This is a genomic window from Pseudorhodoferax sp. Leaf267 (assembly GCF_001422405.1).
GTDB lineage: Bacteria > Pseudomonadota > Gammaproteobacteria > Burkholderiales > Burkholderiaceae_C > Pseudorhodoferax.
This window is the reverse complement of record NZ_LMMV01000004.1, coordinates 111,565-165,424: the sequence shown is the minus strand read 5'-3', so window position 1 is coordinate 165,424 and position 53,860 is coordinate 111,565. Positions and strand designations below refer to the sequence as shown.

The following is a 53,860-nucleotide window of genomic DNA, read 5'->3' as shown; positions in this document are numbered from 1 at the left end:
GCCGCCTCGGCGCCCGGTGGCGCGGCTTCGGCCACGCCGGCGGCCGCAGGGGGCGTGCCGACGGCAGCGACCGCCACGCCGGGCGCCGTGCCATCGGGCCAGGTGCCGGGACAGGCCGCGCCGGCGCCAGCTGCGCAGCATGAGCGCTTCGAGGTCAGCACCGACCTGCTCAAGCTGACCTTCGACACTGCGGGCGGCTCGCTGGTCAAGGCCGAGCTGCTCAAGAACGCCGATACCAACGACCACACGCGCAACTTCGTGCTGCTGGACGACAGCGCCGAGCGCGTCTACATGGCGCAGACCGGCCTGATCGGCGCGCCGACGCTGCCCAACCACACGACGGTCATGACGGCCGTGCCCGGCCCGCGCGCGCTGGCCGAGGGCAGCGACACGCTGCAGGTGCGGTTCGAATCGCCCGCCGTCGACGGCGTGAAGCTGGTCAAGACCTACACGCTGCAACGCGGCTCCTACGCGCTGAGCGTGAAGCACGACATCGTGAACAACGGCAGCGCCGCCATCACGCCGCAGCTGTACATGCAGCTGGTGCGCGACGGCAACAAGCCGCCCGGCGAGTCCAGCTTCTATTCGACCTTCACCGGCCCGGCGGTCTACACCGAAGCCAAGAAGTACCAGAAGGTCGAGTTCTCCGACATCGAGAAGAACAAGGCCACCTTCGAGAAGCAGGCCACCAACGGCTACGTGGCCATGGTGCAGCACTACTTCGCATCGGCCTGGCTGCTGGGCGACGGCATCGCGCGTGACCTGTTCGCACGCAAGGTGTCGAACAACCTGTATGCCGTGGGCATGATCACGCCGGTCGCCACCGTGGCACCCGGTGCCACGCAGTCCGTCGAGGCGCGCCTGTTCGTCGGCCCGCAGCTCGAGAAGATGATGGAATCCCTGGCGCCCGGCCTGGAGCTCGTCAAGGACTACGGCTGGCTGACCATCCTGTCCAAGCCGCTGTACTGGCTGCTCGACAAGCTGCACTCGGTGATCCAGAACTGGGGCTGGTCCATCGTCGCCCTGGTGGTGCTGCTGAAGATCGCGTTCTACTGGCTCAACGCCAAGGCCTACGCCAGCATGGCCAAGATGAAGGCCGTGAACCCGCGCATCCAGGAAATGCGCGAGCGCCTGAAGGACAAGCCGCAGGAAATGCAGCAGGCCATGATGAAGATGTACAAGGAAGAGAAGATCAACCCGCTGGGTGGCTGCTTCCCCATCATGATCCAGATCCCCGTGTTCATCGCGCTGTATTGGGTGCTGCTGTCCAGCGTGGAAATGCGCGGCGCGCCGTGGATGCTGTGGATCAAGGACCTGTCGGCACCCGACCCCTACTTCCTGCTGCCCATCATCATGACCTTGACGACGATGCTGCAGACCGCGCTGAACCCGGCCCCACCGGACCCGATGCAGGCCAAGCTGATGTGGTTCATGCCGCTCGCGTTCTCGGTGATGTTCTTCTTCTTCCCGTCCGGCCTGGTGCTGTACTGGATCACGAACAACATCCTGTCCATCGTGCAGCAGTGGGTCATCAACACCCGCATGGGCGTGCCGCCGCAGTTCAACCTGCCGAAGTTCTCGTAGAGGCGCCTGCCTCCCCCCGCCAAGGGCCGCGCAAGCGGCCCTTGTCGTTGGTGGGGCTACGATGGCCCTCCCCAACTCCTGCAGGAAGACCGCATGCACACCACCCGTACACGGCATCGTTTCGCCCTTGGCTTCGTCGCGCTGGCCACGGCGGCCACGCTGGGCTCGGCCCAGGCCGCCACGTTCCGCTGGGCCGGCGCCAACGACCTGGTCACCTTCGACCCGCACGCGCAGAACCACCAGACCACGCTGGCCTTCCTACAGCAGGTCTACGAAGGGCTCACGCGCTACGACGCCAAGTTCCAGATCCAGCCCGGCTTGGCGACCAAGTGGACCGAAGTGACGCCCACGCAGGTGCGCTTCGAGCTGCGGCGCAACGTCAAATTCCATGACGGCGCGCCGTTCACGGCCGACGACGTGGTGTTCTCGCTCAAGCGCGCGATGTCGCCGCCGTCCAACATGACGGCCTATGTGCAAAGCCTGCAGGACGTGAAGAAGGTCGATGACTTCACCGTCGACCTGATCTTGAAGGGCCCCAGCCCCGTGCTGCTGCGCGAGCTGACCGACGCGCGCATCATGAACCTGGCCTGGGCCCAGAAGCACAACGCGCTCAAGGCGCAGGACTACGTGGCCAAGGAGGAGACCTACTCTGCGCGCAATGCCAACGGCACCGGCCCCTTCGTGCTCAAGTCCTGGCAGCCCGACGTGAAGACCGTGCTGGAGGCCAACCCGAACTGGTGGGACAAGCCCACCGGCAACGTGACCGAGGTGGTCTACACGCCCATCAAGTCCTCCGCCACGCGCACCGCGGCGCTGATGTCGGGCCAGGTCGATTTCGTGAACGACCCGCCCACGCAGGACCTGGCGCGCCTGGTGCAGAACCCCGACCTCAAGCAGCTGGACGGCAGCGAGAACCGCACCATCTTCCTGGGCATGGACCAAAAGCGCGACGAGCTGCTGTACTCCAGCGTCAAGGGCAAGAACCCGCTCAAGGACATCCGCGTGCGCCAGGCGCTCTACCAGGCGGTGGACCTCGCCACCATCCACCGCACGACCATGCGCCAGCTCTCGGTGCCCACCGGCACCATGATCGCGCCCATGGTCAACGGCTGGACCAAGGACCTGGAGGCGCGCGCCGCCAAGTACGATGTCGCGGCCGCCAAGAAGCTGCTGACGGACGCCGGCTACCCCGATGGCTTCGAGGTCACGCTGGACTGCCCGAACGACCGCTACGTGAACGACGAGGCGATCTGCCAGGCCGTCACCGGCATGTGGGCGCGCATCGGCGTGAAGGCCAAGCTGGCCACCCTGCCGACGGCCAATTACTTCCCCAAGATCCTGCGCCGCGACACCAGCATCTACATGCTGGGCTGGGGCGTGGCGACCATGGACGCGCTGTACTCGCTGGACTCGCTGATCAGCACCGAGGACCCCAAGCGCGGCGCCGCCGGCAACTACAACATCGGCGGCTACAGCAGCAAGGACGTGGACGGCCTGATCGCGCAGATCAAGATCGCGACCGATCCCGTCAAGCGCAACCAGCTCATCCACGAGGCGCTCAAGATCGTCAAGGACGACTTCGCCTACGTGCCGCTGCACCACCAGATCCGGCCCTGGGTCATGCGCAAGAACATCACCACCGTGTACCGCGCCGACGACCGGCCCGTGCCGTGGTGGACCACGGTCGGCGCCGCGAAGTAACGCGGCTCAGGCGAGCTGGCTGAACGCCACCGCACCGCCCTGCATCACCAGGGCGACGCGCTCGCCCTGGCCGCCCAGGCAGGCCAGGTCCTGCAGCGGGTCGCCGTCCACCACCAGCAGGTCGGCCAGCGCGCCGGGCACCAGTTCGCCGAGCCGGCCGGCCATGCCCAGCAGCTCGGCCCCCACGATGGTGGCGCTGGCCAGCACTTCGGCCACCGGCAGCACGCGGGCGCGCAGCGCGAGCTCGTCGCTCTGCCGGCTGTGCGATGCGCCCAACAGATCCGTGCCCAGCGCCATGCGCACGCCGGCGCGGCGGAAGATCTCCAGCGACTGCAGGCCGGCCTCGCGCACCTGCGCGATCTTGGCCACGCTCTCGGGCGGCAGGCCCAGGCGCGCGCCGTCCTCGGCCAGCGCCTCGTAGGTCACCAGCGTCGGCACGGCGAACACACCGCTGGCCGCCATCAATTGCGCCGTGGCCTCGTCCACCAGGTTGCCGTGCTCGATGCTGCGCACGCCGCACCGCACGGCGCGCGCGATGGCCTCGGCCGTGTAGGCATGGGCCAGCACATAGGTCTGGCGTGCGGCGGCCTCGTCGACGATGGCGCGGGTCTCCTCCAGCGAGTAGCCGAACGCCGCGATCGGATCGGTCGGCGAGGCCACGCCGCCGGACGACATGATCTTGATCTGGTCCGCGCCCATCTGCAGCGTCTCGCGCACGGCCAGGCGCACGGCGTCCACGCCGTCGACCACGCGCGTGCTGCCCGGGCGGTGGCAGCAGCCGCAGGCGTTCACAGGCTGTAGCCGGTCGCTGCGCGGCCGGAAGTCGCCATGGCCACCCGTCGGGCTCAGCGCCGCGCCGCTCACGAACAGCCGCGGGCCCACGGCCAGGCCCTCGGCAACCGCCTGCTTGAGCGCATGGTCGGCGCCGCCCGCGTCGCGCACGGTGGTGAAGCCGCGGCGCAGCATGCCGCGCAGGATGGGCAGGGCGCGCAGCACCACGGTCGTGGTCGGCGTGCCGGCCAACAGGCCCAGGTTGGTCTGCGAGAAAGTGACGTGCGCATGCGCGTCGATCAGGCCGGGCATCACGGTGCGGCCGCGCACGTCGATGGCCTGGGCCTGGGCGCTCGCGAGAGGGCGCTCCGACACCTCGCGCACCAGGCCGCCCTCGACCAGCACGTCGTGCCGTTCCAGCAGTCGGCCCTGGCGCGGGTCCAGCACATTGCCGCCGCGCAGAAGGTACGAAGTCATGCCCAGTTCTCCCCAAGTGCTGGCCGGTAGGATGGCGGCCATGGTAGCCCCCCCGCACACCCCCATCGTGGCCATTGCCACCGCCCCTGGCCGCGGCGCGGTCGGCATAGTGCGCGTGTCCGGCGGCGACGTGTCCAGCATCGTGCAGGCCGTCTGCGGCCGCGCGCTGAAAGCCCGCGAGGCGACCTACCTGCCGTTCCGCGACGCCGACGGCCAGGCCATCGACCAGGGCCTGGCGCTGCATTTCCCGGCCCCGCACAGCTACACCGGCGAGGACGTGCTGGAGCTGCAGGCCCACGGCGGCCCCATCGTGCTGCAGCTGTTGCTGGCGCGCTGCCTGGAGGCCGGCGCCGGCATCGGCCTGCGGCCGGCCGAGCCCGGCGAGTTTACGCAGCGCGCCTTCCTGAACGACAAGCTCGACCTGGCCCAGGCCGAAGCCGTGGCCGACCTGATCGACGCCAGCACCGAGGCCGCGGCGCGCAGCGCCAGCCGTTCGCTGGCCGGCGAGTTCTCGCAGCAGATCGACGGCCTGCTGCAGCGCCTGATCCACCTGCGCATGCTGGTCGAGGCCACGCTGGACTTTCCCGAGGAAGACATCGACTTCCTGCGCAAGGCCGACGCCCAGGGCCAGCTCGACGGGCTGCAGCGCCAGCTCGACGCGGTGATGCAGCGCACGCGCCAGGGCGCGCTGCTGCGCGAGGGCATCACGGTCGTGATCGCGGGCCAGCCGAACGCGGGCAAGTCCTCGCTGCTCAATGCGCTGGCCGGCGCCGAGCTGGCCATCGTGACACCGATCGCCGGCACCACGCGCGACAAGGTCGTGCAGGCGATCCAGATCGAGGGCGTGCCGGTGCACGTGGTCGACACGGCCGGCCTGCGCGACAGCGACGACCCGGTCGAGCGCATCGGCATCGCACGCGCATGGGCCGAGATCGAGGGTGCGGACGCCGTGCTGTTCCTGCACGACCTGGTGCGCGCGCAGGACGCGCAGGCGCTGCAGGCGGACGCCGAGATCGCCGCCACGCTGGCGCAGCGCCTGCCGGCCGGCGTGCCTGTGCTGCATGTCTGGAACAAGCTCGACGCCGCGCCGGCACAGGCCGAGGCGCAGGTCGACGGCCTGCGCCTGTCGGCCAAGACCGGCGAGGGCCTGGCGGCCTTGCGCGCCGCGCTGCTGAAGATCGCGGGCTGGCAGTCGCTGCCCGAGGGCGTCTACCTGGCGCGCGCGCGTCACGTGCAATCGCTGACGCGCGTGCAGCGGCATCTGGCCGAGGTGGCCGCCCATCTGGTGGAGGGGTTGACGCTGGATCTCATGGCCGAGGAACTGCGGCTCGCGCAAAATGCCCTGAACGAAATCACGGGCGCCTTCGGGTCGGACGATCTGCTGGGCGTCATCTTCTCCCGGTTCTGCATCGGAAAGTAGCCGCCTCCTGGCCAGACCTCCATGAACGCCATGCCGCCTCCTGCCAGCTTCGACATCCAGCACCTGGTCGACGCCATCGCCCAGGCCCGCGTCGACGACCCGCTGCTGCTGCAGCTGACGCCGGCGCAATGGCTGGCGCTGGCCCCTTACCTGCAGCCGCTGGCGCTGTCTCCCGGGCAGATCCTGTTCAAGCAGGGCGCGGCCGACCGCACCCTGTACCTGATCGAGAGCGGCAACCTGAGCGTGCACTACGAGGACGAGCAGGGCGAGGTGCGCCTGGCCATCGTAGGCGCGGGCTCGGCCGTGGGCGAGGGCAGCTTCTTCTCGCGCGCACCGCGCAGCGCGACGGTGCAGGCCGGCATGCCGGCGCGCCTGTGGAACCTGTCGCCGATGCGCTTTCACGAGCTCAGCAACCGCCAGCCGGAACTGGCGCTGGCCGTGGCCATGGCAGCCGGCTCCGTGGTCGCCAAGCGGCTGACCAACCGGCGCCGCCGCGACGCGGTGACCTGATCAGCCCTTGAGCAGCTTGTCCTCGGCGCGGGCCAGCGCATCGGCCTTGCCCGAGAGCACGAGGGTGTCGCCGTCCTGCAGCAGCGCGTCGTCGCTCAGCGCCTCCTGCACGCCGCTTTGGCGGCGCAGCATGACTGCGCGCACCCCGATGGCATGCAGGGCCAGTTGGCCGACGGTCCTGCCCAGCGAACGCGCGCCGATGGTCAGCGAGACCGTGGCCAGGCGCTCCTGGTCCAGCTCGTCCAGGCCGTCGTCGTCCGCCCCCCGGAAGTAGCCGCGCAGCAGGTTGTAGCGCGCATCGCGCTGGTCCTGCACGACGCGGATCACGCGCCGCATCGGCACGCCGACCAGGGCCAGCGCATGGCTGGCCAGCATCAGCGAGCCCTCGATGGCCTCGGGCACGACCTCGGTCGCGCCGGCCTGTTGCAGCCGCTCCAGGTCGTGGTCGTCCTGCGTGCGCACGATCACGGGCACCTGCGGCGCGTGGCCGCGGATGTGGGCCAGCACCTTCAGCGCGCCGGGCACGTCCTGGTAGGTGATGACGACCGCGCTGGCGCGCGACAGGCCCGCGGCCATCAGCGCCTGCAGCCGGGCCGCGTCGCCGAACACCACCGAATCGCCGGCCGCGGCGGCCTGGCGCACGCGGTCCGGGTCCAGGTCCAGCGCCATGTAGGGAATGGACTCGCGCTCCAGCATGCGCGCCAGGTTCTGCCCGCTACGGCCGTAGCCGCAGATGATGACGTGCTTGTTCGCGTTGATGGAGCGGCGCGCGATGCTGGTCATCTGCAGCGACTGCTGCAGCCAGTCGCTGCTGACGAAGCGCGTGACGATGGCGTTGCTGTACATGACCATGAACGGCGTGGCCAGCATCGACAGGACCATGCTGGCCAGGATCGGGTTCAGCAGCGCGGGCGGGACCAGGCCACGGCTTTGCGCCAGCGCCAGCAGCACGAAGCCGAACTCCCCGGCCTGCGCCAGGTAGAGCCCGGTGCGCAGCGACACGCCCATGGACGCGCCCAGACCGCGCGCCAGGGCCGTGATCATCACCAGCTTGAATGCCACCGGGAGCGTGACCAGCAGCAGCACCAGGGGCCAGCGCTCCAGCACCAGGCGCCAGTCCAGCATCATGCCGATGGTGATGAAGAACAGGCCCAGCAGCACGTCGTGGAACGGGCGGATGTCGGTTTCCACCTGGTGCTTGTATTCGGTCTCCGAGATCAGCATGCCTGCGATGAAGGCGCCCAGCGCCAGGCTCAGCCCGGCCAGCTCGGTCAGCCAGGCCAGGCCCAGCGTGATCAGCAGCAGGTTCAGCACGAACAGCTCTTCGCTCTTGCGCCGCGCCACCAGCGTGAGCCACCAGCGCATGATCTTCTGGCCGCCCACCAGCAGCAGCGTGATCAGCGCGGCGGCCTTCAGCGCCGCCAGGCCCAGCGCGTAGAGCAGCGTCTCGGCCGATGCGCCCAGCGCCGGGATGATGACCAGCAGCGGCACCACGGCCAGGTCCTGGAACAGCAGCACGCCCATCACGCGCTTGCCGTGCTCGGACTCCATCTCCAGCCGCTCGGCCATCAGCTTGATCACGATGGCCGTGCTGCTCATCGCCAGCGCACCGGACAGCGCCAGCGCGGTCTGCCACGGCAGGCCCCACCAGCTGGGCGCCACGGCCGCCAGCGCCAGCGAGAACGCGGTGGCGGCCAGGATGGTTAGCACCACCTGGAACAGGCCCAGGCCGAACACATGGCGGCGCATCGCACGCAGCTTGGGCAGGCTGAACTCCAGCCCGATCACGAACATCAGGAACACCACGCCGAACTCGCCCAGGTGCTTCACGCTCTCCGAGTTCTGCGCCAGCGCCAGCGCGTTCGGCCCGATCAGCACGCCGACCGCCAGGTAGCCCAGCATGGGCGGCAGCTTGAGCGAACGGAACACCACCACGCCGGTCACCGCTGCAAGCAGATAGATCAGCGTGAGTTCGAGCGAAGACATGCGCGGATGCTAGCGTGCGTGGCCCTTGCGGCGGCCGGAATTCGCAACCGTGCGCCACGAGGGGCATCGATAGAATCCGCCGCATGACGCAACCGCCCGGGCCACCGACGCCCCTCGATGCGGCGCAGGTGATCCACCAGGCGCGGCTCACTCTGGACATCGAAGCCGAAGCCATCCTGGGCATGAAGAGCCGCATCGGCGACGGCTTCGTGCGTGCCGTGCAACGCATCCTCGTGCTACCTGGCCGCGTGGTCGTGATGGGCATGGGAAAAAGCGGCCACGTGGGCCGCAAGATCGCGGCCACGCTGGCCTCCACCGGCACGCCGGCCCTGTTCGTGCACCCCGGCGAGGCCAGCCATGGCGATCTGGGCATGGTCACGGCGCAGGACCTCGTCATGGCCATCTCCAACAGCGGCGAGAGCGCCGAGCTCAACCTGATCCTGCCCGTGCTCAAGCGCCAGGGCGTGCCGCTGATCGCCATCACCGGTGGCCTCGAATCCACACTGGCGCGGCACGCGGACGAGGTGCTGGACAGCGGCGTGGAAAAGGAAGCCTGCCCGCTGAACCTGGCGCCCACGGCCAGCAGCACGGCGCAACTGGTCATGGGCGATGCGCTGGCCGTTGCGCTGCTGGAGCTGCGTGGCTTCAAGGCCGAAGACTTCGCGCGCTCGCACCCCGGTGGCGCGCTGGGCCGACGCCTGCTGACGCATGTGGCCGACGTGATGCGCAGCGGTGCCGACATCCCCGCCATCGGCCCGGCCACGCCGTTGGCCGAGATGATGCGCGAGATGAGCGCCAAGGGCGGCCTGGCCGCCATCGTCGACGAGGCGCAGCGCGTGCTGGGCGTGTTCACCGACGGCGACCTGCGCCGCCTGGTGGAGAAAGGCGCCGACCTGCGCGCCGTGCGCGCCGAAGACGTGATGCACCGCCAGCCGCGGCGCATACGGCCCGATGCGCTCGCGGTCGAGGCCGTCGAGCTGATGGAGCAGCACCGCATCACCGCGGTCCTGGTGGTCGATGCCGCCGGCACGCTGGTCGGCGTGGTCCACATCGGCGACCTGATGCGCGCCAAGGTCATCTGATGGCGTCCGCACCTGCCTTGCAACACCCGCCTGCGCTGCTGCTGCGCGCGCAGCCCGTGCGCGTGGCGTTCTTCGACGTGGACGGCGTGCTGACCGACGGCAGCCTGTACATCTCCGAGCTGCCGGCCGGCGACCCGCGCGGCACGGCCGAGGTCTTCAAGCGCTTCCACACGCTGGACGGCTTCGGCCTGAAGCTGCTGCGGGCCGCCGGCATCACGCCGGCCGTGGTCACGGGCCGCGACTCGGTGGCGTTGCGCGCGCGGCTGCAGGCGCTGGGCGTGGTGCATGCGCGCTTCGGCACCGAAGACAAGCGCCCCGCCGCGCAGGCCATCCTGGACGAACTGGGCCTCGGCTGGCACCAGGCCGCCGCGATCGGCGACGACTGGCCTGACCTGCCGGTGCTCACGCGCTGCGCACTGGCCTGCGCGCCGCCGCAGGCCCAGGCCGAGGTTCTGGCCGCCGCGCACTACGTGACGACCCTGGCCGGCGGCCACGGCGCCGCGCGGGAGTTCTGCGACCTGCTGCTGGTGGCCAGCGGGCGCTACGCCGATCTGCTGGCGGAGTACCACCGTTGAAACTGCTCGCCACATTGCGTGACGGCTGGGATCGTTTCTCGATCTACCTGCCGGTGCTGCTCATGGCGCTGCTGGCGCTGGGCACCTACTGGCTGGTGCGCAACGCGCCGACCATGGTCACCCCCCACAGCGAGCGGCCGGTCGACCACGACCCCGACTACTTCATGCGCGACTTCTCGGTCAAGACATTCGATGCGAGCGGCCGGCTCAAAACCGAGATCCAGGGCGAGCAGGCCTGGCACTTCCCCGACACCGACACGCTGGAGATCGACAAGGCCCGCATCCGCTCGCTGAACGAGCAGGGGCATGTCACGCTGTCCACCGCCAACCGTGCGCTGTCCAACGCCGACGGTTCCGAAGTCCAGCTCTTCGGCAACGCCATCGTGGTGCGCGAGTCCGTGACCGACAAGTCGGGCCGCGTGCTGCCGCGCATGGAGCTGCGCAGCGAGTTCCTGCATGCGTTCTCCAACGTGGAGCGCGTGCGCACGCACCTCCCCGTGGTCATGACACGCGGCAGCGACCGTTTCACGGGCGACCGCATGGATTACGACAACCTCGACCGGCTGATGCAGCTCGACGGCCGGGTCCGCGGCATGGTGACCGCGCGGCCGGCCGCAACCCGATGAGCACCAGGCTCGCGTTCATCACCGGTGCGTCCAGCGGCATCGGCCAGGCGCTGGCGCTGCGCTACTACCAGGCGGGTTACGCGCTCGCGCTCGTCGCGCGCCGCACCGCGCAGATCGAGGACTGGCGCGCCGCCAATGGCCTGGACGCGCAGCGCGTCGGCATCTACGAGGCCGACGTCGCCGTGCCCGACAGCATCGTCGCCGCAGCGCAGGCCAGCATCGCGCGCCAGGGCCTGGCCGACGTGGTGATCGCCAACGCCGGCATCAGCATCGGCATGGACACGGCCATGCGCGAAGACATCGCCGTCATGGCCCGCATCTTCGCGGTCAACAACGTGGGCATGGCCGCCACCTTCCACCCCTTCGTGCAGGCCATGCGCGAACGGCGCAGCGGCACGCTGGTGGGCATCGCCAGCGTGGCCGGCATCCGCGGCCTGCCGGGCCATGGCGGCTATTGCGCGAGCAAGGCCGGCGTGATCGGCTACTGCGAAAGCCTGCGCGGCGAGCTGCGTCCGGATGGCGTGCAGGTCGTGACGCTGTGCCCGGGCTATATCGACACGCCGCTTACGCGCAAGAACCGCTACGCCATGCCGTTCCTGATGCCGGCCACCGCGTTTGCCGACAAGGCCTTCGACGCGATCGAGGCCGGCGTGCGCTACCGCACGATCCCGTGGCAGATGGGCGTCGTGGCCAAGCTCATGCGCGCGCTGCCCAATGCCTGGTTCGACCGCCTGCTGGTCGGGCGCTCGCGCAAGCCGCGGCAGACCGAGTCCTGAGAACAGGCGGGCAACAAAAAAGGCTCCCTAGGAGCCTTTTTCATTGTCGCGCGAGGCGCGGAGCACAGGGCTCAGTAGCCGCCGCGGCCACCGCCGCCGCCATTGCCACCACCACCGCCGCGCGGGCCGGAGCCGTACGGGCTGCGGAAACCGCCGTCGCTGCCGCCACCGCCGCTGCGGCCACCGCCACCACCGTAGCCGCCACCACCGCCGCTGCGACCACCGCCGCCGCCGTAGCCGCCGCCACCACCGCCGCCGTAGCCGCCACCACCGCCGCCGCCATAACCGCCGCCACCACCACCGTAGCCGCCGCCACCACCGCTACGGGGGGGACGTGCTTCCATGGGGCGCGCTTCGTTCACCACGCAGCTGCGGCCGCCCAGCGACTGACCGTTCATGCCGTTGATGGCCGCCTGCGCTTCCGCGTCGCTGCCCATTTCCACGAAGCCGAAGCCCTTGGACCGGCCCGTGTCGCGCTCCATCATGACCTTGGCGCTGGTCACGGTGCCGAACTGGCTGAAGGATTGCTCCAGATCGCTATCGCGAACCGAGTAAGGCAGGTTGCCGACGTACAGTTTGTTGCCCATTCAAGGGACTCCTCAAAAACACATTGAAAAAGCGATGGAGTCCCGAAAACGCAATCTGCAGAACTCAAGGACGCGAAACTGACCGACACCGCAAGGTGCGCAGGCCATAGGCCCACGCCCGCACATCATATGCCGTCAGGTCGAAAAGAAACACAAATAGTCAAACAATTTTCCATGACCTGCGACCGAATGTGTTGTAAGCACGCACGGCTTGTGTTCCTGCTCCGCGCTCAGTAGCTGCTGCGGCCGCCACCACCGCCATAGCCACCACCGCCATAGCCGCTGCCACCGCCGCCGCCATAACCGCCACCGCCACCGTAGTTGCCGCCACCACCGCCGCCGCCGTAGCCGCCCGAACGAGGCGCGCGTGGCTCCATCGGACGTGCTTCGTTGACCACCAGCGCGCGGCCGCCCACGCTCTGGCCGTTCATGCCGGCGATGGCAGCCTGGGCTTCGGCGTCACTGCCCATTTCCACGAAACCGAAACCCTTGGAGCGCCCGGTGTCGCGCTCCATCATGACCTTGGCGCTGTTGATGCTGCCGTAGGCGCTGAAGGCCTGGTGCATGTCATCGTCACGGAAGGAATAGGGCAGGTTGCCCACATACAGTTTGTTGCCCACGAGGCACTCCTAGAGAAAACGCACAACGCGATGGAGCCTTTGTGCCGCAATCCGCTTATCCCTGGAGACCCTGCAGACCCGAACCCGACCAATCACCGCACACGATTGCGCCGCGCCAGGCGCGACGGGCGCCAATTATCAGACTACCTGCGCGAATTTTGAGCTATTTGTACTAAGGAAAAACGCGGAGACTGCGCGAAACGCCAGCGCCGGTGCGAATGGCCCAGTGGGTACACTCCCGGGCTGTCTTTGGGGAGTAGCCACCCTTCGATCCGCGAAAGGGACCTGCGTCAACAGACTTGTCCGCGCCACGCCATGTGGCCGACATGGCGTAGGTGACTCACCCGGTGTCTGCATGGCACCGGTGATTCAAGCGAGACCAATGACTGCGCAAGCCTTTCGTGCCGGGAGGGTTGGCGCGGTCAATGGTGTCCGTATCCCGGCTGGAGCTCGTTCCTTGGAAGCCTTTCTCATCTCCACCGGTATCGTCGCGCTCGCCGAAATGGGCGACAAGACGCAATTGCTCGCCCTGGTGCTGGCCGCCCGGTTCCGCAAGCCCTGGCCCATCGTGGCCGGCATCCTGGTCGCCACGCTGGCCAACCACGCCGCGGCCGGTGCCGTCGGCGCCTGGATCCAGACGCAAATGGGGCCCTCGCTGCTGCGCATCGTTCTCGGCATCTCCTTCCTCGCGATGGCCGGCTGGATGCTGATCCCCGACAAGCTGGACGACGACGAGGCCGACAAGGCGCCGCGCTTCGGCGTCTTCGGCACCACGCTCGTGCTGTTCTTCCTGGCCGAGATCGGCGATAAGACGCAGATCGCCACCGTCATGCTGGCCGCGCGCTACGAGGCCGGGCTGGCCTGGGTCGTGGGCGGCACCACGCTGGGCATGATGCTGGCCAACGCGCCCGTGGTCTGGCTGGGCGAGAAGGTCACCAAGCTCGTGCCGATCCGCGCCGTGCACATCGTCTCGGCCGTCGTCTTCGCGGGCCTGGGCATCGCCGCGCTGATCAGTGCGTAGCTATACTGCCCGCCTGCGCCGATTTGTTCCATATTGCGGGCGCCGGAACCCTGGAGTTCCGAAGTACAGCTAAACGAGGACGCCCCACCCGGCTTCGCGTTGAGCGAGCCGGGTTTTTTGTTGTCTGAAGCGTCCATGCCCTTGATTGCCCCTTTGATCGCGGTGCCCCAATCGATGCCCTTCGCGGCCCCGCTGCCGCTGCAAAGCGGCGCGTCCATCCGCGACTACGCGCTGAGCTACGAGACCCACGGCCAGCTCAACGCCGACAAGAGCAACGCCGTGCTGATCTGCCACGCGCTGAACGCCTCGCACCACGTGGCCGGCGTGTACGAGGGCGACCCCAAGTCCGAGGGCTGGTGGGACAACATGATCGGCCCCGGCAAGCCCGTGGACACCGACCGCTTCTTCGTGATCGGCGTGAACAACCTGGGCTCGTGCTTTGGCTCCACCGGCCCCATGCACACCAACCCGGACACCGGCCGCGTCTACGGCGCCGACTTCCCGGTCGTCACGGTGGAGGACTGGGTCGACGCGCAGGCCCGCCTGCTCGACGCCATGGGCATCCGCCAACTGGCCGCCGTGATGGGCGGCAGCCTGGGCGGCATGCAGGCCCTGTGCTGGAGCCTGCGCTTTCCCGAGCGCGTGCGCCACGCCGTGGTGGTGGCCAGCGCGCCCAACCTCACGGCCGAGAACATCGCGTTCAACGAAGTGGCGCGCCGCGCCATCGTGACCGACCCCGACTTCCACGGCGGCCACTTCTACGCGCAGGGCGTGATCCCCAAGCGCGGCCTGCGCATCGCCCGCATGATCGGCCACATCACCTACCTCAGCGACGACGTGATGAACGAGAAGTTCGGGCGCCAGCTGCGCGAAGGCATCGACCTGCGTGTTCCGCCGCAGGGCCGCCCCAAGGCGGAACGCGCCCCCTCGGGGGGCAGCGGGGACACGCCAGTGCCGAGCGTGGGGGCCTACAAATATTCCACGCAGGACATCGAGTTCCAGATCGAAAGCTACCTGCGCTACCAGGGCGACAAGTTCAGCGAGTACTTCGACGCCAACACCTATCTGCTGATCACGCGCGCGCTCGACTACTTCGACCCCGCCCGCGCGCACGGCGGCAGCCTGGCCCGCGCGCTGGCCCAGGTGCAGGCCAAGTTTTTGCTCGTGAGCTTCACCACCGACTGGCGCTTCGCCCCCGCGCGCAGCCGCGAGATCGTGCAGGCCCTGCTCGACAACAAGCGCCAGCTCAGCTACGCGGAGATCGACGCGCCGCACGGCCACGACGCCTTTTTGCTCGACGACGCGCGCTACATGAACGTGGTGCGCGCCTACTTCGAGCGCATCGCCGCGGAAGGATTGGCCGCATGACCGACCAAGCCACCATGGAAACCATCGCCCGCCTGGTGCCGCAGGGCGCGCGCGTGCTCGACCTGGGCTGCGGCGACGGCGCGCTGCTGGCGCACCTGCAGGCCACGCGCGGCTGCACCGGCTACGGCATCGAGATCGCCGACGCCAACGTGCTGGCCTGCGTGCGGCGCGGCGTGGACGTGATCCAGCTCAATCTGGAAGCGGGCTTGGCCATGTTCGACGACGCCAGCTTCGACGTGGTGCTGCAGATCGACACTTTGCAGCACCTGCGCAATGCCGAAACCATGCTGCGCGAGACCGCGCGCGTGGGCCGCACCGGCATCGTGGCCTTCCCCAACTTTGCGCATTGGCCGAACCGGCTCTCGGTGCTGCGTGGCCGCATGCCCGTCACGCGGCGCCTGCCCTACCAGTGGTACGACACGCCCAACATCCGCGTCGGCACCTTCAAGGACTTCGAGGCGCTGGCACGCAAGAACGGTCTGCAGATCCTGGACGCCTTCGGCCTGCAGGCAGGGCTGGAAATCCGTGCACTGCCCAACGTGCGGGCCTCCACCGCCTTGTTCCGCTTCCAGCGCGGCAACGGCGCGGCAGCATAGAAAAAGGGGCCGCGAGGCCCCTTGGTCATCGGCGCAACGGCGCTCAGGCCGTCGCCGTCAGCGCGTCGTTCACGGCATTGACCATGCGGTCGATCTCCGCCTTCTCGCTGATGAAGGGCGGCGCCATCTGGATCGTGTCGCCGCCGTAGCGCACATAGAAGCCGGCCTTCCAGCAGTGCATTGCGATCTCGTAGGGCCGGCGCGCAGGCTCGCCCGGCACGGCCGCGATCGTGAGGCCTGCGGCCAGGCCGATGTTGCGGATGTCGGTCACGTGCCTGGCGCCCTTGAGGCTGTGCACCGCGTTCTCGAAATGCGGCGCCAGCGTCTTCACGCGGCCGATGCCGTCCTCGGCCTGCAGCAGCTCCAGCGCGGCCAGCCCGGCCGCGCAGGCCACGGGGTGGGCCGAGTAGGTGTAGCCATGCGGGAACTCCACCATGTACTCGGGGCCGCCGGCCGCCATGAAGGTCTCGTAGATCTCACGCGTGGCGATCACCGCGCCCAGCGGCTGCGTGCCGTTGGTCACCTGCTTGGCGACGTTCATGATGTCCGGCGTCACGCCGAACGCCTCGGCGCCCGTCATCGCCCCGCAGCGGCCGAAGCCCGTGATGACCTCATCGAAGATCAGCAGGATGTTGTTTGCAGTGCAGATGTCGCGCAGCCGCTTGAGGTAGCCGCGGGGCGGTACCACCACGCCGGCCGAGCCCGAGAACGGCTCCACGATCACCGCCGCGATCGTCGAGGCATCGTGCAGCGCGATCATGTCCAGCAGCCGGTCGGCCAGCTCGGCGCCATGCTCGGGCATGCCGCGGCTGAACGCGTTGCCGGCCAGTTGCGTGTGCGGCAGATGGTCGGCCTCGATCGTCTGGCCGAAGGCCTTGCGGTTGCCCACCATGCCGCCCACCGAGATGCCGCCGAAGTTGACGCCGTGGTAGCCCTTTTCGCGGCCGATCAGCCGCGTCTTGCCGGCCTGGCCCTTGGTGCGCCAGTAGGCGCGCGCCATCTTCAGAGAGGTGTCGGCTGCCTCCGAGCCCGAGCCCGTGAAGAACACGTAGTCCAGCCCGGCCGGCGTCAGTTCCTTGAGCTTGTTGGCCAGCGCGAACGAGCCCGGGTGGCCGAACTGGAAGGCCGGCGCGTAGTCCAGCCTGGCGATCTGCTTGCTCACCGCCTCGGTGATCTCGGCCCGGCCGTGGCCCAGGCCCGTGCACCACAGGCCCGACAGCCCGTCGAAGATCTTGCGGCCTTCCACATCGGTGAAGTAGGCGCCCTTGGCCTCCACCACCATGCGCGGGTCGGCCTTGAAGTTGCGGTTGCCGGAGAACGGCATCCAGTGCGCCTCCAGCCAGGCGGCGTCGGTGCGGGTGGTCGCGGCGGGCGTGGCGGTCAGCACGGTCATGGTGGTTTCCTTCGGCGAAATGGACACAAGCTCGCCATTGTTCGAGCGCCTGCACAGTTGGACAATGCCGGCATATCAATCTTCACTTGACGATCCATGCAAGTAACGCTGTCCCGTGAACGGGCCCTGCTGGGCCAGCTCGACGACATGGACCTGCGCCTGTTGCGCGTGTTCCGCAGCGTCGTGCAGTGTGGCGGCATGACGGCGGCCGAGCTGGAGCTGAACATCGGCACCTCCACCATCAGCCGGCACGTGAAGGACCTGGAGACCCGGCTCGGCCTGGTGCTGTGCCGGCGCGGCCGGGCCGGCTTCGCGCTGACCGAGGAAGGCCAGCGTGTCTACGCCGAGACGCAGCAGTTGCTGGCCTCGGTCGATGCGTTTCGCAGCGGCATCGACGACATCCACGGCCGCATGGGCGGCACGCTGGAGCTGGCGCTGTTCGACAAGACCGCCACCAACCCGGCCGCCCACATCGACGAGGCCATCGCGCTGTTCTGCGAGCGCGCACCCGAGGTCACGCCCAGCCTGCATGTGGCGTCCATCAACGAGATCGAGCGCGGCGTGATCGACGGCCGCTTCGCGCTGGGCATCATCCCCGCGCACCGTGCCTCGCGCAGCCTGCGCTACACCGAGCTGTTCGGCGAGACCATGCTGCTGTACTGCGGCCGGCGCCATGCCCTCTTCGGCGCCGACCACGCCGGCCTCACCTGGGCGCGCCTTCGCCAGCACCCGTTCGCCGGCCTGGGCTACCACTCGCCCAACATGGAGCTGAGCCACCGCGAGCAGCTGGTGCGCCGCGCCTCGGGCTTCGACCAGGAAGCGATCGCCACGCTGGTGCTGTCGGGCCGTTTCCTGGGCTTTCTGCCCGACCACTACGCGGCCGGCTTCGCGGCCCAGGGCCTGCTCCAGGCCGTGGCGCCGGAGCGCTTCTCATACGCCTGCCAGTTCGTCAGCCTGCTGCGCCGCGCGCCCCAACCCTCACGCGCTGCGATGCTGCTGCAGCAGTGCCTGGTGGCAGCGCACCAGGCTCAGTAGTGCGGCGGCAGTTCGTCGAGCAGGTTGCGCCCGGGCGCGGCGCCGGGCTCGGGCAGGCGCTCGCGCAGCAGGGCCAGTTGCTGCAGCAGGTTGTCGATCTGCTGCTGCTGGCGGTAGACGGTCATGTTCAACTGGTCCAGCAGGTCTTCGGCATCGAAGGCCTTCAGTTCCAGCGTGTCCAGTCGTCGCAGCACGGGGTCTTCTTCGTCCATGGCCGGCATTGGACACCATGGCGCTGGCGCTGCCTGGGGAGCAGTCCTAGAATTTCGCTCGCGTGTGGGGGGGTAGCTCAGCTGGGAGAGCGCCGCGTTCGCAATGCGGAGGTCGGGAGTTCGATCCTCCTCCTCTCCACCATCGAAGCCGGCCGGATCGAGGGCCAGCGCGGCACTGCTTCCCGTCCTACGCGATGGCACGTTTCCTGATCACCCGCAGGCCTGTACGCGGGCGTAGCTTTGCGCATTGCCAGAACCTGGAGGCCATCATGCAGACAAGATCCTTCGCCACCGCCCTGATCGCAGCCGTCGGTTGCATCGCGGCCACCGGCTTCGCCGGCGACAACAAGACGGGTGAGGTCGGCTATGTCCCAGAACCCCCGGCCGCATCGTCCAGCACCTTGAGCCGCGCCGATGTGCAACAAAACGCGCGCCAGGCGGTGCGTAACTTCAACCTCCCGTCCACCGCGGAGGGGCGGGACGTGGGCGCCCCGAGCCCGACAAGAAGCAATCTGACCCGCGCGCAGGTGCGCGAGGGGGCAAGGTCGGCCGTCAAGGAAAGCCGCTTCTTCGGCGGCAGCGTCTGAACGCACGGCTGCCTGCTGCCCAGGGCCATCGTGCAGCCAGGATGTCGCGGGCTGCTACGGGACTGTAGACATGCAGCGGCGGCCTATCGGTGCAATGCGCGGCGTCCTACTGTGTGCGGTGCGCCCCCGGCGCACAGTGGCGCTGCCGGTGCAGCCCGCCAGCCTGTGCGGTACGCCGACATCTTCGCAACTGTCAACGCTTCAAGGAGACACCATGAAAAAGCAGCTTCTCTGGATCGCACTGGCTGGCAGCCTCTTCGCCACGACCGGCGCCAGCGCGATGACCAAGGACGAGTACAGCGCCGCCAAGGACAAGATTTCGGCTGACTACAAGGCCGCCAAGGCCCGGTGCGACGCACTGGCCAGCAATGCCAAGGATGTGTGTGAGAAGGAAGCCAAGGGGACGGAGAACGTTGCCAAGGCCGAACTGGAGCAACAGTACAAGCCGTCGGCTGGCCACGCCAAGAAGGTGGCCGAGGCCAAGGCCGAGATGACCTACGAGGTCGCCAAGGAAAAATGCGACGACATGTCGGGCGACGCCAAGAGCGCGTGTGTCAAGCAGGCCAAGGCGCAGCATGACGGCGCCAAGGCCGAAATCAAGCGCATGAAGGGCTGAGCCCGCGCCACCCACATGAGCCGCCCGCGGGCGGCTTTCTCGTGCCCGGGGGTGCTGGCGACCAAGCGCCCGGCATCGAGAGGGCGCACTGTCCTACCCCAGCCCGCGTCGATGGCGGCGGAGCTGCGGCCTGGATCGGGGCCAGCATCCTGGCATGGAGCCGTCGTCCAACCCCCATGCCGCCTTCCTCGTCGAAGACAGCGCCCTGATCCGCGAGAACCTCATCCTGGCCATGGCCGAGGTGGCGGACACGCAGGTCGTGGCCTGCGCCGAATCCGAGGCCGAGGCCTCGACATGGCTGCGCCAGCATCCACACGATTGGCAGCTGGCCGTCATCGACATGTTTCTCAAGGAGGGCACGGGCCTGGGTGTGCTGCGCAGCTGCCATGACCGGGGCCCACGCCAGCGCGCCGTGGTGCTGACCAATTACGCCGACGTGGACATCCGCGCCCAATGCCTGGCGTTGGGGGCCGATGCGGTGTTCGACAAGTCCACCGAGCTGGACGCCTTCCTCGACTTCTGCGGCGCCGCCTCTGCCTGAGCGCCGCTTGCAGGCTCGGCCTATGCAGTCCGCGCGAACTGCCGCTGCACGAAGGCCCAGATCAGCCGCGAGGCATCCGGCCCCTGCGGGTCGCTGTAGCTCTGGGACGCCGTGCCGCCGCTCCAGGCATGGCCCAGTTTCGGGATCTGCACCAAGGTCGCGACGGTGCGGCCACGTACGCGGTAATCGGTGACCAGCATCGGATGGCGCTGGCCGCGCTGCACCGTGCGCGCCGGCCTTGGCCGTGCGCCCGCCGCCTCGGCCCAGGCATTGACCGCCGCCTCGGCATTGCCGGGCGTCACCACGCGGTCGGCCCCGCCGTGCACCACCAGCAGCGCCGGCCAGTGCGCAGCCATGGCCACGGCATCGGCCTCCAGCGGCTTGGTATTGCCGTGGCCGTACATGGCCGACAGCGCCCCCAGCCCCGAGCGCGCCGTGCCGGGCGGCACGCCCGAGTGCATGGCCACGGCCTGGAAGCGGTCCGGGTAGCGCGTGACCACCAGTGCGGCCATGCTGGCGCCGGCCGACAGCCCGGCAATCGCCACGCGCGTGCGGTCCGCGCCGTACAGGCAGGCCTGGTCGATGGCCCGCATGATCAACGCCGCCTCGGCGTGGCCGCGGCCGTTGCGTGTGTCGAACCAGTTCCAGCAGCCGTTCACGTTGGCCAGCCGGTCCTGCTCGGGGTAGAGCACGGCAAAGCCCTCACGCGCGGCCAGCTGGTGCATGCGCGTGCTGGCCACGAAGTCCTCGGCGTTCTGGTCGCAGCCATGCAGCATGACCATCAGCGGCACCTGCTCGCCCAATCGGCGCCCCGGCGGCACGAAGAGCCGGAAGCGCCGCGTGCCGCCGCCCGTGATGGCCCGGCCGCTGGTCCAGCGGCCATCGGCGGCGGAAGGGGGCACCAGCGCCTTGGCCAGCGGCGCGCTGCGCGCGAACGGGGCCAACGGCGCCTGGGCCCGGGCAGCAGGCTTGGGCTTGGCTTTGGCGCTGGCCTTGCGCTTCTTGGGCTTGGCCGGGGGGGTGAGCAGGGGCACGAGGCTGCTCGTGAACAGCCGGGTCAGGGTTCTGAGGGTCTTGCGTTGGAGCATGGGCGTGGGCACGGAGTGCGCCCGAAGGGGAGGGCCAGTATGGACCACTCGCATGACCGGCGCTTGGCCGGGCCTTGCATGCAGGCCGCGTGCCAGCTGCGGCTGTGCCGCATCAGGGCCGCTCGCGCGCGGTCGACGCCAACGCGATGCCCGCCAGCACCGCCACCAGGCCCAGCACCAAATTCCAGCGCAGCGGCTCGTCCAGCACCCAGGCGCCCACGAGCGCGGCCGTGACCGGGTTCACCGTGACCGACACCGCCACCAGCGTGGGGCCGGTGCGCCCCAGGGCCCAGGCCCACAGGAAGAAGCCGATGGCCCCGCCGAACACGCCCAGGTAGCCGATCGCCAGCCACTGCGCGGTGCCGAACTGCGCCACCGGCGCGAAGCTGCCGCGTGCCAGGGCCAGCGGCAGCAGCCCCAGCACGCCCACCGCCATCGCCGCCACCGTGAACGTGACCGGCCCGGCGCGGCGGATCACCGGGCGCGACCAGACGCTGTAGCAGGCCATGCACAGGGCCGCGGCCAGCATCAGGAGATCGCCGCGCCACGCGCCCGGCGGCGCCGTGGACAGACCGGTCAGCAAGGCGGCGGCCACGCCGGCCATGGCGATCAGTACGCCCGTGGTCTTGCGCGCGTTGAGCCGCTCCACGCCCAATGCGGCGGCTACGGCCATGGTCAACAGCGGCAGGGCCGACAACGCCAGCGCGCCGCGCGCAGCCGTCGTGTAGCGCAGCGAGGCGTTGAACAGCAGCGGAAACAGAGCGAAGAACAGCAACCCCAGGCCTGCCGTGGCCGGCCAGTCGCGCCGTGACGGCCAGGCGGCCTTACCCAGCAGCGCCAGCGGTGCCAGCAACAGCACGCCGATGCCGAAACGGAAAACGCCCACGGCCAGCGGGTCCAGCACGCCCGCCAGGTAGCGCGTGGCGCCCACGGCCGCGCCGCCCAGTGCGCTGGACAGCATCGCCGCGGCCATGCCGGCCATCTCACCCATGTGTGCCTCCGTGCTGGTGTGTCACCGCATGCTACGGCCGCTGCGTCTTGCGCCCGAATCGGCCTTCTCCTACGCGCGGCCTGCACCGATCGGGCGCAAGGTAGGCCCATCGCAACTGAAGGAGCCACGATGTCCAAGCAACCCTCTTCCACCCGCAGCGACTTGGACGGCGACGCCCAGGCCAAGGCGCGTGGCAAGGTCGCCAATGACCGCAATGCCCCCACGCCCGAAGGCGCGACGCAGATCCACCAATCGCAGCGTTCACCGGCCAGCCGCAGCGACCGCGAATCGCAGGTCGGCTCGGGCAACCAGAACCGCAGCCGCCAGGGCAGCGGCGGGCGCTGATCGCGCCGCCTACTGCCCGCGCAGCTCGCGCCGCAGCACCTTGCCCACGGCGGACTTGGGCAGTGCCTCGATGAAGCGCACCGAGCGCGGCAGCTTGTACGCCGTGAGGTTGTCCCGGCAATGCGCAAGCACAATCGCCTCGTCCAGCGTGGCGCCCGGTAGCCGCACCACGAACAGGCGCACGGCTTCGCCGGTCTTCTCGTCCGGCACGCCGATGCAGGCGCATTCGGCAACGCCTGTGCAGGCCGAGGCCACGGCCTCGATCTCGTTCGGGTAGACGTTGAAGCCCGAGACCAGGATCATGTCCTTCTTGCGGTCCACGATCTTGAGGAACCCGCGCGCATCGAACTGGCCCACGTCGCCGGTCTTGAAGTAGCCGTCGGCCGTGAACGCCTGGGCATTGGCCTGCGGCTTCTCCCAATAGCCGCGCATCACGTGCGGGCCTTTCACGCAGACCTCGCCGGCCTCGCCCAGCGCCACCTCATGGCCGTCGTCATCCAGCAGCTTCACGTCGCTGGACGGCAACGGCAGGCCTGTCGTTCCATTGAACTCCTGTACGGCAGCCGGATTGAAGGTGACGATGGGGCTGGTCTCCGACAGGCCGTAGCCTTCGCGGATGAAATGCCCGGTGATCGCCTGCCAGCGCTCCGACACGGCCGGCACGATGGCCGAGCCGCCGCCGGCCACCAGGCGCAGGCGCGACCAGTCCACCTGGCGCAAGTCAGGGTGCTGCGTCAGGCCGGCGTACAAGGTGTTGACGCCGGTGACCACGGTGGGCCGCGCCTGGCGCAGCAGCGCGACGAAGGCGTTCATGTCGCGCGGGTTGGGCACCAGCCAGTTCTCCGCGCCGATGCTGAAGTAGCTGATGAAGTTCACCATCAGCGCGAAGATGTGGTACAGCGGAATGGCCGTGACGACCACCTCCTCGCCCGGCCGCCGCGCCGACGGCATGAACAGCGCGAACTGCGCGCAGTTGGCCAGCAGGTTGCCGTGCGACAGCGACGCGCCCTTGGACAGGCCGGTCGTGCCCCCCGTGTACTGCAGGAAGATCAGGTCGTCCGGGCCGGTGGCCACGCTCTGGAAGCGGGGCAGCGCAGCGCCGGCGGCCAGCGCTGCGCCGAAACTGACCACCTCGCAGCCCGGGGCCGCGAGCAGGCCGGCGTCCACCGGCGGGTCCTGCGGCGTGGGCTCCGTGCCCAGGCCAAAGCCTGCTGCCAGCACCGTGCGCACCGGTGTGTTCGCCAGCACCTGGGCCAGCGTGGGCGTGGCGCCGTTGAAGACCACCATCAGGCGCGCGCCCGCGTCCTGCAGTTGGTGCTCCAGCTCGCGCGGCGTGTACAGCGGGTTCACGTTCACCTGCACCGCGCCGGCCCGCAGGATGCCCAGCAGCGCGATCGGGAAGGCCAGGACGTTGGGTGTCATCACCGCGATGCGGTCGCCGCGCTGCACGCCGCGCGACTGCAGCCAGGCCGCGAACGCAGCCGACAGCGCATCCACCTGCGCGTAGCGAAGGGGCTGGCCGGCGAAGCGCAGGGCCGGCCGGTCGGCATGCGTGCGCATCGCCTCTTCGAGCATGGCCGTGACGCTGGCGTGCTGTGCGGGCGCGATCTCGGCCGGGATGCCGTAGGCGCGGTAGCTGGCGAGCCAGGGGCGTTCTTGCATGGTGGGTCTCCGCTGAGGAACTCTGAGTGGTGCCAGTCTCTCGATCGCTCAACGCAGGCGCTGCTGCGTGCCTGCGTCGAACAGGTGCACCTGCTCCGGTGCGATGGCCAGGCTGATCGCATCGCCCGGCTTCACGAGCAGCCGGTCGTGCACCAGGGCCTGCAGCGGCTGGCCCGCGGCCTCGCAGGCCAGCAGCGTGTCGGCGCCGCTGAATTCCACCACCTTGACCTCGCAGCCGATCCCGGAGTGGCCGGCGCGCTGCACGCGCAGGTGCTCGGGGCGTAGGCCCAGCAGCACCTGCTGGCCGTCCTGCACGCCCTGGAGCGCCGGCAACGCCACGGCGCCGCCCACCGTATTGGCGCTGCCGTTCTGCACCACGGCCGGCAGCAGGTTCATCGACGGCGAGCCGATGAAGGTCGCCACGAAGGCGTTGCCCGGCCGGTCGTACAGCTCCACCGGCGTGCCGATCTGCTCGACCTTGCCATCGCGCAGCACCACGATGCGGTCGGCCATGGTCATGGCCTCCACCTGGTCGTGCGTGACGTAGATCGAGGTGGTCTTCAGGCGCTGGTGCAGCGCGCGGATCTCGGTGCGCATCTGCACGCGCAGCTTGGCGTCGAGGTTGGACAGCGGCTCGTCGAACAGGAAGACCTTGGGGTCGCGCACCATCGCGCGCCCCATGGCCACGCGCTGGCGCTGGCCGCCCGAGAGCTGCTTGGGCAGCCGGTCCAGCAGCTGGTCCAGGCCCAGCATGCGCGCCGCGCCGGCCACCTTGGCGCCGATGGCATCGGCCGCCTGGCCCGCGATCATGAGGCCGAAGCCCATGTTCTCGCGCACGCTCATGTGCGGGTACAGCGCATAGGTCTGGAACACCATGGACACCTCGCGCTGCTTGGGCGGCAGGTCGTTGACCACCGTGTCGGCGATGCGGATCTCGCCCGTGGTCGGCGCGTCCAGCCCCGCGATCATGCGCAGCAGCGTGGACTTGCCGCAGCCGCTGGGGCCGACGAACACCGCGAACTCGCCGTCGCCAATCGCGATGTCCACGCCCTTGATGACCTGCGTCTCCGCGAAGGATTTGGTGATGCCCGAAAGCGTGACTGAAGCCATTTCTTTATCCGCCCTTGACGCCGCCGGCTGTGAGCCCGCCGACGATCTCTTTCTGAATCACCAGCGTCAGCACCAGCACCGGCAGCGTGACCAGCAGCGCCGCGGCCGCCAGCGGCCCCCAGGCGATCTGCTCGAACGTCAGCACGTTGTAGATGGCCACCGGCAGCGTGCGCGTCTCGCGCCCGGCCAGCACCGCGCCGAAGATGAAGTTGTTCCACGAGAAGATGAAGGCCAGGATGGCCGCCACCGTGATGCCCGGCCGCGCCAGCGGCAGCGCGATGTAGCGAAAGCGCTGCCAAGGCGAGCAGCCGTCCATGAGGCCGGCCTCGTCCAGCTCGTGCGGCAGCGTCTCGAAGTAGCCCGCCACGATGTAGACCATGATGGGCACGGTGATCACCAGATGCGTGATCACCACCGGCGCCAGCGTGCCCGTGAGCCCCAGCGCCTGGAACAGGCTGAACAGCGGGATCAGGAAGCTGATGGCCGGCGTCATGCGCGCGATCAGGATGGTGAGCAGCAGCTTCTTCGCCTTGAGCCGCGCGATGCCGTAGCCGGCCGGCACGCCGATGAGCAGCGCGACCAGCGTGGCCAGGCCCGACACGATCACGCTGTTGATGAAGTACTGGAAGAACGGCCCGCTGTCGAACACCTTGCGGAAGTTGTCCAGCGTGGGCGGGCTGGGGATGAACACCGGCGGGTAGGCCAGGTTGTCCACCTCGTTCTTGAACGCCAGCGACAGCATCCATAAAAAGAAGCCGATGGCGGGCGAGACGAGCAGGAAGACGCACAGCGCCAGCAGCGCCTTGTCGATGAGCTTACGCGTCATAGCGGGACCGTTCCTTGAGCCAGAAGAGCAAGAGGCTCAGGCCCACCACGAGCACGAAGAACACCACCACCACGCTGGAGGCCTTGCCGATCTGGTAGAACGAAAACGCCTGCAGGTACAGGTAGATGTTGATGGTCTCCGACGAGGTGCCCGGCCCGCCCTGCGTGATCACGTAGATGGTGTCGAAGGTCTTGAGCGCATCGATCAGCCGCACCACGGCGGCCACCATGATGAAGGGCATGAGCAGCGGCAGCGTCACGTAGCGCAGCGTCTGCCAGCGTGTCGCGCCTTCCATGTGCGCGGCCTCGAACGGGTCGGTCGGCAGCGAGGCCAGGCCGCCCAGCACGATGAGCATCACGAGCGGCGTCCACTGCCAGATGTCCACCAGCACCAGGCAGGGAATGGCCAGCATCGGCGAGTACACCCATTCGCTGGGCGGGATGCCGACCAGCGACAGCAGGTAGTTCAGCACGCCCTGCTGCGGGTGGAACATCATGACCCACACCAGCGCAATGGCCACGGGCGTGGCCATCATCGGCAGTACGAAGGCGCCGCGCCAGAAGCCGCGGCCCGCGAACTTCTGGTTGAAGACGAGCGCCGCCGCCGTGCCCAGCACCAGCGGCGCGATCACGGCCAGCGCGGTGAACACCAGCGTGTGGACGATGGACCAGAGAAAGCGCGTGTTCGTCGCCAGCTCGGCATAGTTGGCCAGCCCCACGAACCTGGAGGCCGAGCCGATCTTCCAGTCGAACAGGCTCATCCACAGCGTGAACAGCCAGGGGAACACGATCACGGCCACCACCACCAGCACGGCGGGCAGGATGAACCAGAGGAAGGGGGAGACGCGAGGGCGCAATGCAGTTCAGCCTTCGGCCTTCGCCAGCACCGGCGCGAACTCGGCTGTCGCTTTCTTCAGCTCGGCCGCCACGTCGCCCCCCGTCAGCATGTTGTTCAGCGCAATGCCGAACACATCGCGAAACTCCGTCACCGGCTCGATGATGGGCAAGCCCGGCTTGGCGATCCGCAGCGACTCTGCCACAGCGCTGAGCCACGCGGCCGGCACCTTGAGGTTGGCGATGGCCTCCTTGTCCGCGTAGGCCGACAGCCGCACCGGCGCACCCGAGCCCGTGGCCAGCATGCGCGCCTGCATGGCCTTGCTGGTGGCCCACACGATGTAGAGGAAGGCCGCCTCCTTCTTCTTGGAATACGACGACACGCCGATGCCATCGCCGAACGTGGCCGACACCTGGGCCTTGGGGCCGGGCGGCATCACGCCGTAGCCCACCTTGCCCACCACCTTGGACTTGCTCGCGTCCTCCAGCGGCGGCGCGAAGCCCGAGCCGTCGATCCACATCGCGGCCTTGCCCTGCAGGAACAGGCTCTGCGATTCGTTCCAGTTGTAGCCCGCGATACCGGCCGGGCCGGTGGTCTTGAGCAGGTCGCGGTACAGCGTGGCCGACGCGATGGCCTCGGGCGTCTCGGTGGCCAGCTTGCCGTTGGCATCGAAGAACTGCCCGCCCCAGCCCAAAAAGAAACCCGTCCACAGCGGCACGTTGGCGTTCTTCAGGCCGCGGCCCACGAAGCCGGCGACGCCGTTCGCCGGGTCGTGCAGCTTCTTCGCCGCCTCCAGGATCTCGGCATAGGTCTTGGGGTAGGCCACGCCCTTGGCCGCGAACAGATCCTTGTTCCAGTACAGGATCCACGGGTCCAGGTTCAGCGGCAGGCTGTCGATGCGGCCGTCGCTCTGCGTGGCGTAGAACATGCCGCCGGCCGAGTAGTCCTTCTGGTCGAAATCCGGCGGCGCGGCACTGGCGAACATCGGCCGCAGGTCCTCCATCCACTTGCCCTTGGCGAACTGGCGTTTCTGCACGTGGTAGCTCAGATGCACCACGTCGAAGCTGGTGCGGCCCGAGTTGAACTCGATCACCGTCTTCTGGCGCGACTGCTGCTCGGGCATCTGCTCGGCCCCCACCTTGATGCCGGTGAGATCCTCGAACTCCTTCTGGTGCCGCTGCAGCAGCTCACCGCGCGGGCTCTTGATCAGGTGCACCTCCAGCGTCTGGCCGGCGTAGCGCTTCCAGTCGAAGTTGCCTTGCGCGAAGGCGGGCAGGGTCGCGAGGGCGGTGGCACCGGCAGCGGCTTGCAGCAGCTCGCGGCGCTTGAAGTTCGAAGCGGTCATGATGGTCTCCTTGGGGGTGGGGCTCAGAGCGACGCGACGTCGCAGCCGAGCGCACGATACGCGGCACGCACCGCCTGTGCCTCGGTGTTATCCAGGGGCGAGAGCGGCGCGCGCACGTGGAGCCAGCCGTCGTCGCCTAGCTGCTCGGCCAGCGCCGTCTTGTAGGCGCTGACGAAGGGCATGTTGGGCTTCACGCTCAGCAGGTGCAGCAGGCCCTGCATCAGCGTCACATCGGCGGCCGACACCTCGGCGGGCCGGCTCACCACGCGGCGCATCAAATGCGGCGCCAGGTTGGCCAGGCCGTTCACCGAGCCCGCGCCGCCGGCCACCATCACGGGTGCCACATCCAGCTCGGCGCCCACGAGCGTGCCGAGCTGCGGGAAGGCCTTCACCAAGCCCAGCGAGTGCGCGCGGTCGCCCGTGCTGTCCTTGATGCCGACCACCACGCCCGGGTGCGCATCGGCCAGCGTCGCGATCGCCGCATGGCTGAACGCCACGTTGCTGAGCGAGGGGAACTGGTACAGCAGCACGCGCAGCGCATCACTGCCGATGCCGCGCACCATCTGCGTCACCGAGGCGACCACACCCTCGTCGCGCGGGTGGTTGAAGTAGAAGCTCGGCATGAACAGCTGGCGTGTGCAGCCCAGCGCGATGGCGTGGCGCCCCAGCGTGATCGCGTCGCCCAGCGCGCAGGCCGTGGTGCACACGATGATCTGGTCCGGCCGCACGCCGTCGTCCAGCAGCGCCTGCAGCAGCGCCTGGCGCTCGGCCACCGTCAGCGCCGGGCCCTCGCCCGTGGTGCCGAAGGGCGTGATGCCGTCGCTGCCGGCGGCCAGCATGCGGCGCGCCTGGGCCAGCGTGCGCGCGGTGTCGACGGCGCCGCTGTCGGTGAAGGCCGTGGCCAGGGCAGGCCACAGGCCGGTGATGGCATGCGTCATCGCGTGCGTCTCCTCGGGGTGTTGATCGGGGTGGGAACAGGTGATTCCGAAGGTGCGGGCATCGGTGGCGCGGCGGGGCCGGCCAGGGCGCGGTTGCGCGCGCTGTCCAGGTGCGCGTCGAGCAGGCGCACGGCGGTGTCGGCATCGCGGCGCTCCAGCGCGGCGACGAACTGCAGGTGCTCGTGCATGGCGGGGATCAGCTGCGCGGGCGTGATCACGGCCTGCTCCAGCCGAATCAGCCGGATGCGCAGGCTGTTCACGCGGTAGATCTCCGAGACGATCTCGTTGCCCATGGCATCGACCATGCGGTCGTGCAGGCCCCAGTCCACGGCCTGGGCATCGTCCAGCAGGGCCGCATCGGCACGGCCGGCGCTGGCGCGGGTGAGGATGTCCTGGTGCGCGGCCGCAATCGCCTGCAGCTCCTCGGCCGTGACCACGGCCGTGAAGTGGCGTACGGCCTCGCGCTCGATCATGGCGCGCAGCTGGAACGCGTTGCGCACGAGCTTCAGGTCCACATGCGCGATCTGCAGGCCGCGCTGCGGCACCGTCTTCACCAGGCCCGCCGCCTCCAGCCGCGGAATCATCTCGCGCACGGCGCCCAGCGGCATGTCCAGCAGCGTCATGAGCTCGCGCTGCGACACGAACTGCCCGGGCTTGATGCTGCCCCTGAGGATCTGCTGCGTGAAGCCCTGGTAGGCGCGCGCCCGCTGGCTGGTGGGCTCGGCCGCCACCACCTCGAGCCGCCGCTGTGCCGTCCCGGTCTTACCCCCTCTCCCCCTGGGAGAGCGCTGGGGTGAGGGCCGCGCGGCGCTTGTCACCGCAGCACGCCCTTCTTGAGCAGGATGTTGGCGTAGGTCCGCGTGTCCCCCGTTGCCACCACCACGAAGGCCTTGGCCGCACGCTCGTAGAACGCCTGCCGGTCCAGCGCACCCGGTGCGCCATGGCCGTGCCGCGCCAGCACCTCGGTGAACTGCACCACGGCCGGCGGCACCTCGGCCGTGTTGCCCACCACCTGCATGGTGCACGTGGGCTGCGCCACGAAATCGTCCAGCGGCAGCACCGACAGCACGGCGTCCAGCGCCGCATCGGCCGCGATGCCGGGCAGCCGCACCAGCCGCTGCGCCAGCGCCGCCGCCGGAAAGTAGGCATCGGCCAGCACGATCTCGTCGCCATGGCCCATGGAGGCCAGCGCGTGCAGCAGATCGGGCGAGAGCAGGGGCGAGAGGTTTTTGAGCATGGCGGCGGCCGATGGTGCGCGCATGCCCGGCCAGCGGCCATGATCGCTTGCCCTGTTGACGAACTGACATGTCAGTTATAGGGTCAGCGCAACATCACTGCCGATACCGAAGGAATCCGATGCCAGAACCGCAGGCCGGCCTGGTCCCGCCCGACGCACAGGGCCAACGCCTGGGCCTGGGCGGGGCGGCCCTGGGCAATTTGTTCAGCGCCATCCCCGAGGCCGATGCCCAGGCCGTGCTGGCCGCCGCGCTGGCCGACGGCTGCCGCAGCTTCGACACCGCGCCGCATTACGGCAATGGCCTCAGCGAGCACCGCTTCGGCCAGGCGCTGCGCGGGTTGCCACGGGGCAGCTTCACGCTGTCCAGCAAGGTCGGGCGCGTGCTGCGACCCGACGCGCAGGCGCCGCGCGACCAGCATGGCTACGTGCAGGTGCTGCCGTTCACGCAGCGCTGGGACTACAGCGCCGCCGGCACGCGGCGCAGCGTGGAAGACAGCCTGCAGCGCCTGGGCCTGGCGCACCTGGACATGGCCTACGTGCACGACTGCGACGCCGCCACGCACGGCGCCGATCACCCGCGCGTGCTGGCCCAGGTGCTGGACGAAACATTGCCCACGCTGCGCGCGCTGCAGCGCGAGGGCCTGGTGCGCCACGTCGGCCTGGGCGTCAACGACGTGCAGATCTGCCTGGACGTGCTGGCCCACGCGGATCTGGACGGGCTGCTGCTGGCCGGCCGCTACAGCCTGATCGACCACAGCGCGCTGGCCGCGCTGCTGCCGCTGTGCCAGGCGCGCGGCGTGCGCATCGCGCTCGGCGGCGTCTACAACTCCGGCATCCTGGCCACCGGCGTGGGCGCGGGCGGCGAACTGCGCTTCAACTACGCGCGCGCGCCGCAGGCCTGGGTCGAGCGCGTTGCCGCCGTCGAACGCGTCTGCGCCGACCACGCCGTGCCGCTGCGCGCGGCCGCGCTGCAGTTCCCGCTGGCGCATCCGGCCATCGCCATCGTGATGGCGGGCGCGCAGAGCGTGGCGCAGTGGCAGGACAGCCGCGCCATGCTGGCGCATCCCATTCCCGCCGCGTTCTGGCGGGCGCTGCGCGAGCAGGGGCTGTTGCCCAAAGACGCTCCCACGCCATGATCGACGCCCACTTCCACATCTGGCGCCTGGCGCGCGGCGACTACGGCTGGCTCACACCCGCCCTGGGCACCATCCACCGCGACGTGCGCCTGGACGACTGGCGCGCCGTGTCCCGCCCCTGTGGCGTGCGTGGCGGCGTGCTGGTGCAGGCCGCGCCCACCGAGGCCGAGACCGCCTTCTTGCTGGACCAGGCCGAGCAGGCCGACGACGTGCTGGCCGTGGTCGGCTGGGTCGACCTGCTGGCGAGCGACGCCCCGGCCCGCATCGAGGCCCTGGCGCGCCGGCCCAAGCTGCGCGGCCTGCGGCCGATGCTGCAGGACATCGCGGACCCGGACTGGATCCTGCAGCCCGCGCTGGCGCCTGCGTTGCAGGCCATGGTGGCCTGCGGGCTGGTGTTCGATGCGCTGGTCAAGCCGGTGCACCTGCCGCGCCTGCTGCGGCTGGCGGCGCGGCACCCGGATTTGAGGATCGTGATCGACCACGGGGCCAAGCCTGCGATTCCAGGCGATGCGGCGGGGTGGGCAGCGTGGACCGAGGGGATGCAGGCGCTGGCCCGCGAGACGGGGGCGTTCTGCAAGATTTCGGGGTTGTGGACGGAGGCGAAGCCGGGGGCGCCGGTGGAGGTGGTGCAGCGGCATGCGGGGTGGCTGCTGGCGTGCTTCGGGGCGGGGCGGTGTGTGTGGGGAAGCGATTGGCCGGTGCTGGAACTGGCAGGGGGCTACCAGGACTGGTTGGCGGCGGCGCGCGATGGTGTCGAACTGGAGGATCGGGGAGCCGTTTTCGAAGCGACGGCGCGCATGGCCTACGGTCTTTGATTCCGCAAAAGAGCGAGCGGCCGAATGTCGCTCGGTCAGGCGTGAACATGTAACAGCAGGAGGGCACCGCTGGATTCTCTGTAGAGTTACTCGCGCTCAGGCCATCCGGTCTGACGAATCGTCCGTGATCGCGTGACCGCCCAGCAAGAAGAACTGTCATGAGCAAGCCCCAGGATGAAATGCGGAAGGAATACCAGCGCGCAGACCTCGGCAACGGAATGCGAGGAAAGTATCTGGAACGTGTTGCCAAAGGAACGCAGACCACGGTCAGGCCCAAACGAACCACCCGCAAACAGGCGGCCGCTCAACGCAGCGTCGCATCGTAGAACGGCGGCACCACCATGCGTCTCGCAATATTGACCGGCGGTTCCAGGGGGCTCGGCCTCGCGCTGTGCGAGGCCCTTGCCGAACGCGGCTACCGCGTGATGGAGTTCTCGCGCGGCGCACCACACGCCTATTCAGTCAGATTGGATCTTTCGTCGCCCGGCGATAGCCATCGAATCGCAGCGACCGCCGTTGCTTCTTTCGGCAACAAGCACATCGAAGAGTTGCTGGTCGTCAGCAACGCTGGAACCCTCGACTCGATCGGCCCTGCCTCTCGTCAAGAGCGTGCCGCGGTACTCGCCAACGTGAATACGAACTTCACATCCGCAATTCTTGTTTTGACCGAAATCGTGGCGCATTTCCAAGATACGCCATGCCGCAAGGTTCTGGCCAATATTTCGTCCGGAGCGGCGCAGAGAGGCTACGCAGGCTGGTCGCTCTATTGCGCCGCCAAGGCAGGCATGGAGAACTACGTCCGGGCGCTGGCATTGGAACAACAGCTCGAGCCGCACCCATTCATTCCAATCAATGTGGACCCGGGCGTGATCGACACCGAGATGCAGGCCCTTATCCGCAGCTCTTCGGCGGCTGATTTTCCAGAGATCGAACGTTTCATCAAACGCAAGGAGCAGGGTGCGCTCGTATCACCAGAGAAGGTGGCGGGCGCGGTCTGTCACATTCTCCAGCTGACGTCACTTTCCTTCGGCGCTCGATATGAGGTCGGCGACTACGGGGCCTGACCTGCGGAGACGACTCTCAACGCCGACGCTGAACTATTCGCTCGAGCCCACAGTACGGAATATTCAGCTGTTTGTTGGAACACCCATGATCGACCACACAGGCCTCACCGTCACCGACTACGCCAAGAGCAAGGCGTTCTACATCGCCGCCCTTGCCCCCATCGGCTATGCGCTGCTCGCGGAAATCCCCGCCTCCGTCACCGGCCACACCGATGTCGCCGGCTTCGGCGAGCCGCCCCAGCCGGATTTCTGGATCGCCTCGGGCACGGCCAACCAGCCGCCGATCCACATCGCATTCCGGGTCGCATCGCGTGCCCATGTCGATGCTTTCCATCAGGCCGCGCTGGCGGCCGGCGGCCGCGACAACGGGCCGCCGGGGATCCGCGCCCACTACCACCCCAACTACTACGGCGCCTTCGTGCTGGACCCGGACGGACACAACATCGAAGCGGTCTGCCACGCGCCGGCGTGAGCGCGTAGACGCCCACTGGCCGCAACGACACGTCGATCCGCACGAAGGCACCGCACCCGCCGCGCGCCAGGCCGCCACCTCGTTCCACCGCCATGTCCGCCGCCCTGTTCATCGCCCTGTGCTGCACCGGCGCGCTGCTGCTCACGACCGCGTATTTCGTCATGGGCTCGATACCCCTCTTGATCCTCAAGCACGACGTGCCCATGGACGCGCGCTTCGTGCGCGGCTTCTTCAACACCTACTACCTGGCTGCGATGGGCACGGCCGGCGTTGCTGCACTGAGCTATGCGGTGGCCGGGCGGCCGGTCTTCGCCGCGGGGGCGGCGGCGCTCGCGGGCCTGACGGCCCTTCTGCGGCGCAAGGTCATCCCGACGATGGACCGGCTCCGCATCGAAATCGGAGACCAGTGCGCCAGCGCCATCGCCACTTTCGGCCGCATCCACGTCACGGCCATCCTGATGAACCTGGTGCAGCTCGTGGTCATCGTCTGGAGCCTCATCGTCGCCGCGCGGCCGTGAGGCGCGCCTGATGTCCACGAGGCGCTGCCCCGCAACCTGCCGCACTGCTGCTCTCCGTCAAAGCCGCCCTCAACCCGGCGGCGCCACCGCATACGAAATCCGCCCCGCCGGCAGATAGAACAGCGCGATCACCGCACCCCCCTTGGCCTCCGGATAGTGGTGGCTCCCGGGCGGCGGCGCCGTCCAGCCGCCTTCACACCACCCGTTCGGCCCGGCCAGCGCCGCGCCTTCGTTGAGCGGGATCACCATGTTGATCTCGCCATACGGATGCGCGTGGTAGTCGCCGCGCAGGCTGCCGCCAGGGTTGTGCTGCGTGTTGCCGGTCGAGTCCATGTACACGGCGGTGATGCTGAAGTGCAGTGTCTCGGCCGTGGGCTCGGCGATGCGGCTGCGGCGGTAGCGCGGGCCGCCCACTTCCACGTTCGCGGCCCAGCCGTCGCGCACGCCGCGGCGCACCAGCTCGGCCAGGCGCTCGTACAGCGGGCTGCCCGGGCCGTGCTCGGCGTTGAGCCAGCGTTCGAGCTCGGTGCCGGCCGTCATGTCCTTGATCGTGTCGAGAAACGGCAAGCTGGTGGCGATGAGCGCATCGCGGTCGGGATGGGGCGGGGTGTGCAGCGTCATGGCGTTCACTCTTCCGACTTGAAGCCCGACGCGGCCACGATGGGGCGCCAGTGCTCGGACTCGCGTGCGATCTGCTGCACATAGGCCGCGGGGGTGGACCACACGGGCTCCAGGCCCAGCTTGTCGAAGCCGGCCATCAGCGCGGCGCTGCGTGCCGCCTGGCGCGTGGCCTCGCCCAGCTCGGCCACCAGTGCGTCGCTGGCCTGCGGCGGCAGGAACAGGCCGTACGACTCGGCGCCCGTCACCTGCGCCAGGCCCTGCTCGGCGAAGGTGGGCACGCCGGGCAGGAAGCGCGAGCGCTTCTCGCTGGTCACGGCCAGGATGCGCAGCTTGCCGTTGTCCGCGTACTGCAGGAAGTCGGCCACGAAGCCCATGTAGGCCGGGATCTGCCCGCCCAGCAGGTCCTGCATGGCCGGTGCCGAGCCGCGGTAGGGCACGTGCGTGCGCTGCAGGCCCGCGGCCTGGTCGAGCCGGTAGCCCAGGAAATGCGCCATCGAGCCCGCGGCGGGCGATGCGAACAGCGCCGCCTTGGGGTTGGCCTTCACCCATTGCACGTAGGCGTCGAGCGTGGTCACGGACGCGGGCACGGCCGCGGCGCTGACGGCGAAGGCGCAGCCCACGTTGGCGATCGGGCTCACGGGCCGGAAGTCAGCCACCGCGTCGTAGCCCAGCCTGCTGTAGACGTGCGGGTAGATGGTGAGCGCCGAGGTGTGCGTGCACAGCAGCACGCTGCCATCGGCCTTTTCGCGCTTGAGCTGGCCGCTGGCCACGCGGCCGGCGGCACCGGCGCGGTTGTCGACGATGCAGGCACGGCCCTGTTCGCGCCAGGCCTCCCCCACGCGGCGCGCCGTCACGTCCAGCGTGCCGCCGGGCGGGTAGCCCACGAGGATGCGGCTCAGTTTGTCGTTCTGCGCCAGCGCGGGCCGGCCGATGGACAGGGCGAGGGCAGCGGCCGAGAGGCCAGCCGTGAATTCGCGGCGCGTGGGGTGCATCATGGGGTTTCTCCGGTGGGGTGGGGTTGCAATGGCCTGCATGGTGCTGGCTGCTCGGCCCCGCCGGAAGCGACGAATCTGCAGGACCATCTTGCATGGCATGCAACATGCACACCAGGCCGCCATGAATGTCGAACGCATCGATCTGAACCTTCTGCGCGTCTTCGACGCCGTGTTCGAAGAACGCAATCTGCTGCGCGCCGGCCACCGGCTGCACCTGAGCCAGTCCGCCGTGAGCCACGCGCTGGCGCGGCTGCGCGAGGCGCTGGACGACGAGCTGTTCGTGCGCACCAGCCGCGGCATGGAGCCCACGGCGCGCGCCCTGGCCATGGCGCCGGGCCTGCGCCAGTCGCTGCAGCGCATCCACCAGACCCTGGGCGCCCCGCGCTTCGATGCCGCCCACAGCGCGCGCCGCTTCGTGGTGGCCGCCAACGACCACCTCACGGCCGTGCTGGTGGCGCGCATGAGCCGCGCCATCGCGGTCTCGGCGCCGCACATCGACGTGGTGGTGCGGCCCTCGACCCGCATCGACCTGGCCGAGCAGATCGACGTGGGCCGCATCGACCTGGCCATCGGCATCTTCTCGGAGGTGCCGCAGCGCTTCGGCGCCATGGCGCTGGGCCAGCACGACGAGGTCATCGTGATGCGGCGCGGCCATCCCATCGGCCGCAGGCGCGCACGGCTGGCCGACCTGGCCGCCTACCCGCTGCTCACCGTCTCGCTGGGCGGGCAGGAAGAGGGCGCGATCAGCGGCTTCATCGTCGAGCGCGGGCTTGCGCGCCAGTCGGAGATGTTCGACCGCCACGCGCTGGAACAGGCGCTGGCGCGCGAAAGCCTGTTGCCGCGCTACCGCGTGACGGTGGCGCATGCGTTGGCCATTCCCATGCTGCTGCGCGAGACCGACATGCTGTCCATCGTGCCGCGTCCGCTGGCGGGCGAGTTCGTTCAGGGTGCGCCTGTGGCCTGCGCCGAGCTGCCCTACACCACGCCCGGTATGGCGGTGCGCGCCGTCTGGCACCAGCGCAACGAAGACGATGCCGGCCACCAGTGGCTGCGCGCCGAGGTGGCACAGGCGGCGGCGGCCGTGGCGGCCCTGCAGCGGTGAGTGCGCGGGCCACTTGCATGCCGTGCACGATGCGCATGTGCACTTTGCAGTTCCGCGCGCCACGCGCCGCTGCCACCATCGCGCCATGACCCACGACACGACCCCTGCCGCGCAGGCCTTCGACCATCTCATGCGCACCCGCCGCAGCGTGCGCGGCTTCGCGCCCGGCCGGCCCGTGCCGCGCGCACTGCTGCAGCAGGTGCTGCAGACCGCGGCCTGCGCACCCAGCAATTCCAACACCCAGCCCTGGCAACTGCACGTGCTGGCCGGCGATGCGCTCGCCGCGCTCAGTGCCACGCTGCGCGAAGCCTGCGACAGCGGGGCCGCGCCCGCGTTCTCGCACTTTCCTGATGTGCTGCCCGAGCGCATCGCCGCGCACCAGGCGGATTTCGGCGCGCGTTACTACGCGGCCCTCGGGATCGACCGTGCCGACACGGCCGCGCGCACGGCGCAGACCGTGCGCAACTACGACTTCTTCGGCGCGCCCGTGGGCCTGGTGCTCACCACGCACCGCAGCCTGCGCGCGCACAGCTGGCTGGACTGCGGGCTGTTCCTGCAAAGCCTGATGCTGGCCGCGCACGCCCACGGCCTGGCCACGTGCCCGCAGGTGTCGTTTGCGCGCTTCGATGCCTTGATCGGCCAGCACCTGGGCCTGCCCGCCGACGAGGTGGTGGTCTGCGGCATGTCGCTGGGCTATGCGGCGGCCGACGCCGCCGTGAACCGGATGGCCATGCCGCGGCGCGCGGTGGAGTCGTTCGCGCGGTTCCGGGGCTTTGCATGACGCGTCTAGTCGTGCACGAAAAAGCCCCGGTCGCGGAACTGGCTGCCGCTCCACCATGACGGCCCGGCGCTGCCGTAGCGGTGGTTCGACGCACCGGCCTGGCTCTGCAGCGGCTGCGTGACGTTGCCGTCCGCATCGCGCTCGGCCCGGTGCGCGGGCGTCTCGGGCACCACCACGGTGATGTGCCCGGCGCGCCCTGCGGCCTCGCGGTCGGCGCAGATCAGGCCCAGGCCGCCCGCGTTGGCCGCGGCCTGCAGCGCGCCGGCATCGAACACGCGGCGCCAGCCGAAGCGTGGGCCCATGTCGACGAGCCAGGCCAGCAGGTCGTCGGCGCGCAGCTCGACCACGGTCTGCGCATAGACCACGGGCACGGCCTCGCCGCGACCTAGGCGCACCAGGGCCGAGGACGTCCACCACACGCGCGGCAGGTAGGCGCGCGCCAGGTAGCAGTAGTCGGCCGCGTAGACGTTGCAGAAGGTGGCGATCAACGTAGGCCGCCAGCGCGCGGCGCGCGCCACGTCCAGCCAGTCGCCCAGCGCCGTGAGCTGCGCCACACGCGCCTCGGCGCCGGCCGCCAGGTCGCGCCTGGGCCGGCCGGCCTCGCCGATGGGGAAGGCGCGCGCTTTGGTGCGGTCGCGCCGGGCCTCGGTGTTGTCCTCGCGCAGCTGGGCAATGGGCAGCTGCGCGGTGGCGGGCGGCGCTGCGTCCTCCTGCGGCGCGGCGCCCGCCGGCTCCAGCCGCGACAGCGCCACATGGCCGATCACTTCGCTGCCGCCCAGCAGGGTGCGCACGCGCGGCACCTGGCCTTGCGGCAGCAGCGCGACGGACTGGTCGCCGTGCGTGGTGGGCAGGTGCCGCGGGTTGCCGTCTCCCTCGGGCACTGCTGGCCAGCCGCGACGAGAGAGCCGGCGCAAGCATTGCACAGCCGGTTGGTGGAAATGCCTTCGCGCATGGTGCATCCCGATGTGGAACAGGGGCGCCCATCGTGAAGGCGCGCAGCGCCTGCGTCCATCCCACGATCGCGGGATGCGCCCCCTGTGCAGGACGCGCGGCCGCCATCTCGACCCGCTCGCCAGGTCTTGCCGCCTATGGTGCAATGGCCTTTTGCGACCAGGAGCCCCACCATGAATGCCCGCGTCCCCGCCCAAGTGCTCGATACCGCCGCCGCGTTGACCCATGTGTCGCGCGCCTGGGACGACGACATCGTCCGCCAGCTCACCGACTACATCGCCATTCCCGCCAAGTCGCCGTCGTTCGACAAGGAATGGGCCGAGCACGGCTACCTGGAAACCGTGATGCGCAACGCCGCGGCCTGGGTCGAAGCGCAAAAGGTCGAGGGCCTGCAACTGGAGATCGTGCGCCTGCCGGGCCGCACGCCGGTGCTGTTCTTCGAGGTGCCGGCCACGGGCACCACGACCACGCAGACCGTGCTGATGTACGGCCACCTGGACAAGCAGCCCGAGTTCAACGGCTGGCGCAACGACCTGGGCCCGTGGACGCCCAAGTACGAGGACGGCAAGCTCTACGGCCGCGGCGGTGCGGACGACGGGTACGCCGTCTACGCCAGCATCGCCGCCGTGCAGGCCTTGAAGGCGCAGAAGGCCGCGCACCCGCGCATCGTCGGCATCATCGAGACCTGCGAGGAGAGCGGCTCGTACGACCTGCTGCCCTATGTGGACGCGCTGCGCACGCGGCTGGGCGACGTGGCGCTGGTGGTGTGCCTGGACTCGGGTGCCGGCAACTACGAGCAGCTGTGGATCACCAGCAGCCTGCGCGGCATGGCCAGCGGCGTGCTGAAGGTGGAGATCCTCACCGAGGGCGTGCACTCGGGCGATGCCAGCGGCCTGGTGCCGTCGAGCTTTCGCATCATGCGGCAGGTGCTGGACCGGCTGGAAGACAGCGCCACCGGCCGCCTGCTGCCCGCCAGCTTCCACTGCGATGTGCCGGCCGACCGGCTGGCCCAGGCCCAGGCCACGGCCGCCATCCTGGGCGACGAGATCTACAAACGCTTCCCGTGGGCGCATTACGACTGCGGCGGCTCCACGCAGTTCGCGCTGCCCACCACCACCGACCCGGTGCAGGCCCTGCTGAACCGCACCTGGAAGCCCACGCTGTCGGTCACCGGCGCCGAAGGCTTTCCCGAGCTCAAGAACGCCGGCAACGTGCTGCGGCCCTACACGGCGTTCAAGCTGTCGCTGCGCCTGCCGCCGCTGGTGGACGCGGGCCAGGCCGTGCAGGAACTCAAGGCGCTGCTGGAGGACAACGCGCCCTACCAGGCCCGCGTCACGTTCGACGGCGAAGGCGGTGCCACGGGCTGGAACGCGCCGGCCACGGTGCCCTGGTTCGAGAGCGCGCTGAACGCGGCCTCGCAGGCGCAGTTCGGCGCGTCATGCGGCTACATCGGCCAGGGCGGCACGATTCCGCTCATGAACATGCTGTCCAAGGGCTTCCCCAAGGCGCAGATGATGGTCTGCGGCGTGCTGGGCCCCAAGAGCAATGCACATGGCCCCAACGAGTTCCTGCATGTGCCCTATGCGAAGAAGCTGACGGCGGCGGTGGCGCAGGTGATCGCGGCGTTTCCGGCCGCCTGAACGCGAAAGGGCCGGTGCAAGGCCGGCCCTGTGGCAGCACCGAGAAGCTTCAGCGGCGCTGGAACGCCTCCAGCATGCCGAACAGATCGTTCGGGTTGCCGCCCTCGGCCGCCTGCGGCACCTGGCCCTGCGGCGTCATCTGGTCGATCAGCCCAGGCAGGATCTGCGACAGCTCACCGGCCAGGCTGGAGCCGTCCATGCCCAGTTGCGCGCCGAGCTGCGACAGCTTGTCCTGGCCGAAGACCTGCGTGAGCTGGTCGCCCGAGACTTCGCGGTTCTGGCCGGTGCCGATCCACGACGACAGCACGTCGCCCAGGCCCGCCTGCTGGAACTGCGAGGCCAGCCCGCCCAGGCCACCCAGCCCGCCATCTGCGGCCTGCGCGCCGGCACGGCCCTGGCCGCCGCCAGACAACAGGCTCATCAAGACCTGCAGCAGCTGCGGGTTGGCGGCCAATGCACCGACGATGCCGCCGAGCCCAGCCAGAGCGCCGGCCGAGGGACCGGAGGGCGCCTGTTGGGACGATGCGCCGCCGTTCAGAACGGAGCCGAGAACCGATTCGAGTAGACCCATGTGGAAGCCTCGCAAGAGAGTGACAAAGGGACGCGCATTCTGCGCTGCAGCCATGTATCCGGGTGTGTGCGCTGTGACCTATCTCACGAATGCCGGCATCAGTGCATGGGCTGGGTGGCGCGCGTGCGGGCGGCCAGCCATACCAGGGCCGCGGCCGTCAGCGCCACGGGCAGCAGCGAGCCGTAGTTCAGCAGCGTCCAGCCGCGCGTGGTGACCAGCACGCCGGAGGCGAACGAGGTCAGCGCCAGCGTGGCGAACATGCAGAAGTTCAGCACGGCCTGTGCCTTGTCCTTCTCTTCGGGCGCGTAGGCTTGCAGCGACAGGGTGGTCGCGCCCGTGAACAGGAAGTTCCAGCCCACGCCCAGCACGAACAGCGCGACCAGGAAGTGGTGCAGCTCCACGCCCGACAGCGCCACCACGATGCAGGCCAGGTTCAGCGCCAGGCCCACGCCCATGACCGGCTGCGCGCCGAAGCGCTTGATCAGATGGCCCGTGAAGAAGCCCGGCGCAAACATGCCGATCACGTGCCATTCCAGCACCAGCGCGGCGCTGGAGAACGGCAGGCCGCACTGCTGCATGGCGATCGGCGTGGCGGCCATCAGCAGGTTCATGACGCCGAAGCCCAGCGAGCCGGCCAGCGCCGCGACGATGAAGACGGGCTGGCGCACGATCTCGGCCAGCGGCCGGCCGCCACCGCCTGCGCGCATGGCCGGAGCGGGCGGGAACTGGATGCAGGCCAGCAGCGCAGCCGACAGCACGGCCGCCACGGCCAGCGCCACATAGGCGCCTGCGAACGGCACGGCGAACCACTCGCGCGTGGCGTTGGCCAGGTTCGGCCCGACGATGCCGCCCAGCAGCCCGCCGGCCATCACGAGCGACACGGCCTTCTCGCGCTGCGGCGCGGCGGCCAGCTCGGCCGCGGCGAAGCGGTACAGGCTGGCATTGGCGTTGTAGTAGCCCGCGATCACGGTGGCGGCGCACAGCAGCCAGAAGTCCTTGTGCAGCACCGCGTACAGGCACAGCAGCGCCGAGCCGCAGGCCACGGCCAGTCCGAGCAGGAACGAGCGCTGCCGGCCCCAGCGCTGCTGCGTGCGCGCCACGAGACCGGTGCTGAGCGCGCCGCCGACCACGTAGCCCATGACGGGCAAGGTCGCCATCCAGCCCAGCGGCGCGAGCGACCAGCCGACCAGGCCGTTGATCGCGATGAAGGTCACGTTGTTGACCAGGAACAGCGCCTGGCATGTCGCGAGCAGCCAGAGGTTGCGGTTCATGGTGGAGGTGGGCTCAGCAGTTCAGGGCGGCCAGGGCGGCCAAGGGCGCGGTCTCGGCGCGCAGCACGCGCGGGCCGAGCGTGAGGGGCGCGAAGCCGGCTGCGATGGCCAGGTCTTCTTCCTCAAGCGTGAGGCCGCCCTCGGGGCCGTTCAGCAACGTGACGGCCGCCAGCGGCTGCCACGCGCGCAGGCTGCGCGTGCCCTCGCGCAGCGACAACAACAGGCGCTGGCCGGCGTCGGCCGCGGCCGGTTGCGCGAGCCAGGCCGACAGGTCGCGCACGGCGTGCACCATGGGCACGCGGTTGCGGCCGCACTGCTCGCAGGCGGCGATCGCCACGGCCTGCCAGTGCGCCGTCTTCTTGGCGGCGCGGTCACCCTGCAGGCGTAGCACGCTGCGCGCCGACTGCAGCGGCTGCACGCTGGCGGCGCCGAGCTCGGCGGCCTTCTCGACCAGCCAGTCCATGCGGTCGTTTGCCGGCATCACGACGGCCAGGTGCACGGGCTGCGGCGCCTCGCGCTCGATGGCGTGGTGCGCGCCGATCTCGACCTGCACGTCGCTGCGGCCCATCTGCGTGACGGTGGCGTCGAACTCGCCGCCTTCGCCGTTGAACAGCGTGAGCCCCTGGCCGGGCTGCATGCGCAGCACCTGCACATGGCGCGCGGCGCCGGCGGGCAGGGCCAGCGACGCGCCGCTGGCCAGCGGCGCGGGGCAATGGATGCGTGGCATGGCCTTAGACGCGGCCGTAGGCGAAGCCTGTGACCGGCTCGGTGCCTTCGATCTGGTCCACCAGCCGCAGCAGCGGCTTGAGCTCGCGGTAGCGGCTGGCCGCCGAACGGATGTAAGCGATGAAACGCGGCGTGTCCGCCAGGTAGCGCGGCTTGCCGTCGCGCAGCGTGAGCCGCGCGAAGATGCCGGCCACCTTCAGATGCCGCTGCAGGCCCATCCACTCCACGGCGCGGTAGAAGGCGCCGAAGTCGTCACCCCAGCCGCTCGCGCTGTTCGCGCCCAGCAGGCCGGCCTTCTTCGCCTCCTGCCAGTAACGCACGGTCACGTCGAGCACGAAGTCTTCTTCCCAGGTCAGGAAGGCGTCGCGCATGAGGCTCGCGATGTCGTAGGTGATGGGGCCGTACAGCGCGTCCTGGAAGTCCAGCACGCCCAGGCGCGTGGCGTCCTGCGGCAGCAGCATCAGGTTGCGCGGCATGAAGTCGCGGTGCACGTAGACGCTGGGCGCGGCCAGGTTCTCGGCCACGATGGCATCGAAGGCCTGGTCCAGCGTGGCGCGCTGGGCGTCGTCCAGCACGATGCCGCGGTGTTGCGCCAGGTACCAGTCGGGGAACAGCGCCAGCTCGCGCCGCAGCACGGCCTCGTCATAGGGCGGCAGCACGCCGGGCTGGGAGGCCAGCTGCCAGGTGATCAGCGCATCGACGGCCTGGCGGTAGCGGGCTGCGTTGGCCTGCGGGTTCTCGCGGTCCATGCGCTCCATCATGGTCTGCGTGCCCAGGTCGCTCAGCAGCAGGAAGCCGGTCTCGCGCTGCCAGGCCAGCACCTCGGGCACGACCAGACCGGCGGCCTGCAGCAGCGCGGCGATGCGCACGAAGGGCTCGCTGTTCTCCTTGTCGGGCGGCGCGTCCATCACGATGCGGCTGGCACCGCTGTGCGTGTCGATGCGGAAATAACGGCGGAAGCTCGCATCGGCGGAGGCCAGGCGCAGCGTGTGCGGCAGCAGGCCTTGCGCGGGCGCGGTCTCGGCCAGCCAACGCTGGAGCAACGCCTCGCGTTGCGGGTCGGACCAGGCGATGGGAGGGTGGGGGTTGGGGCCAGTGGACCCGGTTGGTGAGGGCATCGGGCTCATGGATAATCGATTCTACAAACCCGGCTTGCCGGCACGCCCTGTGGCGCGACGCGGCGCAAGGCCTGCGCCAAGCGCCATTTCTGTCGATCAGCCCGCATGCCCGGACCGTCTCCCTCTTCCTCGATGCCTCCCGCAAAACCCGACCTGCTTGCCCCGCCCGCCGGCCGCTTTGCCCGCAGCCATGTGGCCGGTGCCGTGGCGCTGGTCGGCCTCCTGCTGCCGTGCGCGCAGGCCCATGCCCAGGCCGATGAGCAGCCCCTGGTGCTCAAGCCCAGCACGCGCTTGCAGGAAGCCTGGCCGCAGGGCGTGCGCCAGCAGCTGCCCAGCTTCTTCTACGGCGACCGCAGCTCCGGCCGGCCCAACCTGGAAACGGTGCTCGAAGGCGATGCCATGATGCGCCGCGGCGACCTCGTCATCGAGGCCGACCGGCTCGAGTACGACCAGTCCACCGATGTGGCCAGGGCCCAGGGCGCGGTGCGCATCAACCAGGCCGGCAATGTGTTCGAGGGCCCGTCGCTGGAGCTCAAGGTCGATGCCTTCGAGGGCTTCTTCGATAGCCCGCGCTACCGGCTGCTGCGCGGCGATGCGCACGGCGAGGCCAGCCGTGTCGACTTCCTGGACCGCGACCGTTCCGTGCTGCACGACGCCACCTACACCACCTGCCGGCGCGAGCCCGGCGCGGGCTGGCTGCCGGCCTGGATGCTGTCGGCCAGCACGATCGACATCGACAACGAGGAAGAGACCGGCCTGGCCAAGGCCGGCGTGCTGCGCTTCATGAACGTGCCCGTGCTGGCCATTCCCGTGATGAGCTTCCCGCTGACCGACAAGCGCAAGTCCGGCTTCCTGCCGCCCACGGTGGCACTGGACAACCTGGCAGGCGTCGAGGTGATGATTCCCTACTACTGGAACATCGCACCGAACCGCGACGCCACGTTCTACCCCTCGGTCATGAGCAAGCGCGGCATCAACATGGGCGGTGAGTTCCGCTACATGGAGCCGACCTACCAGGGCCAGATCCGCGCCGAGTACATGCCCGACGACCGGCTGCGCGAGCGCGAGCGCTGGTCGTATGCGGCCAAGCACACGGGCGTGATCTCCACCGGCGTGCCGGTGCTTGGCAACCTGGGCTTCTCGCTGGACGCGAACCGTGTCAGCGACGACAACTACTGGCGCGATTTCGGCAGCTCGTCGAACTCCCTGACGAGCCGGCTGCTGACCACGGACGCCAACCTGCGCTGGGGCTACAAGGACTTCACGGCCGGCCTGCGCACGCTGAAGTACCAGACGCTGCAGGACGTGACGGCGCCCATCACGCCGCCCTACGACCGCCTGCCGCAGCTCACCGCGCGCTACGCGCGCTACGACGTGGCGGGCCTGGATTTCTCGGTGGACGGCGACTACACGCAGTTCTCCGCGGACCGCAACCTCACGCTGCAGCCCAATGCCAAGCGCAGCTACATGCTGGGCCAGGTGAGCCGGCCCTGGCTGCGCCCGGGCTGGTTCTTCACGCCCAAGGTGCAGCTGCATGCCACCACGTACCAGTTCGACGCACCGCTGGCCGACGGCCGCACCAGCGCGAGCCGTACCGTGCCGACGTTCAGCCTGGACAGCGGCCTGATCTTCGAGCGCAACGCCCGGTACTTCGGCCGCGACTGGCTGCAGACGCTGGAGCCGCGCGCGTTCTACGTGAACACGCCCTACCGCGCGCAGAACGGCCTGCCCAACTACGACTCGGGCGGCAGCGACTTCAACTTCGCCAGCATTTACAGCGAGAACGCCTTCGTCGGCAACGACCGCATCTCCGACAGCAACGTGCTGACATTGGGCGTGACCACGCGCTTCCTGCAGCCGGACACCGGCGCCGAGGTGGCGCGCTTCGGCGTCGCCCAGCGGCTGCGCTTCAAGGACCAGGAAGTGTTCCTGCCCGGCGGTGCACCGGTCGAGGACCGGCTCAGCGACTTCCTAGCCGGTGCGACCATCAACTGGACGCCGCAGTGGATGCTGGACACCATGGTCCAGTACAACCCCAAGACCCAACGCTCCGAGCGCTTCACGGTCGGCGGGCGCTACAGCCCCAGCAACTACCGCGTGGTCAGCGCCGCCTACCGCGTCCAGCGCGCCACCAACACGCTGACCGCCAGCGAGCAGGTCGAGCTGGGCTGGCAATGGCCGCTGAACGACCTGTGGGGTGACCGCGGCCGCGACCTGGGTGCCGGCATGGGCCAGGGCCCGGGCCGCTGGTACGGCGTGGGCCGGCTCAACTACAGCATGGTCGACCGCAAGTTCGTCGAATCCATCGTCGGCCTTGAATACGAGGGCGACTGCTGGATCGGCCGCATCGTGGTCGAGCGCATCCAGCGCGCCGAGGCCACGGCCAACACCAAGTACATGTTCCAGATCGAGTTCTTCGGCCTGGCACGCCTGGGCTCCAGCCCGTTGCGCACGCTGCGCGACAACATTCCCCGCTACCAGTACCTGCGCGAGCAGGTCACCACCTCGAGCCGCTTCGGCTCCTACGATTGATTTGTCCAGCATGCGCAGCAAGACCCACGCCCTCCTCCTGTCCGCCGCGGCAATGGCGGCCGCCAGCCTTCTGGCGGCCACGCCCGTCGCGCACGCCCAGGGTGCTGCCTCCAGTGCCGCGCGCCAGTCCGACTTCATCGTGGCCGTCGTGAATTCCGAGCCCATCACGAACCAGGAAGTGCAGCGCCGCATCGTGCGCGTCACGCAGCAGATCCAGCAGCAGGGTGGCCGCGTGCCGCCGCAGGCCGAGCTGGCGCGCCAGGTGCTGGAAAGCCTGATCGTCGAGCGGGCGCAGCTGCAGCTGGCGCGTGAGCTGGGCATCCGGGCCGACGAGGCGTCGATCGACCAGGGCGAGCAGAACGTGGCACGGCAGAACCAGGTCGACGTGGCCGAACTGCGCCGCCGCCTGGCGCGCGACGGCATGACGCCGGCCCAGTTCCGCAACGAGATCCGCGACCAGATCCTGCTGACCCGCGTGCGCGACCGTGAACTCGAATCGCGCGTGAAGGTCAGCGACGCGGACGTCGAGCAGTACCTGCGCGAGCACGCGACGGCGCCGTCCGCCGCGCCGAGCGAACTCAACCTGGCGCAGGTCCTGGTGGCCGTGCCCGAGAACGCCACGCCCCAGCAGGTTGCCGAGCGCCAGGCCCGCGCGCAGGACGTGCTGCGCCGGGCCCGAGCCGGCGAAGACTTCGCGGCCCTGGCCCGCGCCTATTCCGATGCGCCCGAGGCATCGGCCGGCGGCGCGCTGGGCCTGCGCACCGCAGACCGCTATCCCGACCTGTTCCTGGAAGCGACCGCCGCCGTGCCCACGGGCGGCATCAGCGAGCCCGTGCGTTCGGGCGCCGGCTTCCACGTGCTCAAGGTCATCGAGAAGCGCCAGGCCGGCCCTGCGCAGACCATCGCGCAGCAGCATGCGCGCCACATCCTGCTGCGTGTCGGCCCGCAACTGACCGAGGCCGCCGCGCGGGAGCGGCTGGCCACCATGAAGCGGCGCATCGAAGCGGGCCAGGCCGATTTCGCGGCGCTGGCGCGCGCCAGTTCGCAGGACGGCAGTGCCGCCGAGGGTGGCGACCTGGGCTGGTCCAGCCCTGGCCAGTTCGTGCCCGAGTTCGAGGACGTGCTGGACAGCCTGCAGCCCGGCCAGCTGTCCGACCCGCTGGTCTCGCGCTTCGGCGTGCACCTGATCCAGCTCATCGAGCGCCGGCAGTACAAGCTGAGCCCGCGCGAGCAGCGCGAGATGGCGCGCTCCATGGTGCGCGAGTCGCGCATGGACGAGGCCTACCGCAGCTGGCTGCAGGAAGTCCGTGCGCGCGCCTACGTCGAGATGCGCGACGCCCCGCAGTGAAGCACATCGCACGCAAACGCTTCGGCCAGCATTTCCTGTCCGATGCCGGCGTCATCGACGCCATCGTGCGGGCGATCGGGCCGCAGCACGGCGAGCCCATGGTGGAGATCGGGCCCGGCCTGGCCGCGCTGACCCAGCCCCTGGTCGAGCGCCTGGGCCAGCTGACGGTCATCGAGCTCGACCGCGACCTGGCGCAGCGCCTGCGCAACCGGCCGCAGCTGCACGTCGTCGAGTCCGACGTGCTGAAGGTCGACTTCACGGCTTTGGCCCCGGCCGGCCAGCGGCTGCGCGTGGTCGGCAACCTGCCCTACAACATCTCCACGCCCATCCTGTTCCACCTGCTGGACCATGTGGATGCCATCCAGGACCAGCACTTCATGCTGCAAAAGGAAGTGGTCGACCGCATGGTGGCGGCGCCGTCCACGGCCGCCTATGGCCGGCTCAGCGTGATGCTGCAGTGGCGCTACGCGATGGAGAACGTGCTGTTCGTGGGGCCGGAGAGTTTCGACCCGCCACCGCGCGTGGACAGCGCCGTCGTGCGCATGGAGCCATTGGCGCAAGCGCCCGTGCTGGACGCGGCCCTGCTCAGCGAACTGGTGCAGGTGGCCTTCAGCCAGCGCCGCAAGCTGCTGCGCCACGCACTGGGCCGCTGGCTGGAGGCGCGGCAGTTCGCCGGCCCGTTCGACCTGCAGCGCCGCGCAGAGGAAGTGCCGGTCGCAGAATTCGTCGCGCTGGCGCAGGCGCTGTAGGCCCGCCAACAAAAACGCCCGTCGAGGGACGGGCGTTCAGGTTGCGCGATGCAAGGCTTCAGGCGGCTGCCAGCCAGTAACCCGCGTTGAACGGGCTGCTCATGCGCAGCGCCAGCGGCGACACATCGACCAGTTTGTCCGTGGGCATCTTCTCGCCCGAATCCGTCGTGAGTTCGATGCCGGCAACGGCCTCGGTCTGAGCCTCATTCGCCCGTTCTGCTTGGCTGGTGTGTGCAGAACGGGCTACAGAAAAGAATAGAAACAGCGGAACGGTATTTTTCGGTCGCCCCAGTAGTCGGCGGCGTCGCGGAAGATGTCCAGCAGCTGCTCGCGCGCTTCCTTGTCGAACTTCGCGTTCGCGGGAATCTGCTCCAGCACCACGATGAAGCCCGGCTGCGGGCCCGATTTGTGCAACGGGTCCGTCATGCAGTCGTACAAGGCGTCGAAGTTCTTGCCGAAGTGCGTGGGGAAGGTGAACTGCTGTGCGATCAGGTCCAGCACGTCCTGCTTGCTCTGGGCGCTGGACAGGTTGGCGTACAGGAAGTGATGGCCCATGGACTGGGCGGCTTCCTGCAGGTCCTGCACCCGGAACGCCCGGATCGACTGGACGATGTTGGTTCGCACGGTACGAAGTGGCGCATCCAACTCCGTTTTAACGTTAGTCATCAAAATACCCCGGTCTCACTAAAACTAATCCAGGCGTCCGTTTTCAATGGACGATTTTTCGAAAGCTCGCGTAGTGGTCGCTCGTGTAGTAGCAGCCGTCCGGCACCGTCGGGCGCAGACCGCCACACACGATGCGCCGCGCCCCGCGATTGCGGGCGCCGGCATGGGCCACCGTGTACTCGCGGTAATACCCACGCCGCTGGGCCGGTAGCAGACGCTCGCGATTGCCGAACACCGTGCCGTCCTTCTCATAAGGAAACGGGCCGCCTTGCAGGATGAGCTGGTAGGTCTGCCTGCCTTGTGCAGGCAGCTCTACCAACGCAATCTGGTCCAGCTCGACGGGTGAAGCGGGTTGTCGCGAATGCACCGCTACGGTGCCTGTTGCCAACGCCAACATCAACAGGCAACTTCGGAACAACCGGCCTGTGGCGTTGTTGGGCGTGAACAGCATGGAGGAAAACTTGGGGCTTGCGCGAACTCCGGGTTAACCCCCGGAAGTGAAGCGCGCTAGTGTGCCCCAAGGTACCTGGAAAAGCAAGGCCATGCCCAAATTTTGGGCATGTGCACAGGGGCAAAAGCCCGTTCCAAGTTGGTGCTTGCTATGGCACCAAGGCTCAGCGCTCGGCGTTGGCGTCGGCCACGGTCAGGGCCGTCATGTTCACGATGCGCCGCACCGTGGCACTGGCCGTCAGGATATGCACCGGCTTGGCCGCGCCCAGCAGCACCGGGCCGATGGCGATGTTGCCGCCGGCCGCCGTCTTGAGCAGGTTGTATGCAATGTTCGCGGCGTCGAGGTTGGGGAATACCAACAGGTTGGCGTCGCCGGTCAGCGCGCTGTGCGGCATCAGCACGTCGCGCTGCTTGCCGTCCAGCGCCACGTCGCCGTGCATCTCGCCGTCTACCTCCAGCCAGGGCGCCTGCTCGCGCAGCAACGCCAGCGTCTCGCGCATCTTCAACGCCGAAGGCCGGTTGCTGCTGCCGAAGTTCGAATGCGACAGCAGTGCGGCCTTGGGCTTCAGGCCGAAGCGGATCATCTCTTCGGCCGCCAATGCCGTGATCTCGCATAGCTCGGCCGGCGTCGGGTCGTAGTTGACGTGCGTGTCGACCAGGAAGATCTGGCGATCGGGCAGCAGCAGGCCGTTCATGCAGGCGTAGACCGGCACGCTCTGCGCCGTGCTGTCGGCGCCGCCAGGGTGCTTGCCGATGACTTGGTCGATGTACTGCAGGTGGGTCTGGGTCGTGCCCCAGGTGCCGCAGATCATGCCGTCGACCTCGTCCTTGTGCAGCAGCATCGCGCCGATCAGGGTCAGCCGGCGCCGCATCTCGATCTTGGCCAGCTGGGCCGTCGTGCCCTGGCGCTCGGTCATGCGGTGGTAGGTCTGCCAGAAGTCGCGGTAGCGGTGGTCCTGCTCGACGTTGACGATGTCGTAGTCCAGCTCCTCGCGCAGGCGCAGGCCGAACTTCTCGATGCGCTGGGCGATGATGGCCGGGCGGCCGATCACGGTCGGGCGCGCGATGCCCTCGTCGACCACGATCTGCAGCGCGCGCAGCACGCGCTCCTCCTCGCCCTCGCAGAACACCACGCGCTTCTTCTTGGCGCGCTTGGCGGCGTCGAAGATCGGCTTCATCGTCGTGCCCGAGGCGTAGACAAAGCTCTGCAGACGGTCGCGGTAGGCGTCCAGGTCGGCGATCGGGCGCTGCGCCACGCCGCTTTCCTCGGCGGCCTTGGCCACCGCCGGCGCGATCTTCATCATGAGGCGCGGGTCGAATGGCTTGGGGATCAGGTACTCGGGGCCGAAGCTCAGCTTCTCGCCGACATAGGCCGCGGCCACGCGCTCGCTCTGCTCGGCCTGGGCCAGCTCGGCAATCGCATTGACGGCCGCGATCTCCATCTCGTCCGTGATCGTCGTGGCGCCGCAGTCCAGCGCGCCGCGGAAGATGTACGGGAAGCACAGGACGTTGTTGACCTGGTTCGGATAGTCCGTACGGCCCGTGGCCATGACCACGTCGTCACGCACCGAACGCGCGTCTTCGGGCGTGATCTCGGGGTTGGGGTTGGCCAGGGCGAAGATGACCGGCTTGGCCGCCATCTTGGCGACCATGGCGGGCTTCAGGACACCGCCGGCCGACAGGCCCAGGAACACGTCCGCGCCCTCGATGATCTCGCTCAGCGTGCGGGCCGTCGTGTTCTGCATGAACTGGCGCTTGTCGTCGTCCATCAGCTCGGTGCGGCCTTCGTAGACCACGCCGGCCAGGTCGGTCACGAACACGTTTTCGCGCTTCAGGCCCACCTTGAGCAGCAGGTTCAGGCAGGCCAGGGCAGCAGCGCCCGCACCCGACGTGACGAGCTTGACCTCGCCGATGTTCTTGCCCACGACCTTCAGGCCGTTCAGCATCGCGGCCGCCACGGTGATGGCCGTGCCGTGCTGGTCGTCATGGAACACCGGGATCTTCATGCGCTTGCGCAGCTCGCGCTCGACGAAGAAGCAGTCCGGCGCCTTGATGTCTTCCAGGTTGATGGCGCCGAAGGTCGGCTCCAGCGCGGCGATCACGTCGACCAGCTTTTGCGGGTCTTTCTCGTCGATCTCGATGTCGAACACGTCGACGCCGGCGAACTTCTTGAACAGCACGCCCTTGCCTTCCATCACCGGCTTGGACGCCAGCGGGCCGATGTCGCCCAGGCCCAGCACGGCCGTGCCGTTGGTGATCACGGCCACCAGGTTGCCGCGCGCCGTGTACTTGAAGGCCGCGTTCGGGTCCTTGACGATCTCTTCGCACGGGGCCGCCACGCCGGGCGAGTAGGCCAGGGCCAGGTCGCGCTGGTTGACGAGCTGCTTGGTGGCCGTCACGGAGATCTTGCCGGGGACCGGGAACTCGTGATAGTTCAGCGCCGCCTGGCGCAGTTCAGCCCGTTTTTGTTCGTTGCTCACGGTCGTGTCAGCCATTCGGCGTCTCCTCGAGATGGGCGTTCCGTGCGAAGTTGCACGGTCCAGCCTGTCTGATGCTGTAGGGGAGCGCGATTGTAGGGGGGCCTCCAGGCCCGGCACCGGGTCCGTACACCCGGCCGGTGCGGCCTTGGTGGCCCGGGAAAACCCGCTGCGGTGCCGCGCCCATCGCTGCGCAAAATCCGTTTGTCCGACAAACGCACAACGCCGACAACGGCGGCCAGGAGACAACGCGTGACAGCCAGCACCCGAGCGCCCCGCCGCCCGGCGGAGCCTCCGTCCGTGCGCACCGTCGATGCCGACGATGGCACACCCAGCCGGCGGCCACGGGCCGACGCGTCGATGTTCCAGCGTCTGCGGCTGGAGCCGGCCTACAAGGTCGTGTCGTCGGAGATCGAGCGCAGCATCCTGGACGGCCAGCTCCAGCCCGGCATGCCCTTGCCCACCGAGCAAAGCCTGGCCGAGCGCTTCGGCGTGCACCGTTCCACCGTGCGCGAGGCGATCCGCCAGATCGAGCAGGAAGGGCTCGTGCAGCGTCGCGAGGGCCGCCGCCTGTTCGTGGCCCTGCCCGGGCTGTACGAGATGGCGCCACGTGCCGCGCGCCTGCTGCTGCTGCAACAGACCACCTTCGCCGAGCTGTGGCAGGTGGCGGTCACGCTGGAGCCGCTGGCCGCGCAACTGGCGGCGCTGAACGCCGAGCCGCTGGACCTGCAGGAGCTCGCGGCCAACACCGAGCGCACCGCCGATCTGCAGGCCCAGGGCGCCGAATCGGTGGAAGACAACGCGCGCCTGGTCGAGCTCGACGTCGAGTTCCACGCGCTCGTCGGCCGCGCCAGCCACAACCGCGCCCTGATGCTGGCGCGCGAGCCGATCAGCCTGCTCTACAACCCCACGCTGCTGCAGATCCACCTGCGCCTGCCGCAGTCCAAGGCGCGCAACCTGGCGGCGCACCGCGCCATCCTCGATGCACTGCAGCGCCGCGATGCCGCCGCCGCCGCCGAGTGGACGCGCAAGCACATGGTCGATTTCCAGAAGGGCTTCGAAATGACGGGCCTGGACATGCAGACGCCCATCGCCCGGGCCCGTTCCTCGTAGCAAGTGCAGACACCACCACTGAAGGAGACCAGCATGAAGACACGACACATCGCCGCGGCAGCCGCCCTGGCCATCGCCACGTTCAGCAACGCGGCCCAGGCCCAGGACAGCTTCAAGATCGGCATCGTCAGCTTCCTCTCCGGCCAGGCGGCCGAGAGCTTCGGCATTCCCGCCGTCAACGGCGCCAAGGTGCTGGTGGAGGCCTTCAACAAGGGCGGCGCCCCGGCCCCCTACGACAAGCCCGGCATCGGCGGCATGAAGATCGAGGCCGTCTACGTGGACGA

56 protein-coding genes, 1 tRNA gene and 1 riboswitch (2 of these 58 running past the window's edge) are annotated in these 53,860 nt (G+C 69.2%); of the genes, 31 read left to right on the top strand and 26 right to left on the bottom strand.

The genetic code is table 11. The features are described from left to right. A protein-coding gene (gene yidC, locus ASF43_RS09775; protein WP_056179649.1) for a membrane protein insertase YidC crosses the window boundary here: on the top strand, positions 1 to 1,584 show its 3' portion. Its footprint begins 129 nt before the window's first position; the window shows 1,584 of its 1,713 coding nt (coding positions 130-1,713); its start codon lies off the left edge, out of view; it ends in the stop codon at positions 1,582 to 1,584. 93 nt (positions 1,585 to 1,677) lie between these two features. Further along, positions 1,678 to 3,285 (top strand): ABC transporter substrate-binding protein, encoded by a 1,608-nt coding sequence (locus tag ASF43_RS09770; protein ID WP_056179646.1) that lies wholly within the window; start codon positions 1,678 to 1,680, stop codon positions 3,283 to 3,285. Positions 3,286 to 3,291: 6 nt separating this feature from the next. On the opposite strand, the gene ASF43_RS09765 is transcribed toward ASF43_RS09770, so the two are convergent. Then, positions 3,292 to 4,533: an amidohydrolase family protein gene (locus ASF43_RS09765; protein WP_056179752.1), complete on the bottom strand. Its 1,242-nt coding sequence runs from the start codon at positions 4,531 to 4,533 to the stop codon at positions 3,292 to 3,294. 40 nt (positions 4,534 to 4,573) lie between these two features. Between ASF43_RS09765 and mnmE the strand changes: the two genes are divergently transcribed. Then, on the top strand, positions 4,574 to 5,953 hold the full coding sequence (gene mnmE / locus ASF43_RS09760; RefSeq protein ID WP_056179748.1) for a tRNA uridine-5-carboxymethylaminomethyl(34) synthesis GTPase MnmE: 1,380 nt from the start codon (positions 4,574 to 4,576) through the stop codon (positions 5,951 to 5,953). A 21-nt stretch (positions 5,954 to 5,974) separates the two neighbouring features. After that, positions 5,975 to 6,463: a Crp/Fnr family transcriptional regulator gene (locus tag ASF43_RS09755; RefSeq protein WP_056179643.1), complete on the top strand. Its 489-nt coding sequence runs from the start codon at positions 5,975 to 5,977 to the stop codon at positions 6,461 to 6,463. On the opposite strand, the gene ASF43_RS09750 is transcribed toward ASF43_RS09755, so the two are convergent. Further along, positions 6,464 to 8,449 (bottom strand): monovalent cation:proton antiporter-2 (CPA2) family protein, encoded by a 1,986-nt coding sequence (locus ASF43_RS09750; RefSeq protein ID WP_056179639.1) that lies wholly within the window; start codon positions 8,447 to 8,449, stop codon positions 6,464 to 6,466. Between the two features lie 83 nt (positions 8,450 to 8,532). Between ASF43_RS09750 and ASF43_RS09745 the strand changes: the two genes are divergently transcribed. The 4 genes from ASF43_RS09745 to ASF43_RS09730 are packed head-to-tail and all read left to right on the top strand — an operon-like array spanning position 8,533 to position 11,508. Further along, on the top strand, positions 8,533 to 9,531 hold the full coding sequence (locus ASF43_RS09745; RefSeq protein WP_056179637.1) for an SIS domain-containing protein: 999 nt from the start codon (positions 8,533 to 8,535) through the stop codon (positions 9,529 to 9,531). Beyond that, positions 9,531 to 10,106 carry an HAD family hydrolase gene (locus tag ASF43_RS09740; RefSeq protein ID WP_056179633.1) on the top strand — a complete coding sequence of 192 codons (576 nt, stop codon included), beginning with the start codon at positions 9,531 to 9,533 and terminating at the stop codon, positions 10,104 to 10,106. Before ASF43_RS09745 ends, ASF43_RS09740 begins: the two co-directional genes overlap by 1 nt. A gap of 2 nt (positions 10,107 to 10,108) precedes the next feature. Continuing rightward, positions 10,109 to 10,732: an LPS export ABC transporter periplasmic protein LptC gene (gene lptC, locus ASF43_RS09735; protein ID WP_056179746.1), complete on the top strand. Its 624-nt coding sequence runs from the start codon at positions 10,109 to 10,111 to the stop codon at positions 10,730 to 10,732. Continuing rightward, positions 10,729 to 11,508, top strand: coding sequence for an SDR family oxidoreductase (locus ASF43_RS09730; protein WP_056179631.1), 780 nt, complete (start codon positions 10,729 to 10,731; stop codon positions 11,506 to 11,508). Before lptC ends, ASF43_RS09730 begins: the two co-directional genes overlap by 4 nt. A gap of 71 nt (positions 11,509 to 11,579) precedes the next feature. Here the strand turns inward: ASF43_RS09730 and ASF43_RS09725 are convergent, their stop codons facing one another. Continuing rightward, positions 11,580 to 12,095, bottom strand: a complete 516-nt coding sequence (locus ASF43_RS09725) for an RNA-binding protein (RefSeq protein WP_056179628.1) — start codon at positions 12,093 to 12,095, stop codon at positions 11,580 to 11,582. Between the two features lie 230 nt (positions 12,096 to 12,325). Further along, on the bottom strand, positions 12,326 to 12,715 hold the full coding sequence (locus ASF43_RS09720; protein WP_056179625.1) for an RNA-binding protein: 390 nt from the start codon (positions 12,713 to 12,715) through the stop codon (positions 12,326 to 12,328). Between the two features lie 237 nt (positions 12,716 to 12,952). Next, a riboswitch (yybP-ykoY riboswitch) is annotated at positions 12,953 to 13,158 on the top strand. Positions 13,159 to 13,172: 14 nt separating this feature from the next. On the opposite strand from ASF43_RS09720, the gene ASF43_RS09715 reads away from it, so the two are divergent. The 3 genes from ASF43_RS09715 to metW all read left to right on the top strand — a co-directional run bounded on the left by ASF43_RS09715 (position 13,173) and on the right by metW (position 15,700). Continuing rightward, positions 13,173 to 13,736, top strand: a complete 564-nt coding sequence (locus ASF43_RS09715; RefSeq protein ID WP_056179622.1) for a TMEM165/GDT1 family protein — start codon at positions 13,173 to 13,175, stop codon at positions 13,734 to 13,736. Between the two features lie 135 nt (positions 13,737 to 13,871). Beyond that, positions 13,872 to 15,104 carry a homoserine O-acetyltransferase gene (locus ASF43_RS09710; protein WP_056179620.1) on the top strand — a complete coding sequence of 411 codons (1,233 nt, stop codon included), beginning with the start codon at positions 13,872 to 13,874 and terminating at the stop codon, positions 15,102 to 15,104. After that, positions 15,101 to 15,700 (top strand): methionine biosynthesis protein MetW, encoded by a 600-nt coding sequence (gene metW / locus ASF43_RS09705; protein WP_056179618.1) that lies wholly within the window; start codon positions 15,101 to 15,103, stop codon positions 15,698 to 15,700. Before ASF43_RS09710 ends, metW begins: the two co-directional genes overlap by 4 nt. Before the next feature lie 43 nt (positions 15,701 to 15,743). Here the strand turns inward: metW and ASF43_RS09700 are convergent, their stop codons facing one another. Further along, a complete protein-coding gene (locus ASF43_RS09700) occupies positions 15,744 to 17,093 on the bottom strand; it encodes an aspartate aminotransferase family protein (protein ID WP_056179742.1) in 1,350 nt (449 codons plus the stop codon). Between the two features lie 96 nt (positions 17,094 to 17,189). On the opposite strand from ASF43_RS09700, the gene ASF43_RS09695 reads away from it, so the two are divergent. Continuing rightward, on the top strand, positions 17,190 to 18,128 hold the full coding sequence (locus tag ASF43_RS09695) for a LysR family transcriptional regulator (RefSeq protein WP_056179617.1): 939 nt from the start codon (positions 17,190 to 17,192) through the stop codon (positions 18,126 to 18,128). Here the strand turns inward: ASF43_RS09695 and ASF43_RS09690 are convergent. After that, complete coding sequence (locus ASF43_RS09690; RefSeq protein ID WP_162241793.1) at positions 18,122 to 18,340, bottom strand: SlyX family protein; 219 nt, start codon at positions 18,338 to 18,340, stop codon at positions 18,122 to 18,124. The genes ASF43_RS09695 and ASF43_RS09690 overlap by 7 nt on opposite strands. A gap of 66 nt (positions 18,341 to 18,406) precedes the next feature. Between ASF43_RS09690 and ASF43_RS09685 the strand changes: the two genes are divergently transcribed. The 4 genes from ASF43_RS09685 to ASF43_RS09670 all read left to right on the top strand — a co-directional run bounded on the left by ASF43_RS09685 (position 18,407) and on the right by ASF43_RS09670 (position 20,084). Further along, positions 18,407 to 18,482 (top strand) — tRNA-Ala (locus ASF43_RS09685). Between the two features lie 52 nt (positions 18,483 to 18,534). Continuing rightward, positions 18,535 to 18,927: a DUF4148 domain-containing protein gene (locus tag ASF43_RS09680; protein ID WP_056179613.1), complete on the top strand. Its 393-nt coding sequence runs from the start codon at positions 18,535 to 18,537 to the stop codon at positions 18,925 to 18,927. Between the two features lie 214 nt (positions 18,928 to 19,141). Then, positions 19,142 to 19,543 carry a hypothetical protein gene (locus tag ASF43_RS09675; RefSeq protein ID WP_056179610.1) on the top strand — a complete coding sequence of 134 codons (402 nt, stop codon included), beginning with the start codon at positions 19,142 to 19,144 and terminating at the stop codon, positions 19,541 to 19,543. A 154-nt stretch (positions 19,544 to 19,697) separates the two neighbouring features. Further along, positions 19,698 to 20,084 carry a response regulator gene (locus tag ASF43_RS09670; protein ID WP_056179608.1) on the top strand — a complete coding sequence of 129 codons (387 nt, stop codon included), beginning with the start codon at positions 19,698 to 19,700 and terminating at the stop codon, positions 20,082 to 20,084. 20 nt (positions 20,085 to 20,104) lie between these two features. On the opposite strand, the gene ASF43_RS09665 is transcribed toward ASF43_RS09670, so the two are convergent. Both ASF43_RS09665 and ASF43_RS09660 read right to left on the bottom strand, forming a co-directional pair. Next, complete coding sequence (locus ASF43_RS09665; protein ID WP_056179605.1) at positions 20,105 to 21,172, bottom strand: PHB depolymerase family esterase; 1,068 nt, start codon at positions 21,170 to 21,172, stop codon at positions 20,105 to 20,107. Between the two features lie 112 nt (positions 21,173 to 21,284). Beyond that, a complete protein-coding gene (locus ASF43_RS09660) occupies positions 21,285 to 22,163 on the bottom strand; it encodes a DMT family transporter (protein ID WP_056179602.1) in 879 nt (292 codons plus the stop codon). Between the two features lie 129 nt (positions 22,164 to 22,292). Between ASF43_RS09660 and ASF43_RS09655 the strand changes: the two genes are divergently transcribed. Further along, positions 22,293 to 22,508, top strand: a complete 216-nt coding sequence (locus tag ASF43_RS09655) for a hypothetical protein (protein ID WP_235578198.1) — start codon at positions 22,293 to 22,295, stop codon at positions 22,506 to 22,508. A gap of 9 nt (positions 22,509 to 22,517) precedes the next feature. Here the strand turns inward: ASF43_RS09655 and ASF43_RS09650 are convergent, their stop codons facing one another. The 8 genes from ASF43_RS09650 to ASF43_RS09615 all read right to left on the bottom strand — a co-directional run bounded on the left by ASF43_RS09650 (position 22,518) and on the right by ASF43_RS09615 (position 30,460). Further along, positions 22,518 to 24,170, bottom strand: a complete 1,653-nt coding sequence (locus tag ASF43_RS09650; RefSeq protein ID WP_056179599.1) for an AMP-binding protein — start codon at positions 24,168 to 24,170, stop codon at positions 22,518 to 22,520. Positions 24,171 to 24,218: 48 nt separating this feature from the next. Further along, complete coding sequence (locus ASF43_RS09645; RefSeq protein WP_056179596.1) at positions 24,219 to 25,280, bottom strand: ABC transporter ATP-binding protein; 1,062 nt, start codon at positions 25,278 to 25,280, stop codon at positions 24,219 to 24,221. A gap of 4 nt (positions 25,281 to 25,284) precedes the next feature. Continuing rightward, positions 25,285 to 26,106 carry a carbohydrate ABC transporter permease gene (locus ASF43_RS09640; RefSeq protein ID WP_056179593.1) on the bottom strand — a complete coding sequence of 274 codons (822 nt, stop codon included), beginning with the start codon at positions 26,104 to 26,106 and terminating at the stop codon, positions 25,285 to 25,287. After that, positions 26,096 to 26,962: a carbohydrate ABC transporter permease gene (locus ASF43_RS09635; protein ID WP_056179589.1), complete on the bottom strand. Its 867-nt coding sequence runs from the start codon at positions 26,960 to 26,962 to the stop codon at positions 26,096 to 26,098. Before ASF43_RS09635 ends, ASF43_RS09640 begins: the two co-directional genes overlap by 11 nt. Positions 26,963 to 26,968: 6 nt before the next feature. Continuing rightward, a complete protein-coding gene (locus tag ASF43_RS09630; protein WP_056179587.1) occupies positions 26,969 to 28,285 on the bottom strand; it encodes a sugar ABC transporter substrate-binding protein in 1,317 nt (438 codons plus the stop codon). Between the two features lie 23 nt (positions 28,286 to 28,308). After that, entirely contained in the window at positions 28,309 to 29,223 is a 915-nt protein-coding gene (locus ASF43_RS09625; RefSeq protein ID WP_056179584.1) for a dihydrodipicolinate synthase family protein, read from the bottom strand. Then, the gene (locus tag ASF43_RS09620) at positions 29,220 to 29,954 is read right to left on the bottom strand and encodes a GntR family transcriptional regulator (protein ID WP_235578197.1); all 735 of its coding nucleotides are present in this window, start codon (positions 29,952 to 29,954) and stop codon (positions 29,220 to 29,222) included. Before ASF43_RS09620 ends, ASF43_RS09625 begins: the two co-directional genes overlap by 4 nt. 83 nt (positions 29,955 to 30,037) lie before the next feature. Further along, on the bottom strand, positions 30,038 to 30,460 hold the full coding sequence (locus ASF43_RS09615; RefSeq protein ID WP_056179737.1) for an RbsD/FucU family protein: 423 nt from the start codon (positions 30,458 to 30,460) through the stop codon (positions 30,038 to 30,040). 119 nt (positions 30,461 to 30,579) lie between these two features. On the opposite strand from ASF43_RS09615, the gene ASF43_RS09610 reads away from it, so the two are divergent. From ASF43_RS09610 to ASF43_RS09590, 6 genes are all read left to right on the top strand, one after another. After that, positions 30,580 to 31,596 carry an aldo/keto reductase gene (locus ASF43_RS09610; protein WP_056179578.1) on the top strand — a complete coding sequence of 339 codons (1,017 nt, stop codon included), beginning with the start codon at positions 30,580 to 30,582 and terminating at the stop codon, positions 31,594 to 31,596. Continuing rightward, the gene (locus ASF43_RS09605; RefSeq protein ID WP_056179576.1) at positions 31,593 to 32,411 is read left to right on the top strand and encodes an amidohydrolase; all 819 of its coding nucleotides are present in this window, start codon (positions 31,593 to 31,595) and stop codon (positions 32,409 to 32,411) included. The genes ASF43_RS09610 and ASF43_RS09605 overlap by 4 nt, the downstream gene beginning before the upstream one ends. Positions 32,412 to 32,569: 158 nt before the next feature. Beyond that, entirely contained in the window at positions 32,570 to 32,737 is a 168-nt protein-coding gene (locus tag ASF43_RS30590; RefSeq protein WP_156373246.1) for a hypothetical protein, read from the top strand. 15 nt (positions 32,738 to 32,752) lie between these two features. Further along, positions 32,753 to 33,475, top strand: a complete 723-nt coding sequence (locus tag ASF43_RS09600; protein WP_056179573.1) for an SDR family NAD(P)-dependent oxidoreductase — start codon at positions 32,753 to 32,755, stop codon at positions 33,473 to 33,475. A gap of 85 nt (positions 33,476 to 33,560) precedes the next feature. Beyond that, complete coding sequence (locus ASF43_RS09595) at positions 33,561 to 33,947, top strand: VOC family protein (protein ID WP_056179570.1); 387 nt, start codon at positions 33,561 to 33,563, stop codon at positions 33,945 to 33,947. A gap of 92 nt (positions 33,948 to 34,039) precedes the next feature. Next, entirely contained in the window at positions 34,040 to 34,465 is a 426-nt protein-coding gene (locus ASF43_RS09590; protein ID WP_056179567.1) for a hypothetical protein, read from the top strand. A 69-nt stretch (positions 34,466 to 34,534) separates the two neighbouring features. Here ASF43_RS09590 and ASF43_RS09585 read toward each other — a convergent pair whose 3' ends face one another. Both ASF43_RS09585 and ASF43_RS09580 read right to left on the bottom strand, forming a co-directional pair. After that, positions 34,535 to 35,086, bottom strand: a complete 552-nt coding sequence (locus tag ASF43_RS09585) for a DUF4863 family protein (protein ID WP_056179564.1) — start codon at positions 35,084 to 35,086, stop codon at positions 34,535 to 34,537. 5 nt (positions 35,087 to 35,091) lie between these two features. Further along, positions 35,092 to 36,081, bottom strand: a complete 990-nt coding sequence (locus ASF43_RS09580; RefSeq protein ID WP_235578196.1) for a tripartite tricarboxylate transporter substrate-binding protein — start codon at positions 36,079 to 36,081, stop codon at positions 35,092 to 35,094. A 97-nt stretch (positions 36,082 to 36,178) separates the two neighbouring features. On the opposite strand from ASF43_RS09580, the gene ASF43_RS09575 reads away from it, so the two are divergent. Together ASF43_RS09575 and ASF43_RS09570 are read left to right on the top strand one after the other, a co-directional pair. Then, the gene (locus ASF43_RS09575; RefSeq protein ID WP_369803252.1) at positions 36,179 to 37,183 is read left to right on the top strand and encodes a LysR family transcriptional regulator; all 1,005 of its coding nucleotides are present in this window, start codon (positions 36,179 to 36,181) and stop codon (positions 37,181 to 37,183) included. A gap of 85 nt (positions 37,184 to 37,268) precedes the next feature. After that, positions 37,269 to 37,964 (top strand): nitroreductase, encoded by a 696-nt coding sequence (locus ASF43_RS09570; protein ID WP_056179729.1) that lies wholly within the window; start codon positions 37,269 to 37,271, stop codon positions 37,962 to 37,964. Positions 37,965 to 37,969: 5 nt separating this feature from the next. On the opposite strand, the gene ASF43_RS09565 is transcribed toward ASF43_RS09570, so the two are convergent. Continuing rightward, positions 37,970 to 38,845, bottom strand: coding sequence for a hypothetical protein (locus ASF43_RS09565; protein ID WP_056179563.1), 876 nt, complete (start codon positions 38,843 to 38,845; stop codon positions 37,970 to 37,972). Between the two features lie 243 nt (positions 38,846 to 39,088). Between ASF43_RS09565 and ASF43_RS09560 the strand changes: the two genes are divergently transcribed. Next, positions 39,089 to 40,555, top strand: a complete 1,467-nt coding sequence (locus ASF43_RS09560; protein WP_056179560.1) for a M20 family metallopeptidase — start codon at positions 39,089 to 39,091, stop codon at positions 40,553 to 40,555. Between the two features lie 49 nt (positions 40,556 to 40,604). Here ASF43_RS09560 and ASF43_RS09555 read toward each other — a convergent pair whose 3' ends face one another. From ASF43_RS09555 to ASF43_RS09540, 4 genes are all read right to left on the bottom strand, one after another. Continuing rightward, positions 40,605 to 41,126 carry a YidB family protein gene (locus ASF43_RS09555; protein WP_056179557.1) on the bottom strand — a complete coding sequence of 174 codons (522 nt, stop codon included), beginning with the start codon at positions 41,124 to 41,126 and terminating at the stop codon, positions 40,605 to 40,607. A gap of 98 nt (positions 41,127 to 41,224) precedes the next feature. Next, entirely contained in the window at positions 41,225 to 42,397 is a 1,173-nt protein-coding gene (locus ASF43_RS09550; RefSeq protein WP_056179555.1) for an MFS transporter, read from the bottom strand. A gap of 13 nt (positions 42,398 to 42,410) precedes the next feature. After that, a complete protein-coding gene (locus ASF43_RS09545; RefSeq protein ID WP_056179553.1) occupies positions 42,411 to 43,124 on the bottom strand; it encodes a 16S rRNA (uracil(1498)-N(3))-methyltransferase in 714 nt (237 codons plus the stop codon). Between the two features lie 4 nt (positions 43,125 to 43,128). Further along, positions 43,129 to 44,250, bottom strand: a complete 1,122-nt coding sequence (locus ASF43_RS09540; RefSeq protein ID WP_056179550.1) for an aminoglycoside phosphotransferase family protein — start codon at positions 44,248 to 44,250, stop codon at positions 43,129 to 43,131. Positions 44,251 to 44,373: 123 nt separating this feature from the next. Here ASF43_RS09540 and ASF43_RS09535 point away from each other — a divergent pair, with 123 nt between their 5' ends. The 3 genes from ASF43_RS09535 to rsmA are packed head-to-tail and all read left to right on the top strand — an operon-like array spanning position 44,374 to position 48,870. After that, positions 44,374 to 46,773, top strand: a complete 2,400-nt coding sequence (locus ASF43_RS09535) for an LPS-assembly protein LptD (RefSeq protein ID WP_200932490.1) — start codon at positions 44,374 to 44,376, stop codon at positions 46,771 to 46,773. Between the two features lie 10 nt (positions 46,774 to 46,783). Beyond that, positions 46,784 to 48,121 (top strand): peptidylprolyl isomerase, encoded by a 1,338-nt coding sequence (locus tag ASF43_RS09530; RefSeq protein WP_056179723.1) that lies wholly within the window; start codon positions 46,784 to 46,786, stop codon positions 48,119 to 48,121. Further along, positions 48,118 to 48,870, top strand: coding sequence for a 16S rRNA (adenine(1518)-N(6)/adenine(1519)-N(6))-dimethyltransferase RsmA (gene rsmA / locus ASF43_RS09525; protein WP_056179547.1), 753 nt, complete (start codon positions 48,118 to 48,120; stop codon positions 48,868 to 48,870). The genes ASF43_RS09530 and rsmA overlap by 4 nt, the downstream gene beginning before the upstream one ends. A 243-nt stretch (positions 48,871 to 49,113) precedes the next feature. Here rsmA and ASF43_RS09520 read toward each other — a convergent pair whose 3' ends face one another. The 3 genes from ASF43_RS09520 to ASF43_RS09510 all read right to left on the bottom strand — a co-directional run bounded on the left by ASF43_RS09520 (position 49,114) and on the right by ASF43_RS09510 (position 52,481). Next, entirely contained in the window at positions 49,114 to 49,536 is a 423-nt protein-coding gene (locus ASF43_RS09520) for a barstar family protein (protein WP_369803251.1), read from the bottom strand. 43 nt (positions 49,537 to 49,579) lie between these two features. Then, a complete protein-coding gene (locus tag ASF43_RS09515; RefSeq protein ID WP_156373244.1) occupies positions 49,580 to 49,987 on the bottom strand; it encodes a ribonuclease domain-containing protein in 408 nt (135 codons plus the stop codon). Between the two features lie 163 nt (positions 49,988 to 50,150). Then, on the bottom strand, positions 50,151 to 52,481 hold the full coding sequence (locus tag ASF43_RS09510) for an NADP-dependent malic enzyme (RefSeq protein ID WP_056179541.1): 2,331 nt from the start codon (positions 52,479 to 52,481) through the stop codon (positions 50,151 to 50,153). 282 nt (positions 52,482 to 52,763) lie between these two features. Here ASF43_RS09510 and ASF43_RS09505 point away from each other — a divergent pair, with 282 nt between their 5' ends. Then, positions 52,764 to 53,576 (top strand): FadR/GntR family transcriptional regulator, encoded by an 813-nt coding sequence (locus tag ASF43_RS09505; protein WP_156373243.1) that lies wholly within the window; start codon positions 52,764 to 52,766, stop codon positions 53,574 to 53,576. Positions 53,577 to 53,609: 33 nt separating this feature from the next. Further along, positions 53,610 to 53,860 carry the start of an ABC transporter substrate-binding protein gene (locus ASF43_RS09500; RefSeq protein ID WP_056179533.1) on the top strand. It continues 1,039 nt past the right edge of the window, so 251 of the gene's 1,290 nt are visible here — the first part of the coding sequence; it begins with the start codon at positions 53,610 to 53,612; its stop codon lies beyond the right edge, outside the window.

What these genes read in the sequence shown, in the direction of transcription:
- ASF43_RS09650 (WP_056179599.1), bottom strand. Translation starts at nt 24,170, where the DNA reads ATGCAAGAACGCCCCTGGCTCGCCAGCTACCGCGCCTACGGCATCCCG.
- ASF43_RS09700 (WP_056179742.1), bottom strand. Translation starts at nt 17,093, where the DNA reads ATGACCGTGCTGACCGCCACGCCCGCCGCGACCACCCGCACCGACGCC.
- ASF43_RS09615 (WP_056179737.1), bottom strand. Translation starts at nt 30,460, where the DNA reads ATGCTCAAAAACCTCTCGCCCCTGCTCTCGCCCGATCTGCTGCACGCG.
- ASF43_RS09605 (WP_056179576.1), top strand. Translation starts at nt 31,593, where the DNA reads ATGATCGACGCCCACTTCCACATCTGGCGCCTGGCGCGCGGCGACTAC.
- ASF43_RS09580 (WP_235578196.1), bottom strand. Translation starts at nt 36,081, where the DNA reads ATGATGCACCCCACGCGCCGCGAATTCACGGCTGGCCTCTCGGCCGCT.
- ASF43_RS09725 (WP_056179628.1), bottom strand. Translation starts at nt 12,095, where the DNA reads ATGGGCAACAAACTGTACGTCGGCAACCTGCCTTACTCGGTTCGCGAT.
- ASF43_RS09740 (WP_056179633.1), top strand. Translation starts at nt 9,531, where the DNA reads ATGGCGTCCGCACCTGCCTTGCAACACCCGCCTGCGCTGCTGCTGCGC.
- ASF43_RS09755 (WP_056179643.1), top strand. Translation starts at nt 5,975, where the DNA reads ATGAACGCCATGCCGCCTCCTGCCAGCTTCGACATCCAGCACCTGGTC.
- ASF43_RS09675 (WP_056179610.1), top strand. Translation starts at nt 19,142, where the DNA reads ATGAAAAAGCAGCTTCTCTGGATCGCACTGGCTGGCAGCCTCTTCGCC.
- ASF43_RS09570 (WP_056179729.1), top strand. Translation starts at nt 37,269, where the DNA reads ATGACCCACGACACGACCCCTGCCGCGCAGGCCTTCGACCATCTCATG.
- ASF43_RS09575 (WP_369803252.1), top strand. Translation starts at nt 36,179, where the DNA reads ATGCAACATGCACACCAGGCCGCCATGAATGTCGAACGCATCGATCTG.
- mnmE (WP_056179748.1), top strand. Translation starts at nt 4,574, where the DNA reads ATGGTAGCCCCCCCGCACACCCCCATCGTGGCCATTGCCACCGCCCCT.
- ASF43_RS09695 (WP_056179617.1), top strand. Translation starts at nt 17,190, where the DNA reads ATGCAAGTAACGCTGTCCCGTGAACGGGCCCTGCTGGGCCAGCTCGAC.
- ASF43_RS09515 (WP_156373244.1), bottom strand. Translation starts at nt 49,987, where the DNA reads ATGCTGTTCACGCCCAACAACGCCACAGGCCGGTTGTTCCGAAGTTGC.
- ASF43_RS09560 (WP_056179560.1), top strand. Translation starts at nt 39,089, where the DNA reads ATGAATGCCCGCGTCCCCGCCCAAGTGCTCGATACCGCCGCCGCGTTG.
- ASF43_RS09555 (WP_056179557.1), bottom strand. Translation starts at nt 41,126, where the DNA reads ATGGGTCTACTCGAATCGGTTCTCGGCTCCGTTCTGAACGGCGGCGCA.
- ASF43_RS09625 (WP_056179584.1), bottom strand. Translation starts at nt 29,223, where the DNA reads ATGACGCATGCCATCACCGGCCTGTGGCCTGCCCTGGCCACGGCCTTC.
- ASF43_RS09590 (WP_056179567.1), top strand. Translation starts at nt 34,040, where the DNA reads ATGTCCGCCGCCCTGTTCATCGCCCTGTGCTGCACCGGCGCGCTGCTG.
- ASF43_RS09535 (WP_200932490.1), top strand. Translation starts at nt 44,374, where the DNA reads ATGCCTCCCGCAAAACCCGACCTGCTTGCCCCGCCCGCCGGCCGCTTT.
- ASF43_RS09510 (WP_056179541.1), bottom strand. Translation starts at nt 52,481, where the DNA reads ATGGCTGACACGACCGTGAGCAACGAACAAAAACGGGCTGAACTGCGC.
- ASF43_RS30590 (WP_156373246.1), top strand. Translation starts at nt 32,570, where the DNA reads ATGAGCAAGCCCCAGGATGAAATGCGGAAGGAATACCAGCGCGCAGAC.
- ASF43_RS09600 (WP_056179573.1), top strand. Translation starts at nt 32,753, where the DNA reads ATGCGTCTCGCAATATTGACCGGCGGTTCCAGGGGGCTCGGCCTCGCG.
- ASF43_RS09710 (WP_056179620.1), top strand. Translation starts at nt 13,872, where the DNA reads ATGCCCTTGATTGCCCCTTTGATCGCGGTGCCCCAATCGATGCCCTTC.
- ASF43_RS09765 (WP_056179752.1), bottom strand. Translation starts at nt 4,533, where the DNA reads ATGACTTCGTACCTTCTGCGCGGCGGCAATGTGCTGGACCCGCGCCAG.
- ASF43_RS09545 (WP_056179553.1), bottom strand. Translation starts at nt 43,124, where the DNA reads ATGCCACGCATCCATTGCCCCGCGCCGCTGGCCAGCGGCGCGTCGCTG.
- ASF43_RS09770 (WP_056179646.1), top strand. Translation starts at nt 1,678, where the DNA reads ATGCACACCACCCGTACACGGCATCGTTTCGCCCTTGGCTTCGTCGCG.
- ASF43_RS09665 (WP_056179605.1), bottom strand. Translation starts at nt 21,172, where the DNA reads ATGCTCCAACGCAAGACCCTCAGAACCCTGACCCGGCTGTTCACGAGC.
- ASF43_RS09660 (WP_056179602.1), bottom strand. Translation starts at nt 22,163, where the DNA reads ATGGGTGAGATGGCCGGCATGGCCGCGGCGATGCTGTCCAGCGCACTG.
- ASF43_RS09610 (WP_056179578.1), top strand. Translation starts at nt 30,580, where the DNA reads ATGCCAGAACCGCAGGCCGGCCTGGTCCCGCCCGACGCACAGGGCCAA.
- ASF43_RS09595 (WP_056179570.1), top strand. Translation starts at nt 33,561, where the DNA reads ATGATCGACCACACAGGCCTCACCGTCACCGACTACGCCAAGAGCAAG.
- metW (WP_056179618.1), top strand. Translation starts at nt 15,101, where the DNA reads ATGACCGACCAAGCCACCATGGAAACCATCGCCCGCCTGGTGCCGCAG.
- ASF43_RS09585 (WP_056179564.1), bottom strand. Translation starts at nt 35,086, where the DNA reads ATGACGCTGCACACCCCGCCCCATCCCGACCGCGATGCGCTCATCGCC.
- ASF43_RS09730 (WP_056179631.1), top strand. Translation starts at nt 10,729, where the DNA reads ATGAGCACCAGGCTCGCGTTCATCACCGGTGCGTCCAGCGGCATCGGC.
- ASF43_RS09655 (WP_235578198.1), top strand. Translation starts at nt 22,293, where the DNA reads ATGTCCAAGCAACCCTCTTCCACCCGCAGCGACTTGGACGGCGACGCC.
- ASF43_RS09630 (WP_056179587.1), bottom strand. Translation starts at nt 28,285, where the DNA reads ATGACCGCTTCGAACTTCAAGCGCCGCGAGCTGCTGCAAGCCGCTGCC.
- ASF43_RS09640 (WP_056179593.1), bottom strand. Translation starts at nt 26,106, where the DNA reads ATGACGCGTAAGCTCATCGACAAGGCGCTGCTGGCGCTGTGCGTCTTC.
- ASF43_RS09530 (WP_056179723.1), top strand. Translation starts at nt 46,784, where the DNA reads ATGCGCAGCAAGACCCACGCCCTCCTCCTGTCCGCCGCGGCAATGGCG.
- ASF43_RS09690 (WP_162241793.1), bottom strand. Translation starts at nt 18,340, where the DNA reads ATGGACGAAGAAGACCCCGTGCTGCGACGACTGGACACGCTGGAACTG.
- ASF43_RS09520 (WP_369803251.1), bottom strand. Translation starts at nt 49,536, where the DNA reads ATGACTAACGTTAAAACGGAGTTGGATGCGCCACTTCGTACCGTGCGA.
- ASF43_RS09745 (WP_056179637.1), top strand. Translation starts at nt 8,533, where the DNA reads ATGACGCAACCGCCCGGGCCACCGACGCCCCTCGATGCGGCGCAGGTG.
- ASF43_RS09540 (WP_056179550.1), bottom strand. Translation starts at nt 44,250, where the DNA reads ATGAGCCCGATGCCCTCACCAACCGGGTCCACTGGCCCCAACCCCCAC.
- ASF43_RS09680 (WP_056179613.1), top strand. Translation starts at nt 18,535, where the DNA reads ATGGCACGTTTCCTGATCACCCGCAGGCCTGTACGCGGGCGTAGCTTT.
- ASF43_RS09645 (WP_056179596.1), bottom strand. Translation starts at nt 25,280, where the DNA reads ATGGCTTCAGTCACGCTTTCGGGCATCACCAAATCCTTCGCGGAGACG.
- ASF43_RS09750 (WP_056179639.1), bottom strand. Translation starts at nt 8,449, where the DNA reads ATGTCTTCGCTCGAACTCACGCTGATCTATCTGCTTGCAGCGGTGACC.
- ASF43_RS09550 (WP_056179555.1), bottom strand. Translation starts at nt 42,397, where the DNA reads ATGAACCGCAACCTCTGGCTGCTCGCGACATGCCAGGCGCTGTTCCTG.
- ASF43_RS09670 (WP_056179608.1), top strand. Translation starts at nt 19,698, where the DNA reads ATGGAGCCGTCGTCCAACCCCCATGCCGCCTTCCTCGTCGAAGACAGC.